At 54.3% G+C, this 57,671-nt stretch carries 51 protein-coding genes (2 of these 51 only partly in view); 31 read left to right on the forward strand and 20 right to left on the reverse strand.

From position 1 onward, the window contains the following. Positions 1 to 101: the end of a carbohydrate ABC transporter permease gene (locus ACTHPM_RS17365; protein ID WP_440396503.1), read on the forward strand. It extends 718 nt beyond the left edge of the window; 101 of the gene's 819 nt are visible here — the last part of the coding sequence; its start codon lies off the left edge, out of view; it ends in the stop codon at positions 99 to 101. A 158-nt stretch (positions 102 to 259) separates the two neighbouring features. Here ACTHPM_RS17365 and ACTHPM_RS17370 read toward each other — a convergent pair whose 3' ends face one another. The 3 genes from ACTHPM_RS17370 to ACTHPM_RS17380 all read right to left on the reverse strand — a co-directional run bounded on the left by ACTHPM_RS17370 (position 260) and on the right by ACTHPM_RS17380 (position 2,302). Continuing rightward, positions 260 to 904, reverse strand: coding sequence for a DedA family protein (locus ACTHPM_RS17370; RefSeq protein ID WP_440396502.1), 645 nt, complete (start codon positions 902 to 904; stop codon positions 260 to 262). A 466-nt stretch (positions 905 to 1,370) separates the two neighbouring features. Next, a complete protein-coding gene (locus ACTHPM_RS17375; RefSeq protein WP_440396501.1) occupies positions 1,371 to 1,505 on the reverse strand; it encodes a DUF4023 domain-containing protein in 135 nt (44 codons plus the stop codon). A gap of 71 nt (positions 1,506 to 1,576) precedes the next feature. Further along, the gene (locus ACTHPM_RS17380; RefSeq protein ID WP_440396500.1) at positions 1,577 to 2,302 is read right to left on the reverse strand and encodes a MerR family transcriptional regulator; all 726 of its coding nucleotides are present in this window, start codon (positions 2,300 to 2,302) and stop codon (positions 1,577 to 1,579) included. A 113-nt stretch (positions 2,303 to 2,415) separates the two neighbouring features. On the opposite strand from ACTHPM_RS17380, the gene ACTHPM_RS17385 reads away from it, so the two are divergent. The 5 genes from ACTHPM_RS17385 (at position 2,416) to ACTHPM_RS17405 (ending at position 7,372) form a co-directional block, all read left to right on the forward strand. After that, on the forward strand, positions 2,416 to 3,120 hold the full coding sequence (locus ACTHPM_RS17385; RefSeq protein ID WP_440396499.1) for a CPBP family glutamic-type intramembrane protease: 705 nt from the start codon (positions 2,416 to 2,418) through the stop codon (positions 3,118 to 3,120). Positions 3,121 to 3,392: 272 nt separating this feature from the next. Then, positions 3,393 to 4,346, forward strand: coding sequence for an ABC transporter permease (locus tag ACTHPM_RS17390; protein ID WP_440396498.1), 954 nt, complete (start codon positions 3,393 to 3,395; stop codon positions 4,344 to 4,346). Continuing rightward, positions 4,343 to 5,287, forward strand: coding sequence for an iron chelate uptake ABC transporter family permease subunit (locus ACTHPM_RS17395; protein ID WP_440396497.1), 945 nt, complete (start codon positions 4,343 to 4,345; stop codon positions 5,285 to 5,287). The genes ACTHPM_RS17390 and ACTHPM_RS17395 overlap by 4 nt, the downstream gene beginning before the upstream one ends. After that, on the forward strand, positions 5,284 to 6,042 hold the full coding sequence (locus ACTHPM_RS17400) for an iron ABC transporter ATP-binding protein (protein ID WP_440396496.1): 759 nt from the start codon (positions 5,284 to 5,286) through the stop codon (positions 6,040 to 6,042). The genes ACTHPM_RS17395 and ACTHPM_RS17400 overlap by 4 nt, the downstream gene beginning before the upstream one ends. Before the next feature lie 355 nt (positions 6,043 to 6,397). Then, on the forward strand, positions 6,398 to 7,372 hold the full coding sequence (locus ACTHPM_RS17405) for a siderophore ABC transporter substrate-binding protein (RefSeq protein WP_440396814.1): 975 nt from the start codon (positions 6,398 to 6,400) through the stop codon (positions 7,370 to 7,372). Positions 7,373 to 7,505: 133 nt separating this feature from the next. Here ACTHPM_RS17405 and ACTHPM_RS17410 read toward each other — a convergent pair whose 3' ends face one another. Then, positions 7,506 to 7,838: a branched-chain amino acid transporter permease gene (locus tag ACTHPM_RS17410; protein WP_440396495.1), complete on the reverse strand. Its 333-nt coding sequence runs from the start codon at positions 7,836 to 7,838 to the stop codon at positions 7,506 to 7,508. Continuing rightward, a complete protein-coding gene (locus ACTHPM_RS17415) occupies positions 7,835 to 8,530 on the reverse strand; it encodes an AzlC family ABC transporter permease (protein ID WP_440396494.1) in 696 nt (231 codons plus the stop codon). The genes ACTHPM_RS17410 and ACTHPM_RS17415 overlap by 4 nt, the downstream gene beginning before the upstream one ends. Positions 8,531 to 8,704: 174 nt before the next feature. Here ACTHPM_RS17415 and ACTHPM_RS17420 point away from each other — a divergent pair, with 174 nt between their 5' ends. The 5 genes from ACTHPM_RS17420 (at position 8,705) to ACTHPM_RS17440 (ending at position 14,316) form a co-directional block, all read left to right on the forward strand. Further along, positions 8,705 to 9,865, forward strand: a complete 1,161-nt coding sequence (locus tag ACTHPM_RS17420) for a winged helix-turn-helix domain-containing protein (RefSeq protein WP_440396493.1) — start codon at positions 8,705 to 8,707, stop codon at positions 9,863 to 9,865. A gap of 59 nt (positions 9,866 to 9,924) precedes the next feature. Next, positions 9,925 to 11,244, forward strand: a complete 1,320-nt coding sequence (locus ACTHPM_RS17425) for an MFS transporter (protein WP_440396492.1) — start codon at positions 9,925 to 9,927, stop codon at positions 11,242 to 11,244. A gap of 129 nt (positions 11,245 to 11,373) precedes the next feature. Beyond that, complete coding sequence (locus ACTHPM_RS17430; RefSeq protein ID WP_440396491.1) at positions 11,374 to 11,691, forward strand: cupin domain-containing protein; 318 nt, start codon at positions 11,374 to 11,376, stop codon at positions 11,689 to 11,691. 219 nt (positions 11,692 to 11,910) lie between these two features. Next, positions 11,911 to 12,654, forward strand: a complete 744-nt coding sequence (locus tag ACTHPM_RS17435; RefSeq protein WP_440396813.1) for an ABC transporter ATP-binding protein — start codon at positions 11,911 to 11,913, stop codon at positions 12,652 to 12,654. Positions 12,655 to 12,657: 3 nt separating this feature from the next. Next, positions 12,658 to 14,316 (forward strand): hypothetical protein, encoded by a 1,659-nt coding sequence (locus ACTHPM_RS17440; RefSeq protein ID WP_440396490.1) that lies wholly within the window; start codon positions 12,658 to 12,660, stop codon positions 14,314 to 14,316. A gap of 66 nt (positions 14,317 to 14,382) precedes the next feature. On the opposite strand, the gene ACTHPM_RS17445 is transcribed toward ACTHPM_RS17440, so the two are convergent. Then, positions 14,383 to 15,468: a glycosyltransferase family 4 protein gene (locus ACTHPM_RS17445; RefSeq protein ID WP_440396489.1), complete on the reverse strand. Its 1,086-nt coding sequence runs from the start codon at positions 15,466 to 15,468 to the stop codon at positions 14,383 to 14,385. A 302-nt stretch (positions 15,469 to 15,770) separates the two neighbouring features. Here ACTHPM_RS17445 and ACTHPM_RS17450 point away from each other — a divergent pair, with 302 nt between their 5' ends. The 7 genes from ACTHPM_RS17450 (at position 15,771) to ACTHPM_RS17480 (ending at position 24,086) form a co-directional block, all read left to right on the forward strand. Beyond that, complete coding sequence (locus ACTHPM_RS17450; protein ID WP_440396488.1) at positions 15,771 to 16,535, forward strand: YheC/YheD family protein; 765 nt, start codon at positions 15,771 to 15,773, stop codon at positions 16,533 to 16,535. 130 nt (positions 16,536 to 16,665) lie between these two features. Then, positions 16,666 to 17,157 (forward strand): hypothetical protein, encoded by a 492-nt coding sequence (locus ACTHPM_RS17455; protein WP_440396487.1) that lies wholly within the window; start codon positions 16,666 to 16,668, stop codon positions 17,155 to 17,157. A 479-nt stretch (positions 17,158 to 17,636) separates the two neighbouring features. Continuing rightward, a complete protein-coding gene (locus ACTHPM_RS17460; RefSeq protein ID WP_440396486.1) occupies positions 17,637 to 19,043 on the forward strand; it encodes a cytochrome ubiquinol oxidase subunit I in 1,407 nt (468 codons plus the stop codon). Beyond that, entirely contained in the window at positions 19,030 to 20,046 is a 1,017-nt protein-coding gene (gene cydB / locus ACTHPM_RS17465) for a cytochrome d ubiquinol oxidase subunit II (RefSeq protein ID WP_440396485.1), read from the forward strand. The genes ACTHPM_RS17460 and cydB overlap by 14 nt, the downstream gene beginning before the upstream one ends. Beyond that, a complete protein-coding gene (cydD, locus tag ACTHPM_RS17470) occupies positions 20,046 to 21,785 on the forward strand; it encodes a thiol reductant ABC exporter subunit CydD (RefSeq protein ID WP_440396484.1) in 1,740 nt (579 codons plus the stop codon). Before cydB ends, cydD begins: the two co-directional genes overlap by 1 nt. Then, complete coding sequence (gene cydC, locus ACTHPM_RS17475) at positions 21,786 to 23,555, forward strand: thiol reductant ABC exporter subunit CydC (RefSeq protein ID WP_440396483.1); 1,770 nt, start codon at positions 21,786 to 21,788, stop codon at positions 23,553 to 23,555. Positions 23,556 to 23,927: 372 nt separating this feature from the next. Beyond that, positions 23,928 to 24,086, forward strand: a complete 159-nt coding sequence (locus tag ACTHPM_RS17480; protein ID WP_440396482.1) for a hypothetical protein — start codon at positions 23,928 to 23,930, stop codon at positions 24,084 to 24,086. 329 nt (positions 24,087 to 24,415) lie between these two features. On the opposite strand, the gene fumC is transcribed toward ACTHPM_RS17480, so the two are convergent. The 5 genes from fumC to ACTHPM_RS17505 form a co-directional block, all read right to left on the reverse strand. Then, positions 24,416 to 25,807, reverse strand: coding sequence for a class II fumarate hydratase (fumC, locus tag ACTHPM_RS17485; RefSeq protein ID WP_440396481.1), 1,392 nt, complete (start codon positions 25,805 to 25,807; stop codon positions 24,416 to 24,418). Between the two features lie 108 nt (positions 25,808 to 25,915). After that, positions 25,916 to 27,202 carry a DUF6080 domain-containing protein gene (locus tag ACTHPM_RS17490; protein ID WP_440396480.1) on the reverse strand — a complete coding sequence of 429 codons (1,287 nt, stop codon included), beginning with the start codon at positions 27,200 to 27,202 and terminating at the stop codon, positions 25,916 to 25,918. A gap of 27 nt (positions 27,203 to 27,229) precedes the next feature. Beyond that, positions 27,230 to 27,559, reverse strand: a complete 330-nt coding sequence (locus ACTHPM_RS17495; RefSeq protein WP_440396479.1) for an EamA family transporter — start codon at positions 27,557 to 27,559, stop codon at positions 27,230 to 27,232. After that, entirely contained in the window at positions 27,549 to 27,881 is a 333-nt protein-coding gene (locus ACTHPM_RS17500) for an EamA/RhaT family transporter (protein WP_440396478.1), read from the reverse strand. The genes ACTHPM_RS17495 and ACTHPM_RS17500 overlap by 11 nt, the downstream gene beginning before the upstream one ends. 40 nt (positions 27,882 to 27,921) lie before the next feature. After that, entirely contained in the window at positions 27,922 to 28,839 is a 918-nt protein-coding gene (locus tag ACTHPM_RS17505) for a decaprenyl-phosphate phosphoribosyltransferase (RefSeq protein ID WP_440396477.1), read from the reverse strand. Between the two features lie 319 nt (positions 28,840 to 29,158). Between ACTHPM_RS17505 and ACTHPM_RS17510 the strand changes: the two genes are divergently transcribed. Beyond that, entirely contained in the window at positions 29,159 to 30,424 is a 1,266-nt protein-coding gene (locus ACTHPM_RS17510) for an alkaline phosphatase (RefSeq protein ID WP_440396476.1), read from the forward strand. 118 nt (positions 30,425 to 30,542) lie between these two features. On the opposite strand, the gene ACTHPM_RS17515 is transcribed toward ACTHPM_RS17510, so the two are convergent. From ACTHPM_RS17515 to ACTHPM_RS17525, 3 genes are all read right to left on the reverse strand, one after another. Next, positions 30,543 to 31,172: a LysE family transporter gene (locus tag ACTHPM_RS17515; RefSeq protein WP_440396475.1), complete on the reverse strand. Its 630-nt coding sequence runs from the start codon at positions 31,170 to 31,172 to the stop codon at positions 30,543 to 30,545. 158 nt (positions 31,173 to 31,330) lie between these two features. Next, a complete protein-coding gene (locus tag ACTHPM_RS17520; protein WP_440396473.1) occupies positions 31,331 to 32,881 on the reverse strand; it encodes a DHA2 family efflux MFS transporter permease subunit in 1,551 nt (516 codons plus the stop codon). Positions 32,882 to 32,900: 19 nt separating this feature from the next. After that, complete coding sequence (locus ACTHPM_RS17525; RefSeq protein ID WP_440396472.1) at positions 32,901 to 33,536, reverse strand: HlyD family secretion protein; 636 nt, start codon at positions 33,534 to 33,536, stop codon at positions 32,901 to 32,903. A gap of 177 nt (positions 33,537 to 33,713) precedes the next feature. Between ACTHPM_RS17525 and ACTHPM_RS17530 the strand changes: the two genes are divergently transcribed. The 6 genes from ACTHPM_RS17530 to ACTHPM_RS17555 all read left to right on the forward strand — a co-directional run bounded on the left by ACTHPM_RS17530 (position 33,714) and on the right by ACTHPM_RS17555 (position 40,709). Then, the gene (locus ACTHPM_RS17530) at positions 33,714 to 34,268 is read left to right on the forward strand and encodes an NAD(P)H-dependent oxidoreductase (RefSeq protein WP_440396471.1); all 555 of its coding nucleotides are present in this window, start codon (positions 33,714 to 33,716) and stop codon (positions 34,266 to 34,268) included. 12 nt (positions 34,269 to 34,280) lie between these two features. Continuing rightward, the gene (locus ACTHPM_RS17535) at positions 34,281 to 34,766 is read left to right on the forward strand and encodes a hypothetical protein (protein ID WP_440396470.1); all 486 of its coding nucleotides are present in this window, start codon (positions 34,281 to 34,283) and stop codon (positions 34,764 to 34,766) included. Positions 34,767 to 35,015: 249 nt separating this feature from the next. Continuing rightward, positions 35,016 to 36,056: an alpha/beta hydrolase gene (locus ACTHPM_RS17540; RefSeq protein ID WP_440396469.1), complete on the forward strand. Its 1,041-nt coding sequence runs from the start codon at positions 35,016 to 35,018 to the stop codon at positions 36,054 to 36,056. 356 nt (positions 36,057 to 36,412) lie between these two features. Beyond that, on the forward strand, positions 36,413 to 38,323 hold the full coding sequence (locus ACTHPM_RS17545; protein ID WP_440396468.1) for a cache domain-containing sensor histidine kinase: 1,911 nt from the start codon (positions 36,413 to 36,415) through the stop codon (positions 38,321 to 38,323). After that, a complete protein-coding gene (locus ACTHPM_RS17550; RefSeq protein WP_440396467.1) occupies positions 38,320 to 39,618 on the forward strand; it encodes an ABC transporter substrate-binding protein in 1,299 nt (432 codons plus the stop codon). The genes ACTHPM_RS17545 and ACTHPM_RS17550 overlap by 4 nt, the downstream gene beginning before the upstream one ends. Positions 39,619 to 39,629: 11 nt before the next feature. Next, positions 39,630 to 40,709 (forward strand): LacI family DNA-binding transcriptional regulator, encoded by a 1,080-nt coding sequence (locus ACTHPM_RS17555; protein ID WP_440396466.1) that lies wholly within the window; start codon positions 39,630 to 39,632, stop codon positions 40,707 to 40,709. Positions 40,710 to 40,855: 146 nt separating this feature from the next. Here the strand turns inward: ACTHPM_RS17555 and ACTHPM_RS17560 are convergent, their stop codons facing one another. Together ACTHPM_RS17560 and ACTHPM_RS17565 are read right to left on the reverse strand one after the other, a co-directional pair. Next, positions 40,856 to 42,628: an adenine deaminase gene (locus tag ACTHPM_RS17560; protein ID WP_440396465.1), complete on the reverse strand. Its 1,773-nt coding sequence runs from the start codon at positions 42,626 to 42,628 to the stop codon at positions 40,856 to 40,858. Between the two features lie 434 nt (positions 42,629 to 43,062). After that, positions 43,063 to 44,385 carry an NCS2 family permease gene (locus ACTHPM_RS17565; RefSeq protein WP_440396464.1) on the reverse strand — a complete coding sequence of 441 codons (1,323 nt, stop codon included), beginning with the start codon at positions 44,383 to 44,385 and terminating at the stop codon, positions 43,063 to 43,065. 275 nt (positions 44,386 to 44,660) lie between these two features. On the opposite strand from ACTHPM_RS17565, the gene allC reads away from it, so the two are divergent. Next, positions 44,661 to 45,875 carry an allantoate deiminase gene (gene allC, locus ACTHPM_RS17570; RefSeq protein ID WP_440396463.1) on the forward strand — a complete coding sequence of 405 codons (1,215 nt, stop codon included), beginning with the start codon at positions 44,661 to 44,663 and terminating at the stop codon, positions 45,873 to 45,875. 73 nt (positions 45,876 to 45,948) lie between these two features. Here allC and ACTHPM_RS17575 read toward each other — a convergent pair whose 3' ends face one another. Genes ACTHPM_RS17575 through ACTHPM_RS17585 form a run of 3 tightly spaced genes read right to left on the reverse strand, consistent with a single transcriptional unit; the run spans position 45,949 to position 49,333 of the window. Further along, the gene (locus ACTHPM_RS17575) at positions 45,949 to 47,127 is read right to left on the reverse strand and encodes a glycoside hydrolase family 130 protein (protein ID WP_440396462.1); all 1,179 of its coding nucleotides are present in this window, start codon (positions 47,125 to 47,127) and stop codon (positions 45,949 to 45,951) included. Between the two features lie 2 nt (positions 47,128 to 47,129). After that, positions 47,130 to 48,362, reverse strand: a complete 1,233-nt coding sequence (locus tag ACTHPM_RS17580) for an AGE family epimerase/isomerase (RefSeq protein ID WP_440396461.1) — start codon at positions 48,360 to 48,362, stop codon at positions 47,130 to 47,132. After that, entirely contained in the window at positions 48,359 to 49,333 is a 975-nt protein-coding gene (locus ACTHPM_RS17585) for a glycoside hydrolase family 113 (protein WP_440396460.1), read from the reverse strand. The genes ACTHPM_RS17580 and ACTHPM_RS17585 overlap by 4 nt, the downstream gene beginning before the upstream one ends. Before the next feature lie 379 nt (positions 49,334 to 49,712). On the opposite strand from ACTHPM_RS17585, the gene ACTHPM_RS17590 reads away from it, so the two are divergent. The 4 genes from ACTHPM_RS17590 (at position 49,713) to ACTHPM_RS17605 (ending at position 53,788) form a co-directional block, all read left to right on the forward strand. Continuing rightward, on the forward strand, positions 49,713 to 50,987 hold the full coding sequence (locus tag ACTHPM_RS17590; RefSeq protein WP_440421619.1) for an ABC transporter substrate-binding protein: 1,275 nt from the start codon (positions 49,713 to 49,715) through the stop codon (positions 50,985 to 50,987). Between the two features lie 170 nt (positions 50,988 to 51,157). After that, positions 51,158 to 52,042, forward strand: coding sequence for a carbohydrate ABC transporter permease (locus ACTHPM_RS17595; protein WP_440396812.1), 885 nt, complete (start codon positions 51,158 to 51,160; stop codon positions 52,040 to 52,042). A 3-nt stretch (positions 52,043 to 52,045) separates the two neighbouring features. Beyond that, positions 52,046 to 52,888 carry a carbohydrate ABC transporter permease gene (locus tag ACTHPM_RS17600; protein ID WP_440396458.1) on the forward strand — a complete coding sequence of 281 codons (843 nt, stop codon included), beginning with the start codon at positions 52,046 to 52,048 and terminating at the stop codon, positions 52,886 to 52,888. Positions 52,889 to 53,011: 123 nt separating this feature from the next. Next, a complete protein-coding gene (locus ACTHPM_RS17605) occupies positions 53,012 to 53,788 on the forward strand; it encodes a response regulator transcription factor (RefSeq protein WP_440396457.1) in 777 nt (258 codons plus the stop codon). 271 nt (positions 53,789 to 54,059) lie between these two features. On the opposite strand, the gene ACTHPM_RS17610 is transcribed toward ACTHPM_RS17605, so the two are convergent. Further along, complete coding sequence (locus ACTHPM_RS17610; RefSeq protein ID WP_440396456.1) at positions 54,060 to 55,910, reverse strand: LTA synthase family protein; 1,851 nt, start codon at positions 55,908 to 55,910, stop codon at positions 54,060 to 54,062. A 462-nt stretch (positions 55,911 to 56,372) separates the two neighbouring features. Here ACTHPM_RS17610 and ACTHPM_RS17615 point away from each other — a divergent pair, with 462 nt between their 5' ends. Then, positions 56,373 to 57,671, forward strand: partial view of a methyl-accepting chemotaxis protein gene (locus ACTHPM_RS17615; RefSeq protein WP_440396455.1) — the 5' portion only. 849 nt of this gene lie beyond the right edge of the window; 1,299 of the gene's 2,148 nt are visible here — the first part of the coding sequence; its start codon is at positions 56,373 to 56,375; the stop codon falls past the right edge of the window.

A 57,671-nucleotide genomic window follows, 5' to 3' on the forward strand; every position in this document is an offset into this window, starting at 1 on the left:
CCTTCGCTTCGTACCTGATGGCGATGCTGCCGATGATCATCATCTATCTGTTCGCGCAGAAGTGGATCATCAACGGGGTGACGCAGGGGGCCGTGAAGTAGATTTTGATTGTGAGGGGTGTCCCGGTGGCTGTTTGCTGCCGGGATGCCCTTTTTTGCGTTCTGAGGCGCTCCATTTGACGAATGATCGTCCTCTGCGCTGGCTACGTGCGTGTTTCCACATTTCGATCAGAGCAGAAGAAGAACATAAATTTTAAATGTTACTCCAGCTCTTTGTCAGGCTTGCCGCTGGCGGATCTGCTCCGCACTCTTTTGAGAATCTTCTCCTTGTTTCTCTTCAGCAGCACAAACAGGGTGATCAGCACCGCCAGCACGACCATCGTAACCGTAAAATAACGGGAGGCAACGTGCAGCAGCTGCTCGATGTTCGGACCGAAGATTTTGCCGATCGAGACGTATACCAGAACCCATGCCAAGCCGCCGATACAGTTGAGGAGGAAAAAGATGCGCTGCGGCACTTTCAGCACTCCCGAGACGTATCCGGTAAAGTGGCGCAGTCCCGGCACGAAGTAGCTGATCAGGATCAGCTTGTTGCCGTATCTGCCGAACCATGCCGTCACTTTCGCTAGCCGCGCCTGGTTCAGTAAGACGTATTTACCGTACTGCTCAAGAAACGGCGTGCCCAGCCTGTAGCCGACGAAATACGTGATGGCCGTGCCGATGATGGCACCGATATACGAGTAGAAGATAATGAAGGGGATATGGAAGTTGCCGAGCGAGGACATGTGACCGGAAACCGCCATTGCGAGTTCGCCCGGAAAAGGCAGGGCCAGCGATTCCGAAAATAAACCCAGAAACAGCACCAGATATCCATATTGTTCAAAGAGACTATTCATCCATTCCATGTGTTTGCTCCTTTACCGGCGGGGCTGTGCGGCTCGATGCTTCCCGCGCTTGCTCATTGGGCCATACGGAAGCTCCGTATGGGAATTAAATCCTGTCATTTGTTCCATTCTAAAGAAATCGGCGAAGGGCCGAAACTGACCGGAGGCCAGGATGATGCTAGACCTTGGTCTTGGCCGCCGGGCCGCTTTGTTATTGATTTAGACGCCAGGGAGGAGTTCATCCCTGCAAGGAAATAAGAAACGGGCACATCCTTTAAAGGACTTGGATAGGGGAATGAATAATACGTTTATTACTTTAAGCATAGACAATAGGATCGGTATGAATACCCCCGAAAAGGTGCTGGCAGACATCACAGGGCTTGCTAGAATAAGTGGAAGATAAGCTTTGGGTTAACGCAAAAAGGACCCTCTTCCGAGGGTCCAGGTCCTTGGGTGATGGGATATGCTCGTACCATCAACCAGCCAGTTATTTATTCGTTCCATGCTGCTTGGTCGGCAGCTGGGAGTTCGGCTGGCCCTTGCCGTAATGCTCCTGGTTCTTGCGCTGCTTTTCCTGCTGCTCGTGGACTTTCTCCACAAATTCATGCGTGCTGTCCGTCATCCGTGCTCAATCCTCCTTCGTCATCGTAAATGGCATTCCTTGTTACGATGTCCGAATTCGGCGGCTCGGATTCATGCGGGAGCAAGACATTGTTCCACGAACTGCAGCACTTCGGCCCGGATCGGAACGAGACCCTGCTGCGCGGAAGCCGGGTCCTTCCGCAGCTCCCAGAACTTGTCCATCAGCTCCTGATCGCCGCCGAAGGTCAGCTTGGACAACCGCTCGATCTCGTCCGCGATAGCTTGCCCCTCTGCCGATGCCGGAGCGATTCCCTCCTTCAGGCACTGCTCGATCCGGGCGATCACCCGTACCCATCCGCGCGTCGCCTCATCGCTGTTTTCCAGCCTCGGCATGCGCTCCTTCAGAACCGCAAGCTCCTTTTCATCAAAATAATCCTCCCAGCTTGCCGTCCGTTCCTTGGATTGCTTCACGAGCGGCAGCAGCGCCTCCCAGCGGATCTCGCCCTCCGCCTCGAGCAAATTCAGCAGTGTATTCGTGTTGTTCAGGCTCTCCTGCAGCTGCGTCTGCTGCTGCCTCAAATGCTTTTGATGTGCTTCCAGCATCTGACCAATGGACAGCTCGTCCAGCAGCCGCCGGATATCGGCGAGCGGCAGCGAGAGGGACTTCAGCAGCGTTATTTTTTCCAGCCGCAGTAAATCGTCGTCGGTATACAGGCGTCTGCCGCCGGCTTGCTTTTGGCTTGGGCCCGCGAGCCCGATCTGGTCGTAATAGCGGATCGTGCGCACGGATATGCCGAGTTTGCCGGCCGCTTGTCCGGTGGTCCATTCCTGGGTCATATGTATATCATCCTTTTTTAGTAAAATAAAGCTTGCAGGTGACGCTGCGTCACCTTGTAGACTACTCCCTATCGAGAGAAAAGCACGAACAACATAGGGGGTATAACACAAACATGAATGATGCAAAAAACAATTTTTGGCGTAAGGATCCTTGGTCGTATAAAGAACTGCTGGCCATGCTGGCCTTGGTCTTCCTGCTCGTGCCCTGGCTTATTGAGAACCACATCCAAGGCCTGCTGCAGGGACTCTTCCAACATGATTTGTATGCCGGCACGCTTACCGGACTGATCATGGGCATCGTTTTTACGGCAGGGGTGTACTGGATTGCGCTCATTCCGAAGAAGGAGAGCTGGTCCGCCGTCGGCATGCGTTCGTTCCCGGCACGTTACTGGATCTTCGTCGGATTGTGGTCCATTGCCGTGTTGGTGTCCGCCGTGCTGATCCTGCTCGTGATGTCCTGGTTTGAGGGAAGCTATGAAAATGATAAGACAGAAAGCATTCAGAGCCAGGTTTCCGCATTCAGCATCCTCATCGGCATCTTGTCCGCTGGCGTCGTCTCGCCGGTATATGAGGAAATATTGTATCGTGGTTTCCTGTACCGCTGGTTCCGGACGCGCATGGGAAAGGGATGGGGCTTAATTCTCAGCTCGGCGGTGTTCACGGCGGCGCACATTCCCACCTACAATACCCTTGCCCTCAATTTCGTGAGCGGGCTGATTTTCGCCTGGACGTATGAGAGAACGCGCTCCATTCTTCCCGGCATTCTCATTCACGGGCTGACGAATACGATCGCGGTTCTGCTGACCGCGTTTGCATAAATTGTATACATTTTTTTGCATGAAGTCACGGTACGGACAGGCGGTAATCCTTGCGATTACAGCCTTTTCTGCTTTGCGGGTATTTTGTACCGATCCCGAACAGCTTGATTTTATTCACTTTTAACGGTTGACAAAAACCGCCCAGCTGATAAAATGATAACTGAATTGATCTAATTGAGAATGAATATCATTATTAGTTTATGTGGTTTTATGCATATCGCCTGAACAGTTAAGCGGTAGTTCAACTTAGGATAGAAAGAGTCGAATTCCTTATGAAAATTTGGTACTTGTGGGTGGCCTTCTTCATCTTATCGATCATATCCCTGTTCGTGGGAGTAAAAGACATTACGCCGTGGGATCTTTTTCATCTAGCTCCGGAGCAGCAGCAGGTACTGTGGATCAGCCGCTTTCCGAGGCTTGTAAGCATTATTATCGCGGGCACCAGCATGAGCATCATCGGTCTGATCATGCAGCAGCTCACCCGCAACAAATTCGTCTCGCCGACGACGGCGGGAACGATGGATTCAGCACGGTTCGGCATTTTGGTGGCCATGATGCTGTTCTCGAATGCGACCACGCTGGAGAAGATGCTGATTGCTTTCGTGTTTGCCCTGCTGGGCACCTTCATTTTCATGCGGATTCTTGACAAGGTGAAGTTCAAGGATACGATTTTTATCCCGCTGGTGGGACTCATGTTCGGCAATATCGTCAGCTCGATTACGACCTTTTTTGCCTACAAAAACGATCTGATCCAGAACATGTCGGCCTGGCTTCAAGGAGACTTCTCCACGGTGCTGAAGGGGCGCTATGAAATGCTCTATATCAGCATCCCGCTGCTCATTATCGCTTACCTGTTCGCAAACCGCTTCACGATTGCGGGCATGGGCGAAGAATTCGCGGTCAACCTGGGGCTGAATTACAAAGCCGTCGTCAACATCGGTCTGGTGCTGGTCGCGGCGGTGTCCTCGGTCGTCATTCTGACGGTGGGCACGATTCCGTTTCTCGGACTGGTCGTTCCGAACATCGTCACGATGTACCAGGGCGATCATTTGAAGAAAAATCTCACGCATACCGCCCTGCTTGGCGCCGTGTTCGTCCTGTTCTGCGACATTTTGGGCCGGATCATCATTTATCCGTATGAGATTTCGATCGGCCTCACGGTCGGCGTGCTGGGCAGCGCGATCTTTATTGTCCTACTCCTGAGAAGAAAGGCTTATGCATCATGAAAAAAAAGCTGATTTTTCTGAGCGTCATCGCACTTGTCTTGATTGCCGTGTTCATGTTCATCAACGCCAGCGGTCATTGGGATTACGTCCTGAAGCTCAGAGGCAAAAAGGTGTTGGCCATGATAATCACAGGTTCAGCGATCGCTTTTTCCACCGTCGTCTTTCAAACCATTACCAACAATCGCATCCTGACGCCGAGCATCATGGGCCTCGATTCGCTGTATATGCTGTTTCAGACCTTTATGGTGTACATATTCGGTTCTGCCAGTTTGAACATGATGGGCAAGAATGTGAATTTCATCATCTCGGTCGGCCTGATGGCGCTCTTCTCGATGGTCTTCTACAAACTGCTGTTCAGGCGCGAGGGGCAGAACATATACTTCCTGCTCCTGCTCGGGCTGATCTTCGGCACCTTGTTCCAGAGCCTGTCGACTTTCATGGAGGTGCTGATCGACCCGAACGAATTCCAGATCGTGCAGGATAAAATGTTCGCGAGCTTCAACAACATCAACACCGAGCTGCTTGTGCTGTCGATCGTGCTGATGGCGGGCGTGGCGATTTACTTCGCGCGTTATGCCAAGTATCTCGATGTCATTGCTCTGGGCAAAGACCAGGCGGTCAACCTGGGCGTGGACTACGACAAGATTGTCAAAAGAATGCTGGTCGTGGTGGCGATCCTCATCTCCATCTCGACGGCGCTGGTCGGCCCGATTACGTTCCTCGGCCTGCTCGTGGCCAACGTGAGCTACCAGTTCATGAAAACATTCAAGCATCATTTTCTTATCATCGGAGCCATGCTGCTCAGCGTCATTGCCCTTGTGGGCGGCCAGCTGCTGGTCGAGCGGGTCTTCACCTTCTCCACCACGCTGAGCGTGATCATCAATCTGGCCGGGGGAGTCTACTTCCTCTACCTGCTGCTAAAGGAGAGTAAATCGTCGTGATCGAGGTCAAAAACGCAACCAAACTGTACAATGGCAAACCCGTCCTGGACGACGTGTCCGTCTCCATCCGCAAAGGGAAAATCACGTCCTTTATCGGCGCTAACGGCGCCGGGAAGAGCACGCTCCTGTCCCTGATCAGCCGCCTGATCAAGAAGGACGGAGGCGACATCCTGATCGAAGGCGAGTCCGTCGACAAATGCAAGAGCAGCGACCTTGCCCGCAAAATATCAATCCTCAAGCAGGCCAATCACATCAACGTGAGGCTGACGATCCGCGAGCTGGTCAGCTTCGGGCGGTTCCCGTACTCGCAGGGCAAGCTGAAACCGGAAGACTGGGCATTCGTCGACGAGGCGATCCGCTACATGGAGCTTACAGAGCTGCAGCATCAGTACCTCGATCAGCTGAGCGGCGGCCAGCAGCAGCGCGCCTTTATCGCTATGGTCATCGCCCAGGACACCGAATACGTGCTCCTCGACGAGCCGCTGAACAACCTGGACATGAAACACTCGGTGCAGATCATGAAGGTGCTGCGGCGCATGGTCGACGAACTAGGCAAAACCGTCATTATCGTCATACACGACATCAACTTCGCATCGGTGTATTCCGATGATATCGTGGCTCTCAAGAACGGGAGAGTCATCAAAGAGGGACCCGCCGCGGAAATTATAGATTCCCCTGTGCTGAAACAGGTATACGGCATGGATATCCAGATCGAAACGATCAACGATCATCGCATCTGCATTTATTTCTCTTAAAAAGGTAGCTCAAGTTCAGAAGTGGATTTTTCTTTAATGTTAACTTTGGTAATGATATGGGGTGCGACGCCAGCATGCCAGGGCCCGGCAGCACGGCTTGCATCGCATAATTTTATACAAGCCAAGCTTTTGAGTGATTGAATTATTGCGCAGAGGTAGCGCAGGGGGCGGAATCGTTCTGGAGAAACGACAGTGGTCGCCTTTGTTTCCGGATTTCTACACCTTTTAAATGAAAGATAAAGAAATCTGGGGACAACAGCGATCGGAAGAACGATCCGTCACCGGAGCGGCCGCCGTGCACGAAAGCCGAGAACTTAAAATAAATGATGAGGTGAACACTGTGAATAAAAGAAACATGCTCATGCTGATCCTATCCGCGATGCTGGTGCTTGTGCTGGCAGCCTGTGGTAACAATAACAAAACTGCCGAAACGCCGGTGAAGGAAACCGAGGCCAATGCGGCCGCCGCTCCTGCTGATAACGAAGAGCTGACCATCAAGCATAAGCTTGGCGAAGCCAAAGTGAAGAAGAACCCGCAAAAGGTCGTCGTGTTCGACTTCGGTATTCTCGATACCCTCGATAATCTGGAAGTCCCTGTAACGGGCGTTCCTCAAGCCAACATTCCGCCGTACCTGTCCAAATACGAAGATAAGGACGCCTACAAAAACGTCGGCAGCCTGAAAGAGCCGGATTTCGAGGCGATCAATGCGCTTGAGCCGGACCTGATCATCATCTCCGGCAGACAGCAGGAGGCTTACGAGGAATTGAACAAAATCGCACCAACCGTGTTCCTTGGACTGGATACCACGAAATTCATGGATTCTTTCAAGGAAAATATGAACACCGTCGGCCAAATTTTCGGCAAGGAAGCCGAAGTGAAGACCGAGCTGGAAGCGATCGACAAGTCGATTGCCGAGGTTCATGACAAAGCGGCCGCTTCCGGCAAAAAGGCGCTAATCGTGCTTTCCAATGAAGGCAAGCTGAGCGCGTACGGCCCAAGCTCCCGTTTCGGCATCATCCATGACGTGCTGGGATTCGCCGCGTCGGACGACAAGATTGAAGTATCGACACACGGCCAAAGCGTAACGAGCGAATACGTGGCCGAGAAAAACCCGGATTACCTGTTCGTCATTGACCGAGATAGCGCAGTGGCAACCGATAAGGATGGAGCAGCAGCCAAGAAAACGGTCGAAAACGAGCTGGTGAAGAACACGAACGCATCGAAAGACGGACATATCGTCTACCTCGATCCGAATTACTGGTACCTCTCCGGCGGCGGTCTGCTGTCCGTGCAGGAAATGGTGAAGGAAGTTGGAGCGAGCATCCAGTAAGCTGCCTTAAGCAGGTTGAAATGCAAGAGCCGAACCGGCGCATCATCAAAAGGCTGTCTGCCATCCCGCAGGGATGGAGGCAGCCTTATTGCTGTTTCGGGGTTTTATTCAATAAGCGGAGCTGCTTCCTTTGCTAGAACACATACTGCACGAAGATCATGTACAGCACCGTTCCGCCGCCGATGCTCAGCAGGAGATTATGCTTCCATTTGTGCACCCCGATGACGAACAGTCCGGCCAGTAGCTCGGGAATGCCGTGGGGCCAGACCTGCGGGGAGACGGATTTGAAGCAGTAGACGATGAGCATGCCGATAATCGCGAATGGCAGCACCTTGCCGAGATAGGCAGCGAAGTCCGGAGTCTTCTTATGCGCCGGAAATATGAGAAACGGCAGGACGCGGGTCAGCAGCGTAGCGGCCGCGATGACGAGAATCGTTAAGACGGCTTCCGTGGTGGAGAGGATCATGATTCTGACTCCTTTGCATGCAATTTGCCTCTGAGAAGCGACAGGGAGATCAGGATGCCGGCCATGGCAAACAGAATAAAGCGGTCGGACCCGAACACGATCAGGCAAAGGGCGGTCATGACGATGCCCAAAACAGCTGGCATATGATTCTTGGCATGCTCCCACTGCTCCACGAAAATGACGATGAACAATGCCGTCATGGCAAAATCGATGCCTGTTGAATTAAACGAGACGAGCGAGCCTGCGATATTGCCGATCAGCGATCCGGCGATCCAGTAGCCCTGATTGAGGAGGGCAATAAAGAACATAAACCATTTGGGACTCACGTTATCCGGCGCCTTAATGGAGCTGAGCAGGGAGAAGGTTTCATCCGTTAGCGAGAACATCATATAGGGCTTCAGCCTGCCCGATGACTTGAACTTGTCCAGCATGGACAGACCGTAAAACAGATGGCGGGCGTTTACCATGAGCGTTATAAAGAAGGCAGCGGCGAGCTGAAAGGGGCTCACCAGCAGGTTGATGGCGACAAACTGCATGGAGCCCGCATAGATGAGGAAGCTCATCGCGAAAGCCCATATGGGGCCGAAGCCTTTGCTGTTCAAAAGGACGCCGAAGGCGATGCCGAGGAACAGATAGCCCATCAGGACGGGCAGGGTATAAGGGAAAGCGGTTTTGAATGCGAGTTTTTTCATGGTTTATTCTCCTGGTTGTCATCATCTCGGAAGCTTGTCCGTTCAGTGGATATGATTTCAGTCTATCGTGAACCCCGGGATCGGGCAATTGAAAATTGGGGTTATACTCGTATCCGGCCCATGCCGTATAATAGAATGACCACAACGAACGGATATGGGGAGGAAAGAAGCGGCATGGCATACTTGGAGTTTGACCCGGGCGATTATTCCGTCACGTTTCAATCGGAAACCGTACAGCTGCTGGCTAAGGAGTATGCACTCCTGCGGTTTCTTTATCAGCATGCTAATCAGACCTTCACGCGGGAGCAGCTGCTGGATCAGGTGTGGCCGATGGAATACCCGGTTGAGCGTACGGTGGATGATCATATTTACCGGCTGCGGAAGAAGCTGAAACGCTGGAGCGGACGGGTCCAGCTGGGAACCGTTCGCGGCCTGGGTTACAGCCTGACATTGAAGGAGGCTCCTGTGCTTGCAGTTCCGTCGCTGACGGACAGCGGGCTTCAAAGGCAGATCAGGCAGCTGCTGGATACTTACCAAATGCTTGGCCAGAGCAAAGCGATGCTGGCCCTTGCCAATCAGCAGGAGCTGCTGGGCGTCAGTATCGATGCGCTGCATTTGAATTTTTTGCGTTTTGTGCAGGCGGATTTGAGGGGGCTGATTGAAGCCTCCGAAGCGGATGGCCCGGGCATGTTATACTGGCTCCTGGCATCCTATTATTCCTTCTATTATGAGCCGCAGCAATGCCTGAAATTTTTTGAGGATGCGATTCGGGCGCGCATTCTACCGTACGAAATGCAGCGCGAGCTGGAAGTGCTGAATATATTGGGGCTGTATGCCGATAACGGCCGAATGGCGGAGGACTTGGAGCGTGTGCGGGAGGCTTACCGGGTAATCGATGGGTTAGACGGCGAGCTCGACAGCTTCAGGGTCCACATCGCATCGGCTGAAATGTACATCCACCTCAAGGCGGGGAACGCGAGGGAAGCGGGGCATTGCTCGGCGGCCATCGAGGCGATGCTTGCCGAGGCTCCTTACTTGCGGGAAATCTGCACCTTTCATGGCCTGAAAGGAAGGCTGCTGCTGCTTGAAGGACGACGTTCGGAAGCGGTCGCAGCCTTCGAGCACGGCCTTGAGGTCGGCGAGGAAGCACACAACATGCCGCTGCTCGTGCACTCGGTCATCGGGACGCTGGATTTCCTGGAGAACGTGCATAGCGATCCTTTGCTGCAGCGGAAATTCCGGGCTCGGCTCGATGAATTGGACCGGATATACGAGCTTTCCATGCTTAAACAACCGGTAGAGCAAGCTATGGTGCGGATTCTGGGATCCGTCTGATATTCCTCTGATAATTCTCCGTTAAAGTGAGCTTATTCTAATCTTACGGAGGAATAAGCATGACAACTTTATCATCGGCTGCATCCAATCCAAGCAAGCGACCGGCGTCTGTTTGGACCAACAAGACGTTTGCGCGCCTGTTTACCGCTTACGCAATGGCATCCTTCGGCGAATGGTTCGACGCGTTTGCCATTGAAATTCTCGTGGCGTACCGCTGGCACGCTGATCCGCTCATGATTGCCCTCATTCCGGTGATGATGGCCCTTCCGGGAATCGTGCTCGGCTCCTTTGCCGGCGTCGTCGCCGACCGGTGGAAGAAGGTCAACCTCATGATGCTCGCCGACGCGGCCGAGACCGTGCTGACCATTCTGCTGCTGTTTGTGCCGAACATGTACTGGCTGCTGCCGCTGCTGCTGCTCCGCGCCGCGATGGGCGTCATTCGCGTTCCGGCGCACCAGGCGCTCACACGCCAGGTTGTCCGGGAGGATCAGCTGTTAAAGGCAACCTCTTATAACGGGCTTGTGAATCAGTTCTCGAAAATCGCCGGCCCCCTGCTCGGCGCGGTTGCCCTGACGGTCGTTTCGCCGCAGCTGTGCATAGCCGTAAACGCGTTTACCCGTCTCGTTTCGGGGATGATCCTGTTTACACTCCGGCATATCGACCAGAATGCGGCTGCAGGGAAGCCGGAGGAAATGCGGTGTCCGGAAGACGGGAAGGAGCAGAAGCCAGGATTCATTTCATTGTGGAAACAAGGATGGTCCGTACTGGCGCGAAGCCGGCTGCTGCTGAGCAGCTTCGTCGTGAATATGACCGTGACGCTCGTGATCCTGATGATCGATTTCCAATTTCCGACGCTGTATCGGGAAATTGCCCCGAATAACGAATCCCTTCTCGGCTGGATGATCGCTTCCACGGGTGCGGGAGCCGTCTTGACGATCCTGCTGTTAAACCGCATCGGCAGGGTACGATACGGGTTCGGAATCGGAGGCGGCGTGGCGCTGATCGGCGCGGCCTTCGGATGCATGGGGCTGCTTGGCCCGGAATCTCCGGCAGCATGGAGCATCGTGCTCGGGCTGTTCATTGGTACCGGCAATGGGCTGGTAATTGTGACGTATAACTATGTGCTGCAGAGGGAAACGCCGGAAGGTATGACGGGACGCATTTTCGGTATTCAGAATACGTCAGCCAGCGCCATGATGATCGCTGCCCCGTTGATTGGGGGCGTACTGATTCAGGGCATGGGCGTGGGAAGGGTCTTTGTCATGCTGGGCATCGTGGTCCTTGTCATCGGAGCCGTCTGCCTGGTGTTTCAACAGTTGCTGTGGCCGTCTAATGAGGTCACAACGGCTTCACATGCTTCCAGCGAGGCCTCCGGCTAACCGCCAAACGATGGATAGCCTGTTCCCTTCTCCCTTTCATAGAGGTTGAGCTTGACGGAACATGACATGCAGGTTGCATGGTTTCTTAGTAGAGTGAGCCTTATTAAACGTATACAGGAGGAGATCAGAATGAGCAACATCGGAACATGGGAGGACGCCGAACCCGGCGTGATCCGCAAAATCATGCCGCCGGGGGCATCGCTGATGATGATGGAGGTACACTTCGAGGAAGGAGCCGAGGGCTACGAGCACTCACATCCGCATGAGCAGATGTCCTATTGTCTGAAGGGGCGGGTTGAATTCACCATTGAAGGCGAGAAGACCGTCATCTCCGAGGGTGAAACCATCGTCATTCCGGGTGGTGCCAAGCACGGAGCCAAGGCGCTCGTGCCGAGCGCGCTGCTCGACTGCTTCACGCCGCTGCGCGAGGATCTGATCCGCAGATAGATGACAGGCATCATGGAGAGGCCCTTTTCAGGGCTTCTTTTTTTATCAAAATTTAAATAAAGCGGCAAACAGCTGCTTCCCTTGAAATTATGTTAGTATTTGGTAAGGGATAATTTAGTTCTATATTACATACATAGTCTGTACCAAAGGGAGCGATGCGAATTGATCGAAACGGCGGAAGCTTCAAAGGAACGCGTCATATCCATCCGCAATTTGGAGATGAGTTACGGCAGCAAACCGATTTTGCAGGGGATCGATCTGGATGTATACGAGGGACAAATTATCGGCTATATCGGTCCGAACGGAGCAGGCAAGAGCACGACTGTCAAAATCATGCTCGGCCTGGTTGAGGGTTACCAGGGGGAAGTGAACATTTTCGGCAGGAATATCGCAGACGGGGATATCGAATACAAGCGGCGCATCGGCTATGTGCCGGAAGTGGCCGAGCTGTACGACAGCCTGACGGCGCAGGAATACTTGTCGTTCGTCGGTGAGCTGTACGGGCTCACGCAGCGCCAGGCCGATCACAAGGCCAGAAGGCTGATGGGTAAATTCGGGCTGGAGGAAGTCTACTTCGACCGGATCTCGTCGTTCAGCAAAGGCATGCGCCAGAAGGTGCTGCTCATTTCAAGCCTGCTGCATAACCCGGACATCCTGTTTTTGGATGAGCCGCTGAGCGGCCTGGACGCCAACAGCGTCATGATCGTGAAGGAAATTCTGGCGGAGCTGGCGGCCGCGGGCAAAACTATTTTTTACTCCTCCCATATCATGGACGTCGTGGAGAAGATCAGCAGCCGCATTCTGCTGCTCCATGGGGGGCAGATCGTTGCCGACGGCAGCTTCGAAGAGCTGCGGGAGCAGTCGCATGAGCGCTCGCTGGAGCAAATTTTCAATGACCTGACGGGGTTTCACGAATATAAGGATGTGGCGGCGTCGTTCGTGTCGATCGTGCAGGAGGTGTAGCGGATGGGGACGATGAAATGGCTGCAGATTCTCGATCCGCTGCGGGGACTGTTCGAGCGGTTTGGCGTCGATTATGTCATGATGCGCAGAATTCTGGAGATCAAGCTGCTGATGGACGGCCGCCGGGCGCCGACGCTGGTCCAGAAATCCTCCAAAAACTTAAGCTCCGATACGCAGTCCAACCAGTTTATCAAGTCGCTGTGGATCTATGTGCTGCTCAGCCTCGTGCTGATTCCGTTTGTGGCGATGAAGGTAAGCTTCATGTTCCAGATGAGTCTGGTGTTCGGCATTCTGATGTTTATGGTTACGACTTCGATGATCTCCGACTTTTCTTCGGTGATGCTCGATGTCCGCGACCGCAACATTTTATTCTCCAAGCCGGTCCAGCGCAAAACGATCAACATGGCCAAAATGCTGCATGTCATGATCTACCTGCTGCTGCTGACCGGGTCCCTGACCGTGGTGCCGCTGCTGGTGGGGCTGTTCAGGCACGGCATCCTGTTCTTCCTGCTGTTTCTGGCGGAAATCATTCTGATGGATGTGTTTATCGTCGTGCTGACGGCGGCGCTGTATTGGCTCGTGCTGCGCTTTTTAGACGGGGAGAAGCTGAAGGATATCATCAACTATGTCCAGATCGGCCTGACGATTGCGATGACGGTCGGTTATCAGCTTATCTCGAGACTCTTCAATCTGGTGGATTTGGATATTACGTTCACGGCAAAATGGTGGGAAATATTCATCTTTCCGACTTGGTTCGCTTCTCCATTCGAATGGGTGCTGGGCGAGGCCGCGAACGGGTATATCATCTTGTTCTCGGTGCTGTCCGTCGCCGGGCCGCTGGCTGCGTTATGGATATATTCCCTGCTGATGCCCTCCTTTGAACGGAACCTGCAGAAGCTCGCCAGCCACGAGGCCCGGGGCAAAATAAACCGGCTGCGGCTGTCGGACCGTCTTGGCGCCTTACTGTGCCGGGGGAGCATCGAAAGGCTGTTCTTCCGCTTCTCCTGGGACATGATGGGACGGGAGCGGGGCTTCAAGCTGAAGGTCTATCCACAGCTCGGGTTCTCCCTGATCTTTCCGTTCATCTTTATGTTTAACATGCTGCGTTCGGACGGCGGCTTCGCGGCGATGAGATCGGGCAGGGGATATCTGTTCCTGTATTTCTGCGCGCTGATGATCCCGACCATCGTTCAAATGCTCCGGTACTCGGGCAACTATAAGGGTGCATGGATTTACCAGACAGCTCCGCTGACGGATGGCGCGCCAATTTACAGAGGTACCCTGAAGGCCATGATCGCGAGGCTGTTTGGTCCGCTGTATGTGTTGGAGGCAATAATATTCGTAATCATTTTTGGAGCGAGGATCCTTCCCGGACTGGTCGCGATTCTGCTCGGCGTGCTGCTGTATACCGTTCTCAGCTTCATGGTATTCGAGAAGGAGCTTCCCTTTTCGGTGCCTTTTCAAAATGTGCAGTCCGGCAATACGCTCGTCTTTTTCGGACTGATTCTGCTGCTTGGCGTATTGGCGGGAGCGCATCTGGGCTTCACCTTTATGGCATATGGCGAATACCTGTGGATGCTGGTGCTGCTGATTCTGAATCTCGTCGCCTGGAAGCTGGCTTTCCGCAAGGGGCCCGTGAATGGGCTGCATCGTGTGCGGTAGAAGTAGAAGCACAAAAACCCCCGAGTCGGGGGTTTTTGTGCTGCCGTATTTTATGCTTGATGGCACTTACGCGTACAAAGCTGCCAACCGGGAGGCCGTCTGGCTCCAGGTAAAGCGCTGCAGGACGATCCGGCGGCCGGCTTCGCCCATGGAACGTCTAAGCTGGCTGTTCCTGCCGAGACGGACCAGGTATTCCGCAAAAGACTCCGGGCGGTGGTAAGCATCCGCGAGGAAGCCGCTATGTCCATGCTGGACGATTTCCGGGATGCCTCCGTTGCGGGACGCAATAACGGGCAGACCGGAAGCCATCGCTTCGACATTGACGAGGCCAAATGCCTCGTGCTTTTGCGATGGGCATACGAAGCAGTCCGCCATGCGGTACATGCGGTGGATATCCCTGTGGCCGACCTTTCCGGCCCAAATGACGGGCACGCCCAGCTTTCCCGCTTGCGCGCGCAGCTGCCTCATGTAAGAGCCGCTTCCCCTGCCGGCAACGACCAGCCTCACGGGAATTTGCCTGCCGGCGAGCTGCAGTGCTTTTAACAGGACGGAAAGGCCTTTGCGCGGAATGACCCGTCCGACGAACAGGACGGTAAACTGGCTGCCGATGCCGTATCTCCTCTTGGCACTGGCGCGCTCGGCTGCGGTCGGGGGATGGAAGCGTCCTACGTCCACCCCCAGCTCCACCGTGCGGATTTTATGCGCCTGGGCGGGAAAACGGCTTGAGAGCTCGTGCTTCAAAGAGCTGCTGTTCGCGATGATCAAGTCTGCGTGCTTCATGCTGGACGCTACGGGCGCTGTATGCGGTACGAAAGTCAGGGAGTGCAGGAACAGGGTTACCTTGGTGTGCGGGACAGCTCTTTTAATTGCCGCCATATAATGAGGGCGATTGTCCACTTGAATAACGTCGTATGATTGGCCTTGAACGTGCCGGAGGACAGACGCCAGATACACGCGGGAGCTTCCGGAACGGACCCGCACGATATGAACGCCATCCGTGACGCTGTGTCCGGGAAGCCCGGCTGCGGCTCTGCTGATCACAGTAACGGTGTGCTGCTTCGCAAGCTGTTTGGCGATGGCCAGAATGCAAATCTCGACCGAGCCGTTCCCGGGAACGGGAATCTGCTCAGGGGCAACGATTAACAGATTCAACTCTCTCTTCCTCCTATCCGTCAGAAGCCGATGGATCATCTACTCTCTACTAATATGCATGCGGGTTCAAGAGAGTATGGTCTTTCATCCGTACAGGCGGCCTCTCCTTGCGAATAGGGTCACAATAGCCTTTTCCGTGATGGAAAAGATGCATAAGCTATAGGGTCTGATATAGAAAATGAACTAAAGTTTCATCCCGATTCTCCTGATTCCATCCGGTATACAGGGCGAAGTGCTTTGCTTACTTTAGTTCTATTTATACAGCTGGCTGTCTAAACGTCCCGGAATGGAGAGATTAAGAGATGACAGAACAAAGAAAACGGCGTACAACGCTGACGAGCAAGTGGAAGAAAACGAAACTTCTCATCGTGCATGACGATGTGAAGCCGTTGATACCCGTTACGCGGAGGTTTGGCAGGTCGGCTCTGAAATCGATGCTGAATGCTTATGGAATGGTCTATGTAAAGCCTGATGTGGGGACTTATGGCAACGGCGTGATCCGGGTGGAAAGGCGGGGGACCGGCGGATATTCCTATCAGCTGGGAACCAAGGCCGTGATAAGCCGGGATTTCGATTCCTTGTACGGCGCTCTGATCAAATGGACGGGTAGCCGCCGTTACCTGATTCAAAAAGGAATCCATCTGGTCAAGTACAGCGGCCGCCGTTTTGACCTCCGCGTGATGGTGCAGCTGAGTCCGAAGGGCGCGTGGGAGACGACGGGTCTGATCGGCAGGGTCGCGCATCCGGGAAAAATCGTGACCAATTACCACAGCGGCGGCAAGCTGATGGACGTGAAACGGCTTTTGGGAGCGTATATGTCTGCGGACCAGATGCATCGAACCACTGAACAGCTGAACCGTCTTGGGGTGAGGGTCGCCCGCCATATGCATGCCAGGTATCCGGGGCTCAGACAAATAGGGCTCGATATCGGCTTTGACCGCACATGGACGCCGTGGATTCTCGAGGTCAATACGAATCCCGATCCCTATATTTTTAACCATCTGTCCGACAAGAGCGTGTACCGCAAAGTGATGAGATATCGGCGCGCTGCCAAGAGGACTCCATAGTCTGTCCGCAGTGGGAGAACATCGTGAGATGTTTTCCCATTTGCACTTTACTGCCTATATTTCACACTTTGATTATGGTCCGAAGAAGTAGTACATTAATAGATGAAATCATAAGGAGGTTTCTGAATTAATGTTCTATGAAGACAATGAGAATCTGACCATCATGACCTACACCTTGAATAGTGGCATTAAAGGAACTGTACCTTTATCGAATAAGCAAATTCAGGAATGGATCGAGTGCTATCGTACCGACGCGAAATTCATCACAGCTATTGGCAAGGAGTTTTTCGGCCTCAATCCAGAGCTGGTTGCGGATTTTAAAGTGCATAACCGTTTTTCCAATTACGCCGAAGTGCTGAAGCCTGTGGGCAACCCGCCTGCCGCCGTAGAATCGGATAACACCGATCAGCTGTCCAGAGCGTACGAGGAGAACCGTGTGTACTTTAAAGTCGACTGCAAATGCGGTACCACCTACACGACCTTTTCCCAATACTACACGACGAAATGGTATTGTTCCAAATGCAAGGAGATCGTGTTCTTGGACAAGAAGAAAGGCCGCGTATCGACCGACAAGGGCGATGCCTGGTACATGACCAACAAGTATTATGTTTCGAGGGACTAGCATGAACGAGCGAAAAGCACCTGTCAGAGGGTGAAGACATAAAGGATAACGGATATGTATTAAGGGACTGTTGTCAGGCCGGATCTTCGGCTTGGGGCAGTCCCTTTTGTTGCCATAAAAAGTTTTTTTGAATTGATTCAGGTATATTCTGGTAAATAGGGCGGATTTTCTGGGTAATGAATCATGGGCTGCACCGGGTCCAGGAACGGATATGTATGCAAATTCATAAGCCAGCGAAGGGTAATGCCTAAAATTTTTAATATTTTGTGACATAATTCACATTATAGTGCTTTTGGAGCAAAGAATGTGACATTTATCACATTGAAAGCATGGATCGTCTGCCAGAATACTTGAAGGAAGGGATTGCAATGACATCGATCTGAATTACTCGCGAATGTTGCAAACAACCCGTTAACATGTGTTCACGAATCCGGAAGGCATAGGGATTCTGAGAATAACTTTTGAAAAGAGGGAAGAAAATGGATGTATTGATGCTGTCTCGGTTTCAGTATGCGGCAACGACGATTTTTCACTTTTTCTTCGTGCCGGTGTCGATCGGACTTGCGCTTCTGATCGCGATCATGGAGACAATGTATGTCGTCAAAGGCAAGGAAGAGTACAAGGACATGGCCAAGTTCTGGGGCAAGCTGTTCCTGATCAACTTCGCGATCGGCGTGGTGACGGGCATACTGCAGGAATTCCAGTTTGGCATGAACTGGTCGGATTACTCGCGTTTCGTCGGGGACGTGTTCGGAGCGCCGCTTGCGGTTGAAGCGCTGCTGGCCTTCTTCCTGGAGTCGACGTTTATCGGCCTTTGGATCTTCGGCTGGGACCGTTTGTCCAAGAAGGTGCATGCGCTGTGCATTTGGCTGGTTGCGATCGGTACGGTGATGTCAGCGTTCTGGATTCTGGCGGCGAACTCCTTTATGCAAAGACCTGTCGGCTTTACCGTCAATAACGGACGCGCAGAGATGAATGACTTCCTGGCGCTGATTACCAACGGCCAGCTGCTGCTGGAATTCCCGCACACGATCCTGGGCGCCTTCCTGACCGGAGCGTTCCTGATCGGCGGCGTGAGCGCCTATAAGCTGCTGAAGAAGCAGAATGTAGCCTTTTTCAAAAAATCATTTACCATTGCGGTCATCGTCGGTCTTGTGACTTCAATCGGCGTGGCGCTTGTGGGTCACCAGCAGGCACAGTATCTGGTTAAAACCCAGCCGATGAAAATGGCTGCAACCGAAGCGTTGTGGGAGAACAGCGGAGACCCTGCGGCTTGGACGGTTACGGCATTTATCGATACGAAAAACCAGAAGAATTCGGGCGAGTTCCAGATCCCGTATCTGCTGAGCTTCCTGTCGTACAGCAAGTTCTCCGGCGAAGTGCAGGGCATGAAGGAGCTGCAGGCCGAATATGAGCAAAAATACGGTCCTGGCGACTACATTCCACCGGTCCGTACAACGTTCTGGAGCTTCCGCATCATGGTGGCCGCAGGCTCGCTGATGATACTGTTCAGCTTGTACGGCGTCTATCTGGCTGCACGCAAGAAACTCGAAAACAAAAATAAATGGTTTTACCGTGTGATGCTGTTCAGCATTTCGCTGCCGGTCATCGCCAACACCTCCGGCTGGCTCATGACCGAGATGGGGCGTCAGCCATGGACCGTATTCGGCCTGATGACGACGGCAGACAGCGTTTCGCCTAGCGTCACCGCCGGGCAGGTGCTGTTCTCGATCATTGCCTTCATTGGCGTGTATACCATTCTGGGCGTCGTGATGGTGTTCCTGTTCGTTCGCACGATTAAAAAGGGACCATACGAAGTGAAGCCCGCAATAGAAGAATCCCATGATCCATTCGATAAGGAGGGATACCAGCATGCTATCTCTTAATGAACTTTGGTTTGTGCTCGTCGCCGTGCTGTTTACAGGCTTCTTCTTCCTGGAGGGCTTTGACTTTGGCGTCGGGATGTCGACCGGCATCCTTGCCAAGAACGACAAGGAGCGCCGTTTGCTCATCAACTCGATCGGGCCGTTCTGGGACGGCAACGAAGTATGGCTCCTGACGGCGGGCGGCGCGATGTTCGCCGCTTTCCCGAACTGGTACGCCACGCTGTTCAGCGGATTTTACACGCCGCTTGTCCTGCTGCTGCTCGCGCTGATTGGACGCGGGGTTGCCTTTGAATACCGGGGCAAGGTGGAGAAGCCATCTTGGAAAAAAACCTGGGACGTCATCATCTTCGCAGGCAGCCTGCTGCCTCCGCTTCTGCTGGGCGTCGTGTTCTCAGACCTCATTCGCGGTCTTCCGATCGACCAGGCGATGGAAATGAAGGCTTCCTTCTTCGGCGATATCGTCAATGTGTACTCGGTTGTCGGCGGCCTGACGATGGTGATGCTCTGCCTCGTGCACGGACTATTGTTCGCAACGCTTCGGGTGAACGGCGAACTTCATGACCGGGCGCGCAAAATGGCCCGCACGCTCATGGTGCCTCTGGCCGTACTGGTCGTCGTCTTCTTGACCCTGACCTATTTCAATACCGACATCTTTGAGGTTCGCGGCGGACTGCTGGCGGCTGTCATCGTGGTGATGCTTGCCGCTTTCGGGCTCGCAGCATTCTTCTCCGGCAAGAAAAAGGACGGCTGGGCCTTCGGCATGACCGGCGCGGTCATTGCGGCTACGATCGCCTTCTTCTTCATCGGGCTCTTCCCGAACGTGATGGTCAGCTCGATTGATGCGGCCTTCAATCTGACGTTAACCAACGCGGCATCCGGACATTACTCGCTTAAGGTGATGACCATCGTGGCTTTATCCCTGCTGCCTTTCGTGCTTGGTTATCAGATCTGGAGCTACTTCGTCTTCCATAAACGGGTTCACGAGAAGCATTTGGAGTACTAATGGACCGGAATTTACTGGGTTACAAAGGGATAAAGCCTACTCTTGCCGCCGTGCTGCTCCTCACGCTCGTGCAAAGCGTTTCGATTGTTCTGCTGGCAAGATGGCTGGCGGAGGTTCTCTCCGCCCTCTTTGCCGGTGAACCGCTTCATTCGCAGTACAACAAAATGTTCATGTTCCTGGGCGCGTTTCTGGTCCGGCATATGACGAATTTCATACAGCAAAAAATCAGCTACGCTTTTGCGGAGCGGACGGGAGCCGGCCTGCGCAAGCAGGTGCTGGAGAAGCTGTTCCGGCTCGGCCCCCGGTTCGCGAAGCAGGAGGGCACGGGCAACCTGGTCACGCTCGTGCTGGAGGGGGCATCGAAGTTCCGGAATTACCTGGAGCTGATCGTACCGCGGATGGCGGGGATGTCGATCATCCCCTGGGTCATCCTGGCCTATATTTTCATGCAGGATATGACGTCGGGGATCATCCTGATCCTGGCGATGCCGATCCTTATCGTGTTTATGATTCTGATCGGGCTTGCAGCCCGCAAGCATACAGAGAAGCAGCTCGATACGTACCGCACGCTCTCGAACCACTTCGTGGATTCGCTGCGCGGGCTGGAAACGCTGAAGCTGCTCGGGCAGAGCCGCTCGCACAGCGATACGATCGCCCGGGTGAGCGACCGTTACAGATCGGCGACCATGCGCACCTTGCGCGTGGCCTTTCTGTCTTCCTTTGCCCTCGACTTTTTCACGATGCTGTCGGTGGCCGTCGTCGCGGTCGGCCTGGGTTTGCGGCTGGTAAGCGGCGATCTGGCGCTGGTGACCGGACTAACCGTGCTCATTCTGGCACCGGAGTATTTCCTGCCGGTCCGGATGGTCGGCTCGGACTTTCATGCGACGCTGGACGGTAAAGAAGCCGGAGCGGCGATGCAGCTAATCATCGACGAGCCGCTGAACGAAGGCTCCGATACGGAGGGCGGCCGTTCGGAAGACACCAGCCTGGGCTGGACGCAAGACAGCCGTTTAAGCCTTTCCGGCATTGGCGTACAGCATCAGGAGGAGGGCCCTCACTCTCTGAATGAGGTGTCCCTGGATATTCGCGGCATGGGCAAAATCGGCATCATCGGCGCGAGCGGCGCCGGCAAATCCACGCTGATCGACGTGCTGGGCGGATTCCTGAAGCCGTCGTCCGGAACGGTCGGTGTGGACGGCAAGCGGCTTAGCTCGCTGACGACGGATACCTGGAGACAGATGACGACATACATTCCGCAGCATCCGTATATTTTCAGCAGCTCGCTCGCCGATAACATCCGTTTTTACGCACCGGATGCCGATGCTTCTGAAGTGGAGCGCGCCGTGGCGGCTGCCGGTTTGACCGAGCTGGTCAGCGGTCTGCCGCATGGCGCTGAAGAGCGGATCGGAAACGGCGGACGCCAGCTGAGCGGCGGACAGGAACAGCGAGTGGCGCTGGCCCGCGCCTTCCTTAGCGACCGTCCGGTCATGCTGCTGGATGAGCCGACGGCCCATCTGGATATCGAAACCGAATACGAACTGAAGCAGACGATGCTGCGGCTGTTCGAGAACAAGCTGGTATTTCTGGCGACGCATCGCCTGCACTGGATGCCGGATATGGACCTGATCATCGTGCTGGAGCAGGGAAGGGTCGCCGAAATCGGCACCCACGAGGAACTGATTGCCCGCAAGGGAGCCTATTACGAGCTGATACAATCGCAACTGGGGGGAGGAGCTTAAGTGAGAGAAGAAGGATGGCTGTTGCCTTATGTCCGCACGTACTGGGGCCGTTTTCTGATCATCATTGCGCTGGGCTGCCTGACCCTCCTGACCGCATCGATGCTGATGTTCACTTCGGGCTTCCTGATCTCCAAGGCCGCGCTCCGTCCGGAGAATATCCTGATGGTGTACGTGCCGATCGTGCTCGTCCGCACCTTCGGCATCGGGCGGGCCGTCGTCCATTACGTGGAGCGGCTCGTCAGCCATGACGCGGTGCTCCGGATCGTGTCGCTCATGCGCACGAGACTATACCGGATTCTGGAGCCCCAGGCGCTGTTTATCTCCTCGCGCTTCCGTACCGGAGATATGCTGGGCGTCCTGTCGGATGACATTCAATATTTGCAGGACGTGTATCTCCGGACCGTATTCCCGAGCGTGGTAGCCCTCGTCATGTACGCCGGCTCGATCGCCGCGCTGGGATGGTTCGATATCCGGTTCGCGCTGTTCATGGCGCTGTATGTGTTCATTCTTGTCGCCGTGCTGCCATGGGTGTCGCTGCTCATCACCAAAGCAAAAAGCCGCCTTGCCAAGCAGCAGCGCAGCGGCTTGTACACCAAGCTGACCGATGCCGTGCTCGGCATGAGCGACTGGGTCATCAGCGGCAGACAGGCGCAGTTCCTCGCGGCATATGAAGCCGACGAACGCGAAGCTGCCCGCGTGAACGGACAGCTCAAGCGCTGGGCACGCTGGCGGCAGCTGCTCGGGCAGGTCGTGATAGGTCTCAGCGTCATCACGATGACGGTCTGGGCTGCCCGCGAATATGCCGGGGGTCAGATTCCCGCAACGATGATTGCCGCCTTTGTGCTGGTCGTTTTCCCGATCATGGATGCGTTCATGCCGGTGTCGGAAGCGATTGAGAAAATTCCAAGCTACCAATCCTCGCTCCAGCGTCTCGGTGAGATCGAACAGGCATCGGGCGCGGATGGCAGAGAAGGAACCGGTTCCGGCCTGTCGCTGGAGCAGGTCCGCAGCCTCGCTGCCGCGGATGTCCATCTGAAGGTTCAGAACGTAAGCTACCGCTATGACGATGCTTCCCCTTGGTCGCTGCAGGATGTTTCCCTTGACCTGCCGCAGGGCAAACGGATCGCCATCATCGGCCGCAGCGGTGCCGGCAAATCGACGCTGCTGAAGCTGATCGAGGGCGCCCTGCGGCCTTCGTCCGGCTCCGTTTCCCTGAGCGGCACGGAGGCTTATAACATCGGCGAGCGGATGCCTCAGGTCGTATCGGTGCTGAACCAGAGCCCGCACCTGTTCGACACGACCGTGGCGAACAATATCCGGCTTGGCGACCGCGAAGCCGAGGATGAGGACATCCGGCGCGCAGCCGCCCAGGTGAAGCTGGACCGCCTGATCGAGTCGCTGCCGCTCGGCTACCGAACGCCGATGCATGAGACGGGCCAGCGCTTCTCCGGCGGCGAGCGCCAGCGGATTGCGCTCGCCCGGGTGCTGCTGCAGAACAATCCGGTGGTCATCCTGGATGAACCCACGGTCGGCCTGGATCCGCGCACGGAAAACGATCTGCTGGCGACCATTCTGGACACCATGCAAGGCAAGTCGCTGATCTGGGTCACGCATCATTTGGTGGGTGCGGAGCACATGGATGAAATTATTTTTATGGAAAACGGACTCATCGAGATGAGGGGTTCCCATGCAGAGCTTATGGCCTCCTCCGAGCGCTACCGCAATTTGTACCGGCTGGACCGCCCGGAGGCGTTCATGGCTGGCCAATAAACGATAAAGCACATTTCGCGCCCTTGAGGCTGCATGATGCACTCTCTAACGCGGAATGTGTTTTTTTTCAGCGTTTTGGCTTAAGATCCATGAGAATAAAGGTTTGATAGGGTCCTAACGCGCAGGGATTAATCCATCGGGGTGATAGACAGGAGAACGGAGTTTGAATACGATAAGGTTAAGAACATCTGCCTTGCGCAGTAAACAATCCTACATTTTGAAGATCGCCGCTTCAGCTTGCTTCAGCTGAAGGAAGGCGGTCTTTTTTTTCGAAACGGGTAGAATGTATTGCCAACAGGCATGCATAAGTACGGGGGCTTTATCGCATCCTACATATGGACGGTTTGCCAACTTGAAGGGGGTGTACGAAAGATGAGCAACAATTCCCAGGAGCCTAGTAAATATGAGGTGCAAACGACGAAGCTGAACAAAATGCCTGTACCGGACAAGCAAAGAGAAGAATTTGCCGAGGACATGGTGGAGGACGCGAAGGAAGCGTTCAGCCAGCAGCAGTCAGAGGGCCAAGAATAGGGCAGGATAGGACCAGAATCCGGCCAAGAACAAGAGCAATTGATGTTCTATTGTGCTGAATATAGGAAAAGCAAAAATGCCTTTGATCTGCGGATCGAAGGCATCTTTGTTTTTGGTGGAAAACGGTGAACCAGCACACAGCAGCGGAGCGGACGAAGCAATTCCGAAGAAACGAAGTGGTCGCCTTTGTCCTCGAATTATTTCTACTTAGAGTCAATTCAATATAATTCAAGGACAACAGCGATCGGATGAATGCTTCATTCGCGGAGCGTCCTCCTAAGAGCCAAAACAGCCTGTCCATAACCGGACAGGCTGCTTCCTAAGCTAACTTAGTCTTCTTTCGGATGAATCATTTGCTCCGGACGCACCACGGCATCAAACTGCTCTTCGGTCAGCAGGTTGCTCTTCAGAGCCGCCTCTTTCAACGTCAGGCCTTCTTTATGAGCCATCTTGGCCACCGCTGCGGCATTTTCATAGCCGATATGCGGATTGAGCGCCGTCACGAGCATCAGCGACTGGTTCAGGTTGCGGTCGATTACGGAACGGTTCGGCTCGATGCCAACCGCGCAGTGGTCATTGAAGGATACCATCGCGTCTGCCAGCAGGCGTGCGGATTGCAGGAAGTTATAGATGATGACCGGCTTAAATACGTTCAGCTCGAAGTTGCCTTGGCTTGCCGCAAAGCCGATCGCTGCGTCGTTGCCCATGACCTGGCATACGACCATCGTCATCGCTTCGCTTTGCGTCGGGTTCACCTTGCCCGGCATGATGGAGCTGCCCGGCTCGTTGGCAGGGATCGTCAGCTCGCCGATGCCGCAGCGCGGGCCGCTCGCCAGCCAGCGCACGTCGTTGGCGATTTTCATGAGATCGGCGGCAAGCGCTTTCAGCGCGCCGTGGACATACACGAGCTCGTCATGGCTTGTCAGCGCATGGAATTTATTCGTGGCGGAGGTGAAGGTTTTGCCGGTCAACTGGCTGATATTAGCTGCCGTCATGTCACCGAATTTCGGATGTGCGTTAATGCCGGTACCGACAGCCGTGCCGCCAATCGCCAGCTCGCGCAGGGATTCAATGCTGCTTCGGATCATGCTTTCGCTTTTCTCCAGCATGCGGTGCCAGCCGCTGATTTCCTGTCCGAGCGTAAGAGGTGTTGCATCCTGCAGATGCGTTCTGCCGATTTTGATAATATCCATGTACTCTTCGCTCTTCGCTTGGAACGTTGCTTTCAGCTGATCGATGGCCGGAAGCACTTGATCTTCAACGGCGATGAGCGCCGCGATGTGCATGGCTGTCGGGAACGTATCGTTCGAGCTTTGCGATTTGTTGACGTCGTCGTTCGGGTGAATGCGCTGCTCGCTGCCTTTGTCCTTCAGCATTTGGTTGGCGCGGTTCGCGATGACTTCGTTCACGTTCATGTTGGACTGCGTGCCGCTTCCGGTTTGCCATACTGCGAGCGGGAAGTGCTCGTTCAGCTTGCCTGCAATCACCTCATCGGCTGCGGCCACGATCGCATCGGCCTTTTCGGCGTTCAGCTTGCCCAGCTCTTTATTGGCGAGAGCCGCGCTCTTCTTCAGGATCGCAAATTCGCGGATCAGTTCCAAAGGCATTTTTTCCGTGCCGATTTTGAAATTTTCAAAGCTCCGCTGCGTTTGGGCTGCCCACAGCTTGTCCGCAGGAACCTTAATTTCACCGATGGTGTCTTTTTCAATTCTGAATTCCACTTGCATTTCCTCCTTCACCACACCTATAAGTTCTATTCATTTCCCCGGGTCCATTCCAATTAAAGCATTTTCAGGCGGACCCACCTGATATGAAATATATCATAAAGCTTATTGTGCAGCCAGTGTCCGGAAAACCTGCTGCACCGTGTGCAGGGCATGAATATGCCCCCACAGGTTGATAACCACCAACGCCGCCGCGCCAACCATGATCATCCATGTGCCAGCGCCGCGCCATCCGCCCCTTAACCTGTGAATAAAACTGGCCCCCAGCAGGAACAAGGCGAACAGGTAATGTCCCGCATATAAATACATATCGTAGGTAAAAGCACTCAAACCGAAGCCTTTAACAATGTGCAAGCCTACCGCAAATAAGGGGAAGACGGCAAGCATCAGCGTTTCCCGCGAACGCCAGCCGCAGATACAGCCCAACAGAGCCAACAGAGCGACCATTCCGCCAAGAATGTGGCCGTAGATCGGAAACGGATCCGCCAGGTTGGTGACAAAGGCCATCGTGCCTTCGTTGATCATGGACAGGTTCGGGGTGACGACCGGCGCTTCGATCATGGAGTAAAGAACCTTCCAGTGATGCTTAAGCGAGAATGAGGTCGCATAGTCATAGCCGCCGGCTTGAAGCATTTGCCTCCAGTTATGGACCCAGGAGTTGCCGCCAAAAAGGCCGTACTGCAGGGCCGTAAGGAGAATGACGAGTCCCAGGGAAAGGACAGCAATTTTAAGCCATTGCAGCAGCCAATTCTTCATGTTACCCGTGCCGAGGGAACCGATGATCAAAAATATCGCCGCGGTGATCACGTTGGTGACCGTAATACCAAAATTGGCGCATAGCAGGATCGATACCGGCAGAACGGGAAGCACCTTTTCGACCCGGCAGTACTGGCCGTACAGAACGGTAAGGAGCAGAATAAACACCGCATAAGGGTAAGAATCGGGAATCAGGGCTGTAAAAATGCTGTAGGAGCAGGCCCCGTACATCACCGCGACGGACAGCGACAGCCTGCGGCCCGCGCCGCTTTTCCGCAAATAAACGAATATGATGACCGCACCCAGGGCGTTCATAAGCGCCTGAAGCAGAAGGAACACCATGTTGCCGAGCGGAGAGGATGCCAGGAACTTCAGCGGTACGGATATATAATTGATCAGCGGATGCAGGATTGAAGCCTGCGGCGCATAATACATCGACGGATCGAAGTTGAACAGGTTCAGTTGAAACGGGGCTCCGTAAAACGGATTATGGGCATCCAGCAGCGCTTTATGGTCTGTCATGAACCGCTCGAAGGGAAAATTCAGCATCACATCATATACATAGAAAAAAAGCAGCAGGCCGAGCGCCATGAGGCTGTCGTGGCGGCTTAGCCTGAGCCATTTGGTAAAAGTCATCGTCGTTTCTCCTCATCTCGTCAAAATCTAGGCGTTGGGCCACACAAGCGTGAGCAGCCCGGCAAAAATGAATGCGACTCCAGCGATTTGGTACATGCCGACCCTTTCATGGAACAGCAGCCTGGCAAATGCAAGCGTCCAGACAAAGGTCAGTGCGTTGGCCGGAAGCACGACCGTGTACGGCAGATAACGGAGGAGCAGGATGTTGAGCAGCGCCCCCGAGCCATAGCAGGCAAAGCCCAGCAGGAGGACTTTTTTCTGCTTATTCAGTGAGAATGCCTTGAAGCATGCGCTTCCGGAAGATCCAAGCAGCGTCATGGCAAGCAGGAGCCCCCATATCCACCAGTCAGTTCTCATAGCTTGTCAGGGCGGCGCCGGCAATGAGCAGCAGGACCGCGATTCCTTTCTTCAGGCTCAGCGGCTCGTCAAGGAAAAGAGCGCCATAGATCATGGCGAATATATAAGAACCGCACATCAGCGGATACGCGATCGACAGCTTTTCCATGGCGAGGGCACGTATCATGAGCAGGGCGCCGAGACCGTATACGGCAAAACCGGCGGCCAGCCACAGTATATGGTGGGCGCCCCATTTCCAGTAGAGTTGTCCGGTAGCCGTACAAAAGGCGGACATCAGCATCAGCAGTTTGCCGGCGTGCGGAAAGTTGAGCAGTGATTTCATGATTTCCCCCATGTCTTGTGTTGTCAGACGGATCAGTGCGCTATTCCAGGAATAGCAGAATGGCGAGAACCGTTAGTACATAAAGGACGACCGTGACCAGAATATGCTTGTCCTCGAATAATACCCGGTCGGGCTCGCCGCCTTTATTCTTGGCATGAATTAAATACAAGTAGCGAAAAATGCCGTAGATGACCAGCGGGATCGTCCACATGAGGTAGACGGTGCGGCCGGCAGTGAACGTAAAGAGCGAGTAGCTGATAATCGCCGAGGTGGCCACGATCCCGGTCAGCTGATCGAGCAGCTGGATCGAATACTTGCCGAGGACTTCGCGGTGCAGCACCTTCTGCTGCTGAAGCAGTGACAGCTCATGCCGGCGTTTCCCGATGGCGAGGAACAGGGAGAGCAGCATGGTGCACAGCAGGAACCACGGTGTTAGCCGCACTTGGATGGCAAGCCCGCCGGCAACGGCCCGCAGCACGAATCCGGCGGCAATGGCCATGATGTCCAGGATGACGACATGCTTCAGTTTCAGGGAATAGGATACGTTAAGCGCAAAATAACCGGCCAGCAGCAAGGTGAGCAGAGGGTGAATAAAATAGGATGCGGCAAGGCTCAGCGTCAGAAGCGCAGCCCCGAACAGCAGTGCGGTCTGCGGCTGCAGCGCACCGGATGCCATCGGACGGAATTTCTTTTTCTGATGAAGACGATCGGCTTCCCGGTCTTTGTAATCATTAATGATATAGACACAGCCGGATACGAGGCAGAACATGATAAACACGCCCGTCACGGTTACCAGGTCCTGCAGCGTATCGGTTTTTAAAGAAAAGACGAGGGCAGCGAACACCAGCGCGTTTTTTGACCACTGTTTGGGGCGCAGCTGCTGAAGGAGAAGCCTGAACGTGCTCTTCTTGGGAAGGGACTCGGCAGCTGGGAATTTCTCTATTAATCGGGTTTGCACAGGGGATCACCTCCAAGGGGTTATTCGGGCAGCAGGTGAATGTATTTTCAAAAATAAAGAAGCTGCCGACCCATTAAAATGTCGAAAAAGAGCATATGATTCCTAATATTATACTTTTTATTCCATGAATGGAATTATAAATAATAGATTGGCTTATATGTAATTAGACGCCTTCGAAGCCATTTTCGTTTGATTTTATTTAAAAAAACCTAAGTAAAGCCCAATAATATATACATAAAATTAACATTTTCTAGCATTTCGCTTAACACTGCCCTCCTATACTTGCCATAGAAGCAAACATACCGAAGGAGGAATTGTAATGAACCATAAAAAACGGGGTATCGTACAAGCCGCTGTATGCCTGACGGCAGCCGCAAGTCTGCTCATTTCCGGGGGAGACGTCCAAGCAAAAGGGAACCAAGCATCCGCGAAACCGGCAGCCAAGGCGAAAAACGTCATTCTGTTCGTCGGCGACGGCATGGGAGCCGCTGCGCGCGATGCCATTCGCTTGAATACCGTAGGCCTAAACGGCAAGCTGCAAATGGATGATATGCCGTATTCCGCGTTTCTGCGCACGCACTCCACCGTGGCGGTGACCGACTCGGCTGCCGCGGGGACGGCCATTGCAAGCGGCGTGAAGACCTATAACGGGGCGGTGGGCGTCGATGCGAACAAGAAGCCGGTCAAGACGCTGCTGGAGGTTGCGAAGGGACTGGGCAAATCAACGGGGCTCGTCACTACAAGCCAGATTACCGATGCTACGCCTGCCGCATTCGGAGCCCATGTCGAGGACCGCTCGCAGCAAAGCAAAATCGCTAAGCAGTACCTGGATAACAGCAAGGTGGACGTGCTGCTCGGCGGCGGCGAGGATTTCTGGTATCCAGCCGGCAATCCCGGCAAATTCGAGGATCATCCGGCCGAGGATCCGAGCGAGGAGAGCAAAGGTACGGAGGGGAATTTGGTCGAGCATGCCAAAAAGCTGGGTTATCAATATGTGACGAGCAAAGAAGAATTGCAAAAGGCGAAGAATGGTAAAATGCTCGGACTCTTCGCCAATGAGGAAATGTTCCAGCAAAATCCGGAGGGCGAAGGCGACGTCTACAATCCGGTCGTGCCGCTCCAGGATATGACCCAAAAGGCGCTGGACACCCTGTCGATGAATAAAAAGGGCTTTTTCCTGATGGTTGAAGAGGAAGGAATCGATGAAATGGCGCATGAAAACAATGCCAAGCTGACGATTAAAGCCGGCCAGGAGCTCGATAAAGCCGTCGGCGTCGCCAAGGCGTTCGCCAAGAAACATCCGGATACCCTCGTGCTGGTGCTGGCCGATCACGAAACCGGCGGGTTCGCACTCGAGCCGGTCGACGAGAAAGACGAATCCGGCGATGGCATCTCCAAGGAAGATGGTCCGTTCAGCATCTTCGGTTCCCAAGAGCAGTTTTACGTGGATTGGACCACTTCGGGGCACACCGGCGTCGACATTCCACTGACAGCCATGGGAAGCGGCGCCGAGCTGTTCACCGGCGTACGGGAAAATACGTATGTACATGACGCGATCCTGAAAGCTTGGGGACTTTTGAAATAACTCCGGGGCCAAAGGGTCATCGAAGAACAAAACAAGCCGCGGAACAAGGTTCGATGAGAACCCTGCTCTGCGGCTTTATTTGTTGGCTGGAGTGCGTATCCAGGCGGCGGCTGAAAGTTTATCGAAGAAACAATACGCCATAGGCCTCATATCCGAAGTAAAGTCCGAATCCGATGAGGGATACCCCGGAAATAACCGAGATGCCCGACAGCAGCCGGGGAGTCAGGAACCGTCTAGCCATGCTGGCAACCATGGCCATGGCGATATCCCACAGCATAATGCCGGACATGATGGCCGTGCTGTATAACAGCACGCCGTGAGCGTCGTACTTCGCAATCATGTCGGCGAGCACGGAGCCGTAGATGCCGACCCAGAACAGGATCGAGAGCGGATTGGAAATGGACATCACGAAGCCCGCGCTGAACGATTTAAACAAAGATTCATTGCCGCCCCGGGTTTCCGTACCCGTTTTGCCTGCACCGGTCAGGCTTTCGATCCCGATATAGGTCAAAATGAAGAAGCCGAACAGCAGCAAAAATGTTTTCATGAACGGGATGTTGAGGAAATGGATCACTCCGAAATACACCAGCAGCATGAAGACTCCATCGGCCAGCATGGTACCAAGGCCCACCAGCCAGGCATGCCAAAAACCGCCCCGGATGCCCCTGTCCATCTGCGCGGCGTTAATGGGCCCGATGGGAGCGGCAAGGGAAAGTCCCAACAAGAAATGACTGAGCAAAACGTTCACGAAAAGTACCCCCTTCAATCTACTCTTTTATAGGGTATGAAGGAGCTTTGGCTTGTACGACTCCAAAATGAATTTTTCGAAAATGGTGACATCGCAGCAAAGCCGCTATCCGGATCGATAGCGGCTTAATCTAGCGTCTGCTGCATACCAGTTAAAGGCTACTTGGCATGCTTGACCTTGACCTTCTTGGGTTTGCGCGCCCTGCGCAGGAAGAAGGAGAGGATCAGCGCAACGATGGCGATCCAGGTGGCGACGATAAATGCATCATTGATCCCGTCGATCGTGCCCTTCTCCGAGACGATGCCGAACACGCTCTGCAGAGCCAGGCTGTAGCCCGTTTCGGCAGGGACGCCAGCGGTTGCGGCTACGCTTTGGCCAAGCGCGGCCAGATCCTCGCTGACGAACGGATTATCCGAGGTATAGTGATTGGCCGAATTCGCAATATGAAGCGTCGATCGGGTCGACATGACCGTCACGAGCAGCGCCGTTCCGATCGAGCCGGCAACCTGGCGCATGGTGTTCGACATGGCGGTGCCGTGGGCCCCGAGCCGGGGCGGCAGCTGGTTCAGGCCTTCGGTCTGGACGGACATCATAATCAGCGACATGCCGAAGCTGCGCACGGTATACAGCATCAGCAGATGCGAGAAGGAGGTGTCCGAGGTCAGCTTGCTGAACTCGAATGTCGTGACCGCGGTGATCAGAAGGCCGACAATCGCAAGCGGACGCGCCCCGATCTTATCAAAGATCGCGCCGGAGATCGGCGACATGACGCCCATGAGCAGCGCGCCCGGGAGGAGCAGCAGGCCCGACTGCAGCGGCGTAAAGCCGCGGATATTCTGCAGATAGATCGGTAGCAGCAGCATGGCCCCGAACATGGCCATATTGACCAGACCGCCGACGATGGTCGAGACGGTGAAAATATCGTATTTGAATACCCGGAACTCCAGCATCGGCACTTCCATTCGCAGCTCCCGCAAAATAAACAGCAGGATGAAGATTGCGCCGACAAAGAGGGAGCCGAGGACGGTGACGCTTTCCCAGCCCTTGTCGCCCGCGGAGCTGAAGCCGTAGAGCAGTACCCCGAAGCCCAGCGTCGAGAAGACGACGCCCCAGAAGTCGAATTTCGGCTTCGTCAGCTTATTGACGTTGGTCAACCATTTGTAGGCAAACAGAATGTCCAGCAGCGCGAGCGGAATGACCATGAAGAATAGAATCCGCCAGGTGTAGTGCTCGACGATCCAGCCGGATAGCGTAGGCCCGAGCGCGGGGGCAAACATCATGGCGATCCCCATCGTGCCCATGGCGGTGCCCCTTTTTTCGGGAGGAAAGACGGTCAGGAAGACGTTCATCACGACTGGCATGATGATTCCCGCGCCGCTCGCCTGGATGATTCGGCCCACCAGCATCAGCACGAAGGAATTGCTGACCGCGCACAGCACCGCTCCGGCGGTGAATAGCGCCATGGCGGTAATGAACAAAGCCCGCGTGCCATAGGATTCGATCAGGAAAGCCGTGACGGGCACCAGCACGCCGTTAACGAGCATGTAAGCCGTCGACAGCCACTGGACGGTCGTGGCCGATACGTTAAATTCGTTCATTAAGTGGGGGATGGCCACATTGAGCAGCGTCTGGTTCAAGATGGAGATGAAAGCCCCAAGCATGAGCACCGTCAGCGTACGTCCCATATGAAATTCGTTTGCTTTTGCCATGGCAGGACAAGCCCCCTCGCTAGATGTGAATTCGGACGGTAGCGTTCATGCCAGGAACAAGCCCGAGACCTTTATAACCTTCAATGGTAATGATGATCGGCACGACCTGCGTGACTTTGGTATAGTTGGCGTTCGAATTCGTGCTCGGGAACATCGAGAAAGTGGAGGCGGTAGCCAGGCCGATCTGATCGATTTTGCCGGTCAGCGTCGTATCCGGAAAAGCATCGACATACACGTCGACCGTTTGGCCGACTTTAATTTTATCCAGTTTGGTTTCCTCGATATTGGCCGCAATCCACAGATTGTTCAGGTTGAAGCCCCGGGCAAGCGAGGCGCCCGGCGCCACGTAGGAATGAGGGATGGCGGATTGCTGGACGATGGTGGAGCTAAGCGGAACGGTAATGTCCAGCTTGGTGCCTTGGGCGGCAACGCTCCCGATCACATCTCCTGTTTTGAAATATTGTCCGACCTGGCCGTTCCAGCTGTCCAGCCTGCCGGCGGCAGGAGCCGAAATCGATACGGGCTGCCCGGTGACCTGAGCATTGTCCGTTTTGACATAGCTGGATGTCTGATTGTAATAGTAGATCGCCGCTCCGCCCAGTCCGAGCACGATGATGACGACGAGTACATTGACAAGAAGTGCGCGTGAATTCATAGGTTGTTGTCTCCTCCTAATGGTTGCTATCTTTAGCCAATTACCAAAGAGCATCCCCCGAACGCCGAAATCATATTCAGCTCAGCCCGTTTTTTCGCGGACGGCCGGGACTGGGCATAAAGGGGAAGTTTTGGGGGATAAATAAGGAATCAAAGCATGGAAAAGGGGACATTCCGCATGAAAATATACGTAATATATGACAGTGAGAATGGACATACCGAGGCGCTGGCGCGTGCGGTGCTCGAGGGCGTTTCCGGCGTGGAAGGCGCCGATGCCGAAATCGCCCATGTCAATGATGCAGATATCTACAAGCTCGAGGATATGGATGCGATTATTTGGGGCTGTCCGGGCCACTTCGGAACGATCAGCGCAGGGCTCAAAAACTGGATTGACCGTTTAGGTTACCTGTGGGCGCAGGGTAAGCTCGTAGGGAAAGTCGGTGGCGTGTTCTGCACGACGGCTACCGTTCACGGCGGCCTGGAATCCACGTTAATCAACCTGATTACGCCGATGCTTCATAACGGCATGATTATTGTCGGGCTGCCCGGCAACATTCCGGAGAATGCGCTGTACGGCTCCTACTACGGCGTCGGTGTCACCTGTCCGGTGGAGCTGTCGGAGAACGATCCGAAGAACCTGCCGAGCGAAAACGATCTTGTATTGGGCCGGGCGCTGGGCAGACGGGTAGCTGAGGTGACCAGACAGCTGGTTTCTTCATCTGCGGCAAGGTAGGGTGATTGCCATATGGTCATAGCGTTTGTTGTACTCGCGATCGTGGCGCTTATTTTTCTGTTCGTCTACAACTCCCGTTTAACGAAAAAATCAAAAGGCGCCGAAAGCAACAGGGAGGAGCCGGACGTTTCTCCGGCCCCGCCCGCCGCGCCTGAAGCCCTGCCTCCGGTTCAAGAGGTAACCGCTGCGCCTCAAGTGACGCCAGTCCAAGTGGATGCCCCACATGTGGCGGAAACGAGGAATGACGTGAGGAATGACGGGGCTAAAGTCATCGCGCCGGAGGCATCGGACCGCACCGCGCTGATGGAGGCCGAGGCCGAAGCGCACCGCTCCGCAAGTGATGGGGACCGCGCATATCGCGAAGCGCTGCGGAAATTCGCCGTCCAGCCGCCGGCTGCCCAGGAGAAGGAGCAGGCACCTGCCAAAAGGCCGGATCCAAGCTCCGACGATGCCTACCGCGAGGCGCTGCGCTCCATGATGAAGGATCAGAAGAAGTGAGCAGTCCCTCGTACGCAGGCACTCTCATAAGAAGAGAATGCAAGCAGCCATACCGTGACTCACGGAGGCTGCTTTTTCTTTTATGGCGGTAACCTGTTACTTGTACGTTTGGACGTGGCGTTATTCGCTTCGAATCATTTTGCTGAACATTTCATTGTCACCGGTCTGCGGCGGGTGTTATTTTAAAAGGTAAGATATTGCCAGCATGCCTCTTTAGCGGCATCGTGGCAGACGCAGTGGGGGGAAGTCATGACGGCGGCAGCAATGGTCATTGGATTCATCATCTTGATCGGAGTGGTGCTTCTGGGGACCAGCATGTATTTTTATAACGTTGGTATCCGGCGCAGCACAAAGGATTTTCTGGAGCAGGACCCTTCCCTGGTCAAAGAGGACCATCCCTGGGAACAGGAGGAGGCATGGCTGAACGGCCAGCTGCCTGAAACGGTCCATTTGCAGTCAGAGGATGGGCTTCGGCTTGCGGGTTATTACATTCCTGCGGCGCAGCCGTCAAAACGGACGGTCATTCTGGTCCACGGGTATTACAGCCAGGGGAAGGAAATGGGGGCATTTGCGAAGCTTTACCATGACATGGGCTTTCACGTGCTGCTGCCGGATAACCGGGGTCACGGGCAAAGCGGCGGCGATTACATCGGTTTCGGATGGCCGGATCGCAAGGACGTCATGCAGTGGATCGGCTTTGTCCTGGAGAGGAGCGGACCGCAGATGGAGATCGTGCTGCATGGCGTCTCGATGGGCGGCGCCACCGTGCTCATGGCCAGCGGGGAGCAGCTGCCGGAGCAGGTGAGATGCATTATCGCGGACTGCGCCTATACGTCGGTGAGGGATATTTTGACGTATCAGCTGAAGCAGATGTACAAGCTGCCTCCGTTTCCGCTGCTTCCGGTCACCAGCCTGGTGTGCAAGCTGCGGGCAGGTTACTTTTTCGGCGACGGCTCGGCACTTCGTCAGGTGGGCAAGGCCAGACTGCCCGTCCTGTTCATTCATGGGGATCAGGATGCGTTTGTCCCATTTGAAATGGTGCACCGCCTTTATGCGGCGGCCAGAGGGGATAAGGAGCTGTACGTGGTGCCGGGGGGCGTGCACGCCAATGCTTATTTTATGGATAAAAACCGCTATCGCGAGCGGATTTGCGCATTCATGGACCGGTATCTGGACCGCAAGCCGGCTGAACCAGACCAATCCGGCCGCGGAGCAAGAGAAGCTGCTGTTTCCGCAGTTTTAGAACAAGGCAACATGAAGGAACGCGGGCGAAGCGATGGAAGGCCGTAAAACAAACTTATACAACTCAGAGTTGGCTGCTGCAGATCCTGAGCTTGTAATCCGAACAAGCAACAAAACCGGCACCGCTATACAGCGGCATGCCGGTTTTCTTATGTATATCCCTAATCGGGTGAGATTTCCCGCTGGAATCGGCTTGGCCCGTTTATGAAACGAAAATTTATTGGAGACGGCTCTATACAATAACGGTTAACCTTTTGTTATAATAACAAGGACTGCATAGAGTGAGCCGGAGATGCGTTATATAGAGAAAAATAAAGGATTTTTGCCTTAACAAGAATGCATACGTAATATCTAACAAATACCTAACCGAGTCCTGCGAGGGCGAGTCACAAGGAGAACCCGCAATGAAGGCTAACCGGCGTCTAAACCCGCGCTTGCGGCTGAGCGACATGAGTATGGAAAGGCGGCTGCTGCTCGTTTTTATCATCATTATCATCCTCCCGCTGTCCATCATCAGCCTGATTTCCTACAATAGTTATTCCGAATCGATTCAGGAGAATACCGCTCTGTACTCCCGCAACATGATCGGACAGATGATGGAGAGGGTGGACGATTATATCGAGGATATGAAGCGGATCTCCTCGATCCCGGCTTATATCGACGATATTAAGCTCAATCTTGTGCGTTCCAATCAGTATCATGAGCAGCGGCAGCAGGCCGTGGGCCAAGAGGACGGTCAAGCGTTTCCGAATGATTTTGACCTGCAGCTGTCCATCCAGCGCGGCATTGAGGGCAATATCGCCTTCATCAACAACATCAAGCGGGGGGCGAACTCGGTCTATATTTTCGACGAATACGGCAACGGCTATTATTCAAGCAAGGATGGAGCCGTCCGGCTCGACATTGCCGACAGCTATAAGCGATGGAAGGACAAGGTGGCGTCCACGCATGGGGAAGCGCTGCTTTTCAGCACCCAGGAGTATCGCAGCAACCTGAAAAGCACAAGGTACGCCTTTACGGTCGTCCGCAAAATTCTGGATCGATCGCTGAACCCGATCGGGCTTATCGCCGTCGACGCGAACATCAGCGTGATCGAAGATCAAGTGGTAGAGCTCGACAAGGTCACTCGGGGCACTTCGCTCATCATCGATGAGCAGGGGGACGTCATCTACGACAGCGGCCGCCAAATCCTGGCCACCAACGCTTCCCGGAGTCCGGTGGTGCTCAAGGCCAAAGGAAACAGCGGCAGCTTTTACGATACGGTGGACGGCAAACGGCAGCTGTACATCTACTCGACATCATCCCGCACGCAGTGGAAAGTCATTATCCGGATTCCGGTCAAGGAATTGACGAAGGAGGCCGACGTGACCCGCAACGTTACCCTGGTGGCAACGCTGTTCATCATTGGCGTCGCGCTTCTGGCCTCCATCATTCTGTCTTTTGCCTTCACCAAGCCGATGAAGAAGATGATCGAACTGATGCGAAGGGTGCAATCGGGAGATCTCAGCGTCAAATTCAAGGTCAAGCACCGCGACGAAATCGGGCAGCTCGGGAACCAGTTCAACCGTATGCTCGGCCGGATTCAGCATTTGATCGAGGATATTTACCAGATCGAGGGCCAGAAGAAGGAAGCGGAGATGCAGGCGCTGCAAAGTCAGATCAATCCGCATTTCATGTATAACACGCTCGAGACCATCCGGATGACGGCCGAGCTGAACGATGATACGGACGCGGCCGATATGATCTCGATTCTGGGGAAAATGCTGCGCTACAGCATTGGTGGCAAAATCCACGATGAGGTCACGCTCCGGGAGGAGCTTGACCATGTAACCCATTACGTCCAGCTGCTGAATTATAGGTATCCGAACCGGTTTGAGCTTCATCTGGATTTGCCTGAAGTGCTTCAGCATTATGCCATCATCCGGCTTTTATTTCAGCCGATCGTGGAGAATGCCGTCTATCACGGACTCGATGACTTGAAGCTCAAAATGAACATCTGGATTGAGGCGGAGTCGACGCCGAGGCTGACCCGCGTGACGATCCGCGATGACGGGTGCGGCATGGGCGCGGAGGCGCTGGAGGCGCTGAATCAGTCGCTGCAGGCCGCAGCGATCCCGCATAAGACCGGTAGCGGAGGCATCGGTCTCAGGAATGTGCATGAACGTATCCGGCTGCAGTATGGGAGCGCGTACGGAATGAAGGTATTCAGCCGCCAGGGCGCGGGTACCGAGGTGGTCATCGAGCTGCCGCCGCTCTTAAGCAGAACGGCGAGGCTTGGGATCGGCCCGGAAAATCACGGGAGGAATGGCGAGTGAGAAGAGGATGGAACCGGGGGCTGCTCATCGGCTTGCTGCTGGTATGCTTGTCCGCGGCGGCCGGCTGCAGAGAGCCGCAGATAAGGGAGCCTCAAGGTGAGCCTGCCGGCGATGTCCGGCAGCCGGAAGAGAAGGCGAGCGGAACGATTCATGTCATGACCAACCGGGTTGATCTCATCGAAAGCGGCGTTCTCGGGAAATATGCCGAGCGCTTTGAGCAGAAGCACCCCGGTGCCAAGGTGGAATTTGAGGGCTTCACGGATTATACCAACGATGTGATGGTCAGGCTGTCCACAAGGGATATCGGAGATGTGCTCCTGCTTCCCGTCAGCATTGCCAATAAGGACCTGCCGAACTATTTTGAACCGCTGGAGGCGCCGATGTTCGAGAACGTCCGTTTTCCGGACTTCAAAGCCTATGACGGAGTTCGGTACGGGATCGCCACCGGCAGCAGCACCATCGGAATCGTGTATAACAAGAAGTCCTTTGCCAAAGCCGGCATCCAGGAGGTGCCGCAGACGCTGGATGCGTTCTACGAGGCGTGCGCGAAGCTGAAAGCCGCGGGAATCATCCCGCTCTATATGAATTACGGTGCCAAGTGGCCCCTGCAGCAGTGGGGGGAGAACATGGTGGGTTACATGACCGGCTCCGCGGATGCGCTGAATGACATGGTGAACGTCGATGAGCCTTTTCAGCTGAACAACTCCTGGGGACAGGCGGTCGGCATCGCCAAAACACTCATTAACCGCAATTACGTGGAGGAGCATTTGTTTTCGAACAGCTGGGAAATCTCCAAGAGCAAAATGGCCTCGGGCGAGGCAGCCATGTATTTTCTCGGCAACTGGGCCATCCAGCAGGTGATTGACGCCGGAGCAAAACCGGAGGACATTGGCTTCTTCCCGTTTCCGTACGATAACGGCAAACGGCATTATGCGCCGCTCGCGCCCGACTGGTTCATCGGAATCAGCAAATTCAGCAGCAATAAAGAGCTTGCGCGGGAATGGATCGAATTCTACGTCAAGGAATCGGGATACGTGAACGACTCGGGCTTTTTGCCGGTCGACAACTCGCAGCAAACGACGATGCCGCAGTTTCAGGAGTTTTTGTCCTACCAACCGGAGTTCGTGGAGAACAAGCAGCAGACGGACGATTTTATCGAACTGGCCAATAAAGCGGGCATTTCCTTCTGGTCAGGAGACTACATCCAGGAGCTGATCGCTTCGCCCGACTTGGGTAAGGCTTTTGCAGACCTGAACCGCAGGTGGAAGCAGGCACGGGATAAGACAAACTTATAATGGAGGAAGACATGGCAAAGAAAATCACGATGCAGCAAATCGCCGACCATCTGGGCGTATCCAAATTCGTCGTATCCAAGGCGCTTTCCGGCAAAGGCGGCGTGAACGAAACGACGAAGGAGAGGGTCATCCAGGCCGCATCCCAGCTGGGGTATTTTACGCAAAAGAATGCCTACATGAGAACGGCCAAAACAGAGCGTACCGCGCCAAAGGCGGGCGGGAAACAGTCGGTCATCGTGCTGATGCCGAATATACGCTTCCAAACGAAGGATTCGCTGTATTGGGGCAAAATCGTTGAGGGAATCTCAGGCGCTCTGGAAGAGCAGAGCCTTGGCATCGTCATCATTTCGGAGCAGAGCGTCGATAATTTCGTCAACATTCTGAACCCTGACGGCATTCTTGGGCTGATCGGAGTGGGTCAAATATCGACGCCGCTGCTGCTTGAGGTTCACCGGATGGGCTTGCCGATTGTACTGGTGGACATGGAGGACCCGCTCATCCCTTCGGACGCGATTTTTGTGAACAACATGGACGCCATGGCGAAGCTTACGAACTATCTGATCGGAACGGGGCATAAGCGGCTGCAGTTTATCGGAAACGACCGTTTTTCACGGAGCTTCCGTGACCGGCATATCGGCTTCAAAAGCACACTTGATGAGCACAGCCTCGCTGCCCCGGTTCAGGAAGGATGGATCCCGCCCCTGCAGGAGCTGGAGAAGGGCGATATCGAGGGAGAGGTCAGAGGCTGGGTCATGCGTAGGCTCAAGGCCAGATCGATGCCGACAGCTCTCGTATGTGCGAACGACTCGATCGCGGCGACGGTCATGCGAGTATTGCTGGAGCTTGGCGTGAAGGTGCCGGCCGACGTGTCCGTGACCGGATTTGACAACATTGAGGATTCACCGGCCGGAGGGCCGCGCCTGACAACGGTGCATGTTCCGAAGGAAGCGATGGGAAGGCGTGCGGTGCAGAAGCTGCTCGAGCGAATTGAGCGGCCGCTGGAGCCCATGGAGAAAATCCTGATTGCCGGCGACATTGTGTACCGGGACTCTTCCGGGCCTGCTCCGGGGAATCCCGCTTCTGAAGCATAGGGGCAGTCCCGGACCGATGAACGACATGGGCGGCCTCTTGCCGGCGTAAGGCAGGGCATCCGTCTCAATCGCATATTTGCGCAATAAAAAAAGGGCATCCCTGAATTTCAGGGATGCCTATTGATTTTGGATTAGAATACTGAGGGTTACTTCGTTTCAATAATTAAAGGCACAAGCTCCTGCTTGTCGACGTCGACCAAGCCGAGGTCGGTGATTTTCGCTCGCGGGATGACCGGAAGCGTGACGACGATCATACGGTGGATCGGATTCTTGCCCGGCATGATCTCCGTTTGGATCGTGTCGATGAACTGCCTGATCTTCGGCGCGAGGCTTTCGCCTTCCTCGAGACTCATAATGCCGGCGAGCGGAAGCGGCAAGAACGCGATGACCTTGCCGTCCTTCACGGCAATCATGCCGCCGTTGCGTTTGCGAAGCTCGTTCGCCGCGATAACCATGTCCGCGGTGTCCACGCCGAGCACGGCCAGGTGATGGCTGTCATGGGCGACCGTGGTGGCCACGGCTCCTTGGATGACGCCGAAGCCGGCGAGCAGCCCGAGCGCCTTGTTGTCATTCAGCCCGTGGCGGTGCCAGACGGCGACGCGGTTGAGCGGGCCTTTGTGGCCTTCGTACGCTTCGGGAACCAGCTGACCATCCTTCACGGGAAGGACCGTTTCGATAAATCCGGTAGGAACGCCAGGCGCAAAATCGTACTCGATCACGCGGACCCGGGCTTCGGAAGCGTGCGGATCTTCTAAGGCAAGCCGCAGGTCGTCTTCGTGAATCTCAGGCAGATGCACGGTTTGCAGGTATGCCGCAGGCGGCTCCAGATGCTGCTGGCGCTCGATAAGGACGCCGTCTTTGACGATATGCTTGCCTCCGATCAAGACATCGGATACCTTCATGGTCTCGAGTCCGTCGACAAGGACGATATCCGCGAGTCTTCCGGGCGCAAGCGCGCCGATATCCTTGCGGTTCAGGCGGTTCGCCGCGTTCAGCGTCGCGTAGCGGATTGCGTCCACGGCAGGAATGCCCTCCTGAATGGCACGAACCACGACATGGTTGATATGACCCCGTTCCATCAGGTCGGAAGCCAGCACGTCATCCGTGCAGAGCGTAACGTTCGGCAGATACCCTTTGCCGACGATGGCTTTGGCTACTTCAGCCATGTTCAGGGAGAAGGAGCTTTCGCGGATATCGACGATCATGCCGGCACGCAGCTTCGCGATCGCTTCCTCCATCGTGCGGCACTCATGGTCGGAATCGGGGCCGGCCACCAGATAGGCGGACAGCTCCCGTCCGACGACGGTCGGGGCGTGACCCTGCGGGATTTTGCCTGCGCGCTCGTTGGCTTCGAGAATGCCCATCATGCGCGGGTCTCCGTGAATGACGCCGTGGTAATTCATGACTTCCGCCACGCCGTCGATGCCTTCCCATGTCAGCATGCGTTCAATGGTTTCAGGCGTAAAATCTGCGCCGGCCGTTTCCACCGCCGGGGCGGAAGGCACGCAGGAAGGAGCCAAGGTCATGACGCGCAGGTCCAGCAGGCGGCTGGCATCGACCATATAGCGCACGCCTTCCTCGCCGAGGATATTTCCGATCTCATGCGGATCGGTGACGATCAAGGTCGTGCCGTGGGGCAGGACCACTTCCGCATAATGGGCGGGCGTCAGCATGCTGCTCTCAATATGCAGGTGTGTATCAATCAGGCCTGGAATGGCGTATTGGCCTTGGCCGTCCATTTCACTCACCGCTTCGAGCCGGGTCTCGCCCGGCTCCGTGACATGCACGATGGTGCCGTCCACGATGCCGATCGCAGCCGGATAAATTTCTCCCGTAAAGACGTTGACGAGACGGATGTTGTTCACAGCCAAATCTAATGGATGATCGCCGCGGGCGGCTGCTATAAGTTTGCGGTTCATGCTGTCAGATCTCCTTTTTAGAGGTAGTTCAAAAAGTCCAATTTTGATAAGAAAACCAATCGAGGACAATCAAAGATGAGCGACCGCGCTTCAAAGGTAGGTTTTCTTGCGATACCGGATTTCATCAGCGTGGCTAGATCACGAAAAAATTCTATATCTAACACGAAGTAAAACTGGGAAGATGATTCGGCATCGAATCTTGAATTCAGCCGGGCCTATGCAGATGCTTGCGAAGTATGTTTCCTTTGGAAACATTTCCAGTACTCACGTACCCACTACAGGCGGATGCTTACGAAGTCGTTTTCTTCGAAAACGTGTAGCTCCGCTCCTCAGTCCCTATCTTCATTCAAGTTAAGTGTTTTGAAAAAACACACATCGGAAGCGTAAATCTTGGTGCTGAAAACCGACCTTTTTGAACACGCATTTGTATCAGTTTATTTCAACCAGAGGTAATAGACAAGCGGGATGCAAAGGATCCAGAGCCCGATATGGATGTCACGGAATTTGCCCATGAATACCTTGATCACAACATAAGACAGAATGCCGAATACGATTCCGTTCGCCAAGCTGAACGTAAGTCCTGCGGCAATGACGGTCAGAAGCGCCGGAAGGGACTCTTCCCAAGCTTCCATATCGATATTCTTCAGAGTGGCGAGCATGGACAGGCCAATCACGATCAGGGCAGGTGCCGTCGCGGCGCTCGGGATGAGCAGGATGAGCGGTGTGATAAACAGGGCAAGCAGGAACACAAGGCCCGTCGTCACTGCGGTCAATCCCGTACGTCCGCCGGCTTCGACGCCGCTGGCGGATTCAATATAGGTCGTAATGGTCGTCTGTCCCATCAGCGCACCGCCCAGCGTCGCGACGCCATCGACGAGGAAGGGACGCTTAATGTCGGGCAGGTTGCCGTCTTTGTCGAGCAGGTTCGCCTTTGCGCCGACACCGAGTACGGTGCCCATGGTCGAGAAGAATTCTCCCGTAAAGAATGTGAACAGGAGCGGGAAAAATGCCAGCTGCAGCGCGCCCGGGATGTCCGCTTTGAACATAATGGAGGCCGGGCTTGGCGGCAGGGAGAACAGGTCTCCGAAGGAATGTGGAAGCTTCGTGATGCCCATCGGAATGCCGATCACCGTCGTGATCAGGATCCCGATGAATACAGCGGCTTTCAGCTTGCGGGCCATGAGGCCGATGATGATGACGAGACCGATCACGGACAAGAGGACGGTGGAAGAGTGGAGACTGCCCAGCGTCAACGTGCCGGTTTTGTTCTGGACGATCAGCCCGGCGTTGGAGAAGCCGGTGCCGATGATGAAGAGGCCGACGGCTGCGCTGATGGCGTTTTTAATATTTTTCGGAATAATTCGCGATATCGTTTCACGCAGTCCAAGGAACGTCAGAAGCAGGAAAAGCACGCCGGAAATAAAAATCATTCCGAGGCCCTGCTGCCAGGTTGCAATTCCCGCTGCTACGATGCTGTAGGCAAAAAATGCGTTTCCGCCCATGCCGGGGGCCACGGCGAAAGGCCGCTTGGCATAGAGTCCCATAATAATGCTGAACAGACCGGATGCAAGCAGTACGGTGACCATGACGGCGCCCTGGTCCATGCCTGCGGCTTTCATCAGATCGGGCTGCACCACGATAATGTAAGCCATCGTAACGAAGGTGGTAAGACCTGCGATAATCTCTGTCTTGATATTCGTCTTGTGCTGGCTGAGCTTGAAGAAACGATCCAACCAAGATGCATTCGTGTTATTCATGATTGCAAGAAACTCCTTTTCGTGTTGTATATGCGTTCATGTGCCATGTAACTATAACATGGTCTTTTTGGAGCGTCAAAGTAAAATACGAACTTTGTTTAAATTATTAGACAAAAATGTTCGTGTTTATGGATCGGCGATTAAGCGTAGACCTAGGGCTGCAAAGGCCTGGATTACCCGTGGAAATTTTGCGCGGGCAGTGATAAGGTGTATTACAGCAGCGAGGTTTGCGCATGAAATCTGGCATGCCAGAAAAAGATTGGAGACAGGCAGATATGCAGACGACAGAACAACTTATCCAGTGGTTAGGCGGCTTTGGGTCAGATTCGGACGGCGGGGTGACACGCCTTTTATATACGCCTTCCTGGAGGGAGGCGCAGGAAGCCTTGGCCGCCAAGATGGAGTCGCTCGGGCTTCAGGCTTATTTCGACGATGCGGGCAACCTGTGCGGACGACTGCAGGGGGTGGAAGAGGATTGTTCGTGTATTTTGACGGGCTCCCATGTCGACACGGTGAAGCGCGGGGGCAAGTATGACGGAGCCTACGGCATCGTGGCCGGCATCGCGGCGCTGACGCGCCTGCGTGAGGTCTACGGGCAACCGAAGAAGACAATCGAAGTCGTTGCCTTCTGCGAGGAGGAGGGGAGCCGGTTCCCGTACAACTACTGGGGCTCGACCTACATGACGGGAACGGCCGGATACGGGGAGATTGAGCATGCCCGGGACGGTCAGGGGGTTTCTTTCATGACAGCCATGAAGGACGCCGGCTTTGGACCGGGTACGCAGGGAAGAGGCCCGCGCAAGGATATTGATACCTTTATCGAGCTGCACGTGGAGCAGGGGGCGATTCTGGAGCAGGAGCGGAAGGCGATCGGCATCGTTGAGCAGATCGTGGGCCTGCAGCGGTACACCGTGCATGTTCAAGGGGAGGCCAACCATGCGGGGACGACGCCGATGGCCTACCGTAAGGATGCCATGCGGACCGCCAGCGAGATGGTGGCAGCCATTATGGACCAAACGGAGCAGATCGGTGCGCCGCTGGTTGCAACGGTCGGCCAGATGGATCTTGCGCCGGGCACGCCTAACGTTATCCCTGGCGATGTACGTTTCACGATCGACATCCGCCATCCCGACGGGACGGCTCTGGACGCGGCATGCCGGCAACTGATGGAGATGGTCCGCCGGATTGCGGAGCGCAGAGGGCTTGAAGCTTCCGTGGAGCGTTGGATGAATGCGGCGCCAATCGCCATGGATAAGGGGCTGACGGATGCCATCGAGGACATTTGCATTCAGCAGGGGTTGTCCTGCCGCCGGATGCCGAGCGGGGCGGGGCATGATGCGCAGATCTTTGCACCATACTGCCGCACGGCGATGGTATTCGTTCCGAGCCGCGGGGGCATCAGCCATTCGCCGCTGGAATATACCGCGCCCGGGCAGCTTGAGGACGGCGTTCGCGTGCTGACGGAATTGCTGCATCGCCTCGCGTACTGAGAACAAAAAGATATGAACATAGAAACAGGCCCGTGGGATGTTCCCCCGGGCCTGTGTTCCGCTTGGAGTGCAGCTATTCGCCGAGCTGCAGGTTTCTTTCGATCAGCGTCAGCCGCTGCTGAACGCAGGCGTAGGAGCGGAGCGGATCCTGCGGCGTATTCAGGACATAATCGAGCAGCTGCGCCACCGTTGTCGTCGCGACGTGTACTCTCGTGTCCGAGGATGCGTAATAGATATACACCTCTCCGTTATCCAGGGCAACCGCGCCGTTGCAGAAGACGACGTTCGAGACGTCGCCGACGCGTTCCTCGCCTTCGGGCGCAATGAAGTGTCCGCCCGGGGCGTGAGTGACACGGTATGGCTCGTTCAGATCGGAGAGGAAGGCGTAAAGGACGTAGCGCAGCCCGGCCGCGGTGTTGCGGACGCCGTGGGCAATATGAAGCCAGCCCTTGTCGGTCTTGATCGGAGCCGGTCCCTGTCCGTTCTTCACTTCCTTGATCGTATGGTAGTACCGCTCGTCGATGATGATCTCGTGGTCGATCACCGCCTGTTCGATGGATGCGGACAATCCCCATCCGATTCCGCCGCCGGAGCCGGTGTCGATGAATCCGTCCTGCGGACGGGTATAGAAGGCATACTTGCCGTCGACGAATTCCGGATGGAGAACCACGTTGCGCTGCTGCGGCGATCCGGTCCGCAGATCGGCCAGCCGCTCCCAATGGACAAGATCCTTCGTCCGTGCGATTCCGCACTGCGCGGTCGCGCTGGACAGGTCGCCGCGGGGAGCGTCCGGATCCTTGCGCTCGGTACAGAAGAGGCCGTATATGAAGCCGTCCTCATGCTGCACGAGCCGCATGTCATACACGTTCACGTCCGGATCCTCCGTTTCGGGCATCACGACGGGGCGATCCCAGAATCGGAAGCCGTCGATGCCGTTGTCGCTTTCCGCCACGGCGAAGAAGGATTTGCGGTCTACGCCCTCCACGCGGGCCATCAGATAGAACTTGCCGTCAAGGGCGATGGCGCCCGGGTTGAATATGCCGTTCACGCCGATCCGCTCCATGAAGTAAGGGTTGGTTTCCGCGGAATAATCGTATTTCCAGATCAGCGGCGCGTGGTCCGCGGTCAATACCGGATGAAGATACCTGTCATAAATGCCGTTGCCGTGAGGCGCCTTCCGGTTGGGCCGCGTAATAAGGGCTTCGTACGCCTCCGTCAATTGACGCTTGCGTTCTGCAAATATAGGATTCATGGTTATTTCTCCTCCGATTCGAATGATTGCTGCGGCAGCCGCTCCAGCATTTCCATGCAGGCCCGCCCGTTGTGATAGGGACACTTCCAGGCGCTTACCTTGGGCTCATCCCGGTTTGGCCGCCCTTCCCGGTCCGCATTCCAGAACCATTCCCCGTGTTCATGGTCGATAATGCTTCTCTCTATAAATTGCCAGGAACGGAGGGAGGCGTCGCGGAACTTCCTATCGCCGGTCATCTGATAGGCGTTGTAGAAGCCGACCATCGCTTCCGCCTGCGGCCACCAATCCTTGCGGTCATCGACGATCCCGCCGGCGTCCGCTTCGTTCACCATGCCTCCGTCCGGGTCGACGCCTTCCTTCAGCGCGTGCTCCGCCATGGCGATAGCCGTATGCTTGACCCGCTCCAGCAGCGCGGCATCTCCCAGGACTTCCGCGGCTTCGACGAGAAGCCAGCTGCCCTCAATGTCATGGCCATAGGAGATATGACCGGATTTGGATCTCCATGCTTCATCGAAGAACAACAGGAAGCGGCTTTGATCGGGATGGACGATATGGCTCAGCGTCACTTCGATCAATTCGGCAAGCTGGTGCTTCAGCCGCTCTTCAGGCCATACGCGGAGCAGATTGGTGTAAGCCTCCAACACATGCAGGTGGGTATTCATCGATTTCTTCTCGTTCAAATCCTTATCGCTCAGGCTGAAATCGCCGGTCTGCAGCCATTCCCTGGAGAGGGCTTCGACATATCCCTTATGTACGGGATCATAGCTGTGCTCCTCCAACATACCGAAAAGGGAGACGGCAAGCTCCAAGGCTTCCTCCTGCTGCGTCGCGCGGTAATATTCGGATAATGCATATATGGCGAAGGCCTGCCCGTATACCTGTTTCTTGTCATTCGATACGGTGCCATCCGCATGCAGCATCCAGTACAGCCCGCCGTATTCCTGATCCACGAAGTGACGAAGGATGTACGCATAGGCGCGCTTGGCCGTTACGAGGTACGAATCGTCCCCGTGAAGCCGGTAGGCCGCGGCGAAGGTCCATAAAATACGCGTATTCAGCACAAGGCTTTTGTCTGCATCCGGGATGACGCTAAGATCGGTCGTGATTACCCCGAAAAAGCCTCCATGGTTGTCGTCCGGCGCATGCTTCATCCAGAAGCCGAGGATGTTCCCCTGCAGTTCATCATTCAGCCGGGTCCTCCATGCATCCATCCGTTCCGAAACGTTGTCCATCATGTATGGTCTCCTTCCGGCAGCTTGGTTTTCGCGATGTAATATTCACGAATGACGCGTTCGGCCTTTTTGGCATAAGGGCAGTAATCATCGTTGTTCGCGGCCTCCTCCGGTGCATAGAGCGCAGCCGGCCAATCCCAGAGCATAAAGCCGCCAACCCAGCTTCGCTGCTCGCAGCTTCGGAACATTTCGGCATAGTATTCGGCCTGCTCATCTTCGTTCGGTCCCCCCGCTAGTCCCCAGTCGTTCGGGATGTGGCTTGAACCGGTGCGGCTGGGGCAGCCAGCTTCCATGAAGAAGAAGGGCTTGCCGTGCCGGGTAACAACGGGCTCGATCCGGGCCAGCTGCTCCTCCCAGGTACCGGCAGGATAATATCCGCTCGACGAAATGATATCCACCGTATCCCACCACTTGACCTCATTTTCCTGGTATTTATCGCAGTTATACGTAATCAGCCCGGAGTACACCTCGCGAACCTCGCGGATAAGCTGACGCCACTCCTGTTCCCGGCGGTCCGTCTGCACCATCTCACAGCCGATGCACAGCATTTCGCAGCCGGTTTCTTCGGCGATGGCAGCGTAATGAAGCATGAAACGGGTATAGGACGCAAACCATTCGGACCATTTGGGCTCGCATGGCACGTCGATATCGAAAAAGTTGATATGGGCGCGCCATGTGCCGTCGGCACAGTTCACGACCGGTTTGAGGCAGACGCGGAGGCCAAGCGACTTGGCCTCCCGTATGGCCCAAGTTACTTCTTCGTCCGTTACGGTAGGCTCATTTCCATAATGAATCTCCGTCGACTGCGCCGTATCCTGAAGGGCACCCAGCGCAATGGCGGTCCAGTTTACGCCGAGTGCATCCTTCATCTTCCGCATGGATTGCTCCGCCTCCGGCGTGTCCCAGGTTCCGCGAACGCCGGTCCAGCCCCAGGTCATTCCGGCGACGTAACCGGGCAGCAGTTTGGTTTGCATGTAAAACACCTCTTTCAGATTATTTAGTTAGATAAAATTATTGTTTGTTATCATAACAACTTATCCATTTTATAATATGAATTTGAGAATATTGCAACCTATAAATTTTATAGACCGTTCAAGAATCGTTATTACCGTGAATAACGATATTTTTAACAGAAAATCGCCGTTATTGGGGTCTGTCTATCAGGTTAGATCGTTTTACTAATTTTAGTTAGCATTTTGTTATAAATGACAATTCAAGACTATAAATAAAAATACAAACCATTTTTTAACGGATTTATATCCTCTATAATCTAACTTGTAAACGCTAACAATTAAAGAAATGAGGGGAAAACAGATGAGAAAAATATTTTCGTTATCATTAATTATGTGCTTGATGATAACAGCGTTGGCTGCGTGCGGCGGCAAAGACAATGCTACGACAAGCAGCGGCGGGGCCGAAACGGCCGGATCGGACAAAAAGACGGAAACGACGGATACCGGAAGTGCCAAGGGCGACGGACCGAGCGGGAAGCTGGTCTTTCTCACCAACCGGACGGATATGATCGGCAAGCAGTACGACGACTATAAAAAACGCTTTGAAGAAAAGTACCCGGACGTCGATCTGCAGTTTGAGGCCATTACCGACTACGACAAAAACGTAAAAATCCGCATTTCCTCCGGCGAATATCCGGATGTGGTGTTTATCCCGACCATTCCGAACGCGGACCTTCCCAAATACTTTGAACCGCTCGACGATATTTCGTTCTCGGGTGATCTGTACTTCAAGGATGCAAAGGTACAGGATGGCAAAATGTACGGCATCTCCTCCGGTGCTTCGACGGTCGGCATCGTATATAACAAGAAGGCTTTTGAAAAAGCTGGAATCACGGAAATTCCGAAGACGTATGACGAGTTTCTGGCCATCTGCGAGAAGCTGAAAAGCGCAGGCATCATCCCGCTTGCTTCCAACTTTAAGGACAAATGGCCGCTCGACACGTGGGTGTACGACGTGCCTTCCATTATCAGCGGCAAGACGGATCACGAAATGAAGCGTGCCGAAACGGACACCCCGTATACCATGGATAACGAATACGGCAAATCGTGGAGCATTCTGAGAGAGCTGCAGCAAAAGGGCTATCTGGAAAAAGACGTGAACTCGACGAACTGGGAGCAGTCCAAAAAGGATATCGCCCAAGGCAATATGGCGATGTATCTCCTTGGCAACTGGGTCATCAACCAAGTTATCGAGAACGGTGCCCCTTCGGAGGATGTCGGCTTCTTCCCGTTCCCTGCGGACAACTCCGGGCAGTATAAAGCTCCTTTGAATCCGGATTTCTTCTATGCCGTCAACAAGAACGGCAACGTGAAGGCGGCGAAGGCGTTCGTGCAGTGGATGATGGAGGAGTCGGGTTACGAGGACTTCGCCGGCTTTATCCCTGTCCTGAAGAATAAAGAACCGAAACTTGCACAGTTGGCGGAATTCAACAGCTATAAACCGCAATTCCTGGAGGCTGTCTTTGGAGACGACACGGCAACGGCGATCCAAAACAAGGCTCAGATCGACCAGCAGTCGATGGTGCAGGAGTTTGTGTTAAGCAAAGATCCGCAGAAGGTGCTTGATAAATACGACGCGGCATGGGCAAAAGCGAAGAAGGCTTTAGGAAAATAAGAAGGCTATAAACCCGTAAAGTGAATGTTCAAGAGAGAAGGAAGATTTGATCGCCTGGTGCGATGACGGAACAAGCCGCAGCCGCTTCCCGAGGAGACTTTCGGAAGCGGCGCGGCTGGTCTGCTTGGTTTGCCCGGGCGATTGCCATTTATGTGGGAGGAAGGGATATTATGCTCAGCCATCTTTCGTTTCGCAAGCAGAAGACGGTCATCATCATCCTGTTTACCGTTTTGCCCCTGCTGCTGCTGCTTACCTTTGCGTACTATCCGGCTGTTGAGCTCGTTCGATTAAGCTTTACCAACTGGGATGGACTAAGCCCGGACAAACAATGGATTGGATGGGATAACTACAAGGAGGTCTTTTCCAACTCGGAGATCTTCGGCGTATTCAAGCATAACCTTGCGTATTTTGTGGTAGGAATTGTCCAAAATGTGCTTGCCATCTATTTTGCCATTTTGCTGAACAGCAAGCTGAGGGGCAAATTGTTCTTCCGCCTGCTGCTGTTCCTGCCTTATATTCTGAATGGCGTGGCTGTAGCTTATCTGTTCGGCTACGTGTTCGACACGACGCAGGGCTCGCTGAATACGGTGCTTGGCTTTTTTGGCCTTCCGTCCGGAACCAGCTGGCTCGGCAGCGAATCCTTCGTCAACTATACGCTGGCCTCCATCGGCCTTTGGCGTTTTATGGGCTTTAATATGGTGATATACCTGGCGGCATTGCAGGCGATCCCTAGGGATATTTATGAGGCCGCGGCCATTGACGGCGCGAGCGGCTGGCAGGCCTTTACGCGGATCACGCTGCCCAATATTTATCAGATCATCGAGCTAAACCTGTTCCTGACGGTAACCGGAGCGCTCGAAGTGTTTGATATCCCGTTCGTTCTGACCCACGGCGGACCTGCGGGGGCGAGCGAAACCTTTGTGATGAAAATTCTTGAGACAGCATTCCAGTTCAATAACTACGGCCTGGCTTCGGCCATGAGTGTTGTCTTGTTGTTTATTGTTATCATTGTGCTGGGCATTCAGCGTTATTTCTTGAACAGGGGGAGGGATTAAGTCATGGTGACTCACAAAAGCGGCGCTCACGCAGTCGTTCAGACGCTTAAATATCTTTCGTTAATCATTGCGGTTTTCGTTATTCTGTTTCCTCCCTATATCATTATTGTGAACTCGTTCAAGACGAAAGAGGAATTCCTGGCGAATCCCACCTTATCGCTGCCGAATAATTTCCTGAACTTCAGCAACTTTATCGAGGCGTTCAAGCAGGCGGATATGGGGCTTGCCTTCGGGAATACCCTCATCATTATCGCATTGACGCTCGTGCTGAATATTTTTCTGGGTTCGGCGTTTTGCTATGCGGTGGGCCGGTTTGAGTTTCGGGGGAAGGGGCTGCTCGTGGGCCTGTTTCTGTTCGCAACCATCATTCCGCAGATCACAACCCAGGTCGTCAACTTCAAAACGATTCAAGGCATCGGCCTGACGAACAATCTGATGGGCCCTGTGCTGCTGTACATCGGAGCCGACATCATGCAGATTTACATTTATCTTCAATTCATTCGGAACATTCCCGGCGAGCTGGACGAAAGCGCGATGCTGGAGGGAGCGTCCCTGTTCCGGATTTACCGCTCGATTATTTTTCCGCTGCTCGCGCCAGCCACAGCAACAATCATTATCTTGAAGACGATCGCCATCTATAATGATATGTTCACACCATATCTGTATCTCCCAAGACAGGAGCATGTTGTCGTCTCCACCTCGCTGATGCGCTTCTTCGGTGTGAACAGCGGGGACTGGCAAATGGTCTCGTCCGCGATTATGATTATCATGATCCCGACGGCGATTTTGTACCTGTTCCTGCAGCGGTATATCTTTGCCGGGGTGACGAGCGGCGCCGTGAAGTAGGCAGAGCTGAGGCGGAAACCACTCCGGTTCTCCGATGATATTGCCCGCACATCATGCGTTAGGCCGGGCGGACGCTCTCCGCCCGGGTGCAGGTGAGAGAACAGCGGAAGGGGTGAAGAGTCTATGAATATCATGATCGTGGATGACGAGGAAGTCATCCGGCTGGGCCTGGAGAAAATCATGTCCAGGATGGATTTGGATATAAAGGTTGTCGGCTCCTATGGCAATGGGCTCGAGGCGCTGAACCAGCTCCTGAAAACCGAACCCGGTGAAGTGGACTGCCTCATTACGGATATTAAAATGCCGATGATGGACGGGCTCCGGCTGATTGAACACGTGAGGGAAAAGATGGAGCGGATCACGATCATCGTGCTGAGCGGATTCAGTGAGTTCGAATACGCGCGTCAGGCGCTTCGTTTCGGCGTCATTGATTATTTGCTGAAGCCGATCGATAAAATGCAGCTTTACGAGCTGCTCAAGCGTTTAAACCACAAAATCTCGAACGAACCGGATGAAGCCCCGCCTCCGGAGGCGCCGGAGCATAGCGGCAACGGGCTTGAATATGAGGCAGGAGAGCATTACGTGGTAGATCAGATCAAGAGCTATCTGGACAAGGAGTACGACAAGAACTTCGAGCTGGAGCGCCTTGCCGAGAATACCGGCATGAGTCCGAGCTATATCAGCCGCCTGTTCAAGACGAAAACCGGCCATACCATTACCGATTATCTGATCGAGGTGCGGATCGAAAAGGCGAAGCAGTTTCTGATTGACCATCCCGATCTCAAAAATTATCAGATATCGCAGCTGGTCGGCTACAGCGACCCGGTGTATTTCAACAAGCTGTTCAAACGGATGGTCCAGATGACGCCGAAGGATTACAAGAAGAACGGCAGACGGTGAAGAGGCGGCTGAGGCTGCCTTTTTTGCATGCCTGCCGGGGCTTGATAACCGGTACACTTTAGGCTGCCTTGGCGTAGGCTTGGTACAAACCAGGTTCTCCATGCATGTCATTTTAGGGGGAGCCCCTCCAGGGGGGGCGTGGTCATTTGGAGGTTGATGCAAAGAACCCGCGGCGTCTGCATGTGGAAGCATGCAAACGCCGCGGGTTCTTTCATGTCTTATTTTATTTCAATTAGGGTATCCCTTATGGCATCTCATATGTGTTTCTAGCTCATTTCTTCGGCTGCTGGTTCACGTAGCTGTCAGACAGATTCAGCAGCTTCAATGCACGGTTGTATTCGTCTGCGGTTGTGCCTTTGCCGACGGAGTTTTGGCCGCTAAGCGGGTATTGGGTTCCATCCGCGTAGCCGCTGCCCGACATGAACATGGCATTGTCATTCAGGAAGGAGCCGGACGGCAGATAATAACGCTCAGGAATCAGATTGTATGTCTGGTTGAGCAGGTCCTGGCCGAAATGGATATGGTCCTTCATGGAAACGCCGAGCAGGTTGGCCACGGTCGGCATGATGTCCGATTGCGCGCCGATCTCCTTGCGGATTTCCTCATGCGGGACGCCGCTGCCTGTAATGATGAGCGGGATGTTCAGCATATCGGTATAAGAATATTCTTGGCCGTAAATTTCCTCCATCAGCGTCTTGTCGTCGCGGTCCAGGGAGTAAATCGGCAGACCCATATGGTCTCCGTATACGACGATCAGGCTGTCGTCCCACAGGCCCTTTTGCTTCAGCTCGTCGACCAGCTGGCCGAAAGCATAGTCGGCATAGTTCTGTGCCCGGATATAATCGCCAACGAAGGTGCCTTGATACCTTTCCGGCAGCTCCATTTTATATTTGTTCGACGGGATGGTGAACGGGTGATGCGCCGACATGGAGATGATCTGGGCGTAAAAGGGCTTATCCTCTTGATCCAGCTCCTGCAGCTTATCGGTGGTTTTGGCATACAGCACCTCATCGGAGGAGCCGAAGAACACCATGTCATCCGTGCCGAAGAACGATTGGTCGTAGTAATGCTGGAACCCTAGAGACGTGTAAAGCTCCTCCCGGTTCCAGAACTGGACGTTGTTGGTATGGAGCGTCAGCGTGTTGTAACCGTTCTGTTCCAGCAGCCGCGGCAGGCTCGGGAGCTTCTTGTCGACATACTTCTGGGTAGCCGCACCGTCGGGCGGGATATAGAAGGACGTATTCACGACGAATTCGGCATCCGAGGTGTTGCCTTGGCCGACCTGCTGGTTGAAATTCGAAAAATACAGGTTTTCGTTGGCAAGCTTGTTCAGGTTCGGTGTAATTTCCTTGCCGTCGATTTTCAGGTTGATCAGGAAATTCTGGAATGACTCGAGCTGAACGATAATCAGGTTTTTGCCTTTGGCATTGCCAAAATATTTCGGGTTCTCCGGCACGGTGATGCCCTTCAGCTTGTCGATGGAAGCCTGGTTAATGTCCTTCAGCGGGACGAGCGCTTCCTTTTTCAGCGAGAAAATGGTGAAAGCTTCGTAATTCAAAATTCCCATCTGCTGTGCCTTCTTGATTTCGTTCATGCTGGCCCGGTTCGGCAGGATGTTAAACAGGCAGATGATAAGACAAAGCATAAAGACGACCGAAACGATGCTCTTGCGTGTTTTTTGCTTGATGCTGATGCGCCAGTCCTTGACCCTGCGGCTTATGAACAGGAGTACGATCAGCAGGATGATGTCGGCAAAGACGAGCAGATAATAGGGGTCCATTAGCGAAAATACGCTGCTTTTCACTTCCGTTACCTGACCGACCTGCGCCAGGGCATGATAATTTACGATAACGCCGTAGTACTTGAAGTACATAATCACCGCAAAAAAGACTCCGGTAAGGATCAGGTTGACGATGGTGTAATTCAGTAATTTCCGTTTGGAGGAAAACCATTCGATCAGGCAAAACAACAGCCAAATAAAAGGCAGCTCGGTGATGAGCACCTTCCACGGCAGCCAGTCCCCGAATGTAACGGCCCAGGCCAAATATCCCTTAAACAGCAAAATAATCGTAAAAAGAACGAACGGTTTCTTGAAAAAATGAGCAATGGATTCACGTGACACGATACAACTTCCCTCCACTTGTGAAAAACAGCTGCTCAACCGGCAGATTGGCAGCGATTCATTAAATAGCTTAGTTCATATTATATCCTTAGCCATTATAGTACACGGGCTAAACGAATAAAACGGCAAATGTAGTGAAATCAAACGAATGTAAGAGGTATCTAACACGCGATCGACCGATTTATGGTAATAAAGACATTATGCCCCGGCGAAGTGAAGAAGTCAAAGTAAGATAATTACCCCTGGGCGGGCGGGTCAAGAAATTGTGTGAGGGAAATTAACATTGTTTTTGGTTTATTTACTATTTTTGCATTGTGTTGAGTCTGCTATTTATGTAAAATAGCAAAAATACATAAAATGGAAAAATAAATTACATTCAATGTAATGTATGCGGAAGGGCTGAGCGGGATGTTTGATTGGCTGGGATTCAGAAAAGGTTTACCGCTATGGTGGTCCTGTCGCTTGAATCGAAGCAGCATGGAAGACACCGGACATGTATTTGAAGGGATTGCTCAAAACCGGATGCAGATCCTGCAGGATTGGGCAGAAGCGTATTGGGAGCATATGCGCAAACTGCAGAGCCAGCTGCTCGAAGGGATTGTGGGGCCGGAGGTGTTGGCTGATCTCGATTCGGCGCGTTGGACCGAGGCTTGTGCGGCTGTGCTCAAGCGGGGCCGTGATTTCTCCGAATTGTTCGTGGTGGACCGGCAGATGCGGGTCGTATGTTCGACGTACCCGAAGCAGGACGGCAGGGTCATCGCAGCAAGCGATGCTCTCTACCCCGGACTCCAGGCCGTTAGAACAGGGGAGCCGTGCCTGTTTGGTCCTTATGCCGATCCGTTGACGGAAGCCATTGGACCGAGCACCTCCGAATTCCATGATGCCATGACGATGATGTTCATTCTTCCGGTCGCTTCCGAAGGAGGATGGGCCGGGGCCTTGTGCGGACGTGTTCCGAATGACGTGCTCGGTGATTTGATCCAGCGGGAATCAGGCCATGTGTACCCGGATTCCGGCGATAACTATGTCTTTATGGCGCGGCCGGGCTTGAACCTGCATATCGCGCCGGGAACGGCGCTCTCGCGCAGCCGGTTCGAGGATGTCACGTTTACGCATGGAGACAACCTGAAGGACGGGGTCCGGACGGATTACGGGACGGTCCGGGTCAAGCATCATACCGAGCTGGAGCTCGTATTCAAAGATCCGGCGACCGGCGAGCTGCATCCGGGGGTGAGGAACACTATCGCGAACGGAGAGAACCTGTTCGTCGGATTTCCTGGCTATCCGGATTACCGCCATGTGCCGGTTATAGGGAAGGGGGTTACCTTTCGGATGCCCCATTGCCCGGATGTCTGGGGCATGATGTGCGAGGGCGACCTGGAAGAGGTGTACCGGACCCGCAGCATCGGCTGGAAATTGAAGCGAATGCATCTGGCCGCTTTGGCGGCGGGGACAGTGCTGAATGTGTTGTTGTTCGGTTTCCTCTCCCGGGGACTGCCGCTTTGGATCGGCATCCTCAGCGTGCTGCTCGGCAACCTGCTGCTGGGCGCCGCAGCCGTTAACAGGCTCGAGCGTAAAGGGACAAGGCCTGCGGCCGCGCATTTGCTGCATCTCAACCGTTTCATCCGGATCAATGCGGAGGGGAAAGGAGATTTGACGCAAAGGCTGGATCTTGCGCCCTTCGCAGACGATGAAGTGAAAACCATCGGCAGATGGGTAAATAATATGATCGATTCGCTGGAAGCCATCATGCTGCAGGTG

The sequence above is a fragment of the Paenibacillus sp. SAFN-054 genome, assembly GCF_051966755.1.
Lineage (GTDB): Bacteria > Bacillota > Bacilli > Paenibacillales > Paenibacillaceae > Paenibacillus_AQ.

Coding starts and splice junctions, on each gene's coding strand:
- ACTHPM_RS17510 (WP_440396476.1), top strand. CDS start 29,159: ATGAACCATAAAAAACGGGGTATCGTACAAGCCGCTGTATGCCTGACG.
- ACTHPM_RS17460 (WP_440396486.1), top strand. CDS start 17,637: ATGGATGTATTGATGCTGTCTCGGTTTCAGTATGCGGCAACGACGATT.
- ACTHPM_RS17455 (WP_440396487.1), top strand. CDS start 16,666: ATGTTCTATGAAGACAATGAGAATCTGACCATCATGACCTACACCTTG.
- ACTHPM_RS17540 (WP_440396469.1), top strand. CDS start 35,016: ATGACGGCGGCAGCAATGGTCATTGGATTCATCATCTTGATCGGAGTG.
- ACTHPM_RS17590 (WP_440421619.1), top strand. CDS start 49,713: ATGATAACAGCGTTGGCTGCGTGCGGCGGCAAAGACAATGCTACGACA.
- ACTHPM_RS17395 (WP_440396497.1), top strand. CDS start 4,343: ATGAAAAAAAAGCTGATTTTTCTGAGCGTCATCGCACTTGTCTTGATT.
- ACTHPM_RS17385 (WP_440396499.1), top strand. CDS start 2,416: ATGAATGATGCAAAAAACAATTTTTGGCGTAAGGATCCTTGGTCGTAT.
- ACTHPM_RS17585 (WP_440396460.1), bottom strand. CDS start 49,333: ATGCAAACCAAACTGCTGCCCGGTTACGTCGCCGGAATGACCTGGGGC.
- ACTHPM_RS17605 (WP_440396457.1), top strand. CDS start 53,012: ATGAATATCATGATCGTGGATGACGAGGAAGTCATCCGGCTGGGCCTG.
- ACTHPM_RS17495 (WP_440396479.1), bottom strand. CDS start 27,559: ATGAGAACTGACTGGTGGATATGGGGGCTCCTGCTTGCCATGACGCTG.
- ACTHPM_RS17545 (WP_440396468.1), top strand. CDS start 36,413: ATGAAGGCTAACCGGCGTCTAAACCCGCGCTTGCGGCTGAGCGACATG.
- ACTHPM_RS17370 (WP_440396502.1), bottom strand. CDS start 904: ATGGAATGGATGAATAGTCTCTTTGAACAATATGGATATCTGGTGCTG.
- ACTHPM_RS17560 (WP_440396465.1), bottom strand. CDS start 42,628: ATGAACCGCAAACTTATAGCAGCCGCCCGCGGCGATCATCCATTAGAT.
- ACTHPM_RS17555 (WP_440396466.1), top strand. CDS start 39,630: ATGGCAAAGAAAATCACGATGCAGCAAATCGCCGACCATCTGGGCGTA.
- ACTHPM_RS17480 (WP_440396482.1), top strand. CDS start 23,928: ATGAGCAACAATTCCCAGGAGCCTAGTAAATATGAGGTGCAAACGACG.
- ACTHPM_RS17500 (WP_440396478.1), bottom strand. CDS start 27,881: ATGAAATCACTGCTCAACTTTCCGCACGCCGGCAAACTGCTGATGCTG.
- ACTHPM_RS17390 (WP_440396498.1), top strand. CDS start 3,393: ATGAAAATTTGGTACTTGTGGGTGGCCTTCTTCATCTTATCGATCATA.
- ACTHPM_RS17525 (WP_440396472.1), bottom strand. CDS start 33,536: ATGAATTCACGCGCACTTCTTGTCAATGTACTCGTCGTCATCATCGTG.
- ACTHPM_RS17565 (WP_440396464.1), bottom strand. CDS start 44,385: ATGAATAACACGAATGCATCTTGGTTGGATCGTTTCTTCAAGCTCAGC.
- ACTHPM_RS17415 (WP_440396494.1), bottom strand. CDS start 8,530: ATGAAAAAACTCGCATTCAAAACCGCTTTCCCTTATACCCTGCCCGTC.
- ACTHPM_RS17440 (WP_440396490.1), top strand. CDS start 12,658: ATGGGGACGATGAAATGGCTGCAGATTCTCGATCCGCTGCGGGGACTG.
- ACTHPM_RS17420 (WP_440396493.1), top strand. CDS start 8,705: ATGGCATACTTGGAGTTTGACCCGGGCGATTATTCCGTCACGTTTCAA.
- ACTHPM_RS17595 (WP_440396812.1), top strand. CDS start 51,158: ATGCTCAGCCATCTTTCGTTTCGCAAGCAGAAGACGGTCATCATCATC.
- ACTHPM_RS17580 (WP_440396461.1), bottom strand. CDS start 48,362: ATGATGGACAACGTTTCGGAACGGATGGATGCATGGAGGACCCGGCTG.
- ACTHPM_RS17530 (WP_440396471.1), top strand. CDS start 33,714: ATGAAAATATACGTAATATATGACAGTGAGAATGGACATACCGAGGCG.
- ACTHPM_RS17425 (WP_440396492.1), top strand. CDS start 9,925: ATGACAACTTTATCATCGGCTGCATCCAATCCAAGCAAGCGACCGGCG.
- ACTHPM_RS17575 (WP_440396462.1), bottom strand. CDS start 47,127: ATGAATCCTATATTTGCAGAACGCAAGCGTCAATTGACGGAGGCGTAC.
- ACTHPM_RS17520 (WP_440396473.1), bottom strand. CDS start 32,881: ATGGCAAAAGCAAACGAATTTCATATGGGACGTACGCTGACGGTGCTC.
- ACTHPM_RS17430 (WP_440396491.1), top strand. CDS start 11,374: ATGAGCAACATCGGAACATGGGAGGACGCCGAACCCGGCGTGATCCGC.
- ACTHPM_RS17410 (WP_440396495.1), bottom strand. CDS start 7,838: ATGATCCTCTCCACCACGGAAGCCGTCTTAACGATTCTCGTCATCGCG.
- ACTHPM_RS17490 (WP_440396480.1), bottom strand. CDS start 27,202: ATGACTTTTACCAAATGGCTCAGGCTAAGCCGCCACGACAGCCTCATG.
- ACTHPM_RS17535 (WP_440396470.1), top strand. CDS start 34,281: ATGGTCATAGCGTTTGTTGTACTCGCGATCGTGGCGCTTATTTTTCTG.
- ACTHPM_RS17405 (WP_440396814.1), top strand. CDS start 6,398: ATGCTCATGCTGATCCTATCCGCGATGCTGGTGCTTGTGCTGGCAGCC.
- ACTHPM_RS17600 (WP_440396458.1), top strand. CDS start 52,046: ATGGTGACTCACAAAAGCGGCGCTCACGCAGTCGTTCAGACGCTTAAA.
- cydD (WP_440396484.1), top strand. CDS start 20,046: ATGGACCGGAATTTACTGGGTTACAAAGGGATAAAGCCTACTCTTGCC.
- cydB (WP_440396485.1), top strand. CDS start 19,030: ATGCTATCTCTTAATGAACTTTGGTTTGTGCTCGTCGCCGTGCTGTTT.
- ACTHPM_RS17375 (WP_440396501.1), bottom strand. CDS start 1,505: ATGACGGACAGCACGCATGAATTTGTGGAGAAAGTCCACGAGCAGCAG.
- ACTHPM_RS17450 (WP_440396488.1), top strand. CDS start 15,771: ATGACAGAACAAAGAAAACGGCGTACAACGCTGACGAGCAAGTGGAAG.
- ACTHPM_RS17435 (WP_440396813.1), top strand. CDS start 11,911: ATGAGTTACGGCAGCAAACCGATTTTGCAGGGGATCGATCTGGATGTA.
- allC (WP_440396463.1), top strand. CDS start 44,661: ATGCAGACGACAGAACAACTTATCCAGTGGTTAGGCGGCTTTGGGTCA.
- ACTHPM_RS17380 (WP_440396500.1), bottom strand. CDS start 2,302: ATGACCCAGGAATGGACCACCGGACAAGCGGCCGGCAAACTCGGCATA.